This window comes from Mesorhizobium sp. M7A.F.Ca.CA.001.04.2.1 (assembly GCF_003998485.1).
Classification (GTDB): domain Bacteria; phylum Pseudomonadota; class Alphaproteobacteria; order Rhizobiales; family Rhizobiaceae; genus Mesorhizobium; species Mesorhizobium ciceri.
The window spans coordinates 1-43177 of the sequence record NZ_RZQT01000050.1; the positions used below are offsets into that span (position 1 = coordinate 1).

Here is a 43177-nt window from a genome sequence, read left to right on the forward strand (position 1 = left end):
AATCAGCACCATGGATGAAAATGTACCTTAGCTGAGGGCAGGGAGTCAAGAAAAAATTCCTATCATTAAAAAACTTTCGGCACAAAAGCTGCCAACACGCCGAACTGACTGCCGCCGCCAGGCCTTTGTTCAGCTGAGTTCGGCAGGCCGTGTCGTAAGCAGTCGTCCGGATTAGGCAGCAGATGAGTTGTCCGATTTGTCTGCCGGCTGGTTGAGACGGGCGGCACCCCGACGCGCGTGCTCTTCCCCAGGCGCGGCAAATGCGCCAGACTTGGGCGACGGGTTGCGATGTCCAGTCGCCGGGAGGGGTCGTCCATGAATTTCGTGTTCTTCTCGCCGCATTTTCCCGCCAATGGCGCGGATTTCTGCGACCGTTTGAAGAAGGCCGGGGCCAGGGTGCTCGGTATCGGCGACGCGCCCTATGACGCGCTCGATGCCAAGCTGAAGGCGGCGCTCAGCGAGTACTACCGTGTCGCCGACATGGAGGACTACGATCCGGTGTTCCGGGCAATGGGGCATTTCATCCACAAGTGGGGCCGCATCGACCGCTTTGAATCGCTCAACGAACACTGGCTGGAGCTGGAAGCCAACATCCGCACCGATTTCAACATCTACGGCACCAAGCTCGATTTCGTGAAGAACCTGAAGCGCAAGAGCCGCATGCGTGCCTTCTTCCGCAAGAGCGGCGTCGACACCATCGCGCAGCGCAAATGTTCCGACCGCGCCGGGGCCATGACCTTCATCCGGCGCGTTGGCTATCCGGTGGTGGTCAAGCCCGACAGCGGTTCCGGCGCATCGAATACCTTCAAGATCTCCAACGCCAAGGAGCTCGACCAGTTCTTCCGGGACAAGCCCGAGGACGTGACCTTCGTCATGGAGCAGTTCATCGAGGGGCTGGTGGTGACCTATGACGGGCTGGTCAACCGCGACGGCGAGGTGGTGCTGGCGGCCAGCCACCGCTACGACCAGAGCGTCATGGAGGTGGTCAACAAGGACCGCCACATGAGCTATACCTGCTTTCCCAGGATCAACCCGGCGGTCGAGGAGGCCGGTCGAAAGATCCTGAAAGCATTCGACGTGCGTGAACGCTTCTTCCACATCGAGCTGTTCGAGACCAAGGACGACCGTGTCATCGCGCTGGAGGTCAACATGCGCCCGCCCGGCGCCTGGATGACCGATGCGATCAACTATACGTTCGACATCGATGTCTATGCGGCGTGGGCCGACATGGTGGTCAGGGATGCCGCCGGCGGCCCTTACGAGGGCAAATATTTCACCGCCTATGCCAGCCGCAAGCGACGCCTCCACTATTTGCACAGCCATGAGGACGTGCTAGCCGCGCACCGCGACAAGATCGTCCATCATCAGGCCATCGAAGAGGTTTTCAGCCGCGCCATGGGAAATTACGCCTACCAGATGCGCTCGAAAGACGAAGCAGCGCTGCGCGAAGCGGTCGCGTACATCCACGCGGAAAAGGCGTGAGGCAATGGACATTTCCTATCATAAGAATTTCTCGAGCCAACTCGGCCGCGACATGGAATACAAGCGCTACGGCCATGCCGGCCGGCCGGTGGTGGTGTTTCCGACCTCGCAGGGCCGGTTCTACCAGTTCGAGGATTCCGGCGGGGTGGGCGCACTGGCCGAATTCATCGACACCGGCCGCATCCAGCTGTTCACGGTCGACGGCGTCGATTCGGAATCCTTCTTCGACAAGCATGCCGACGCGGCCCATCGCATTGCCCGCCACGAGGCCTATTTCCGCTATGTGCGCGAGGAAGCGCTGCCGGACTTCCTGACCACGGCCGAGCAGGCCAATGGCGGGCGCAAGCTGAAGCCGCTGTTCTCGGGCTGTTCGATGGGCGGCTATCACTCCTCGAACTTCGTCTTCCGCTTTCCCGAACTCGCCAGCGGCGTCATCGCGCTGTCGGGCGTCTATTCGGCCCGCGATTTTTTCGGCAGGGCGCTCGAGGGCGACATTTTCTACAACTCGCCGCTCGACTATCTGCCCGGCATCGTCGATCCCAAACTGCTGGCCCGGCTGAAGACGCTCAGGCTGATCTTCTGCTGCGGGCAGGGCGCGTGGGAAGAGCGGATGCTGGTCGAGACGCGCAGGTTGGAACAGATCCTGCGCGACAAATCCATTCCCGCCTGGGTCGATTACTGGGGCGGCGATGTCAGCCACGACTGGCCGTGGTGGCACAAGCAACTGGTCTATTTCTTCGGCCGTTGGCTGGATGAGGACCTGATGCACAGGCTGGATTGATAGCGAGGCCCGTCCGCTGACGGCTACCCTTCCTGGCATGCCGGCAGGGCGGCGGTTTCGCGCTCCGAAGCCGATACGCGACGCAGGCCAAGGAAGACGACAAGGGCGGTGACGACGGTGATCGCCGCCAACACGATCAGCAGCCTGTCGAACGCCGTCTCGTAGGCCTGGACCAGAACAATGGCTCCGGCTTGGGGCAGATGTTGTGCTGCTTCGCCGAGATTGCCGGTCACCAGCAACTGGGCTGCCGCCGCTGCGTCCGTCGAAGATGCCATTCCTTGTGCGGCGAGCTGCGCGGCGGCAAAGCCGGAAAGCGTCGCCATGACGATCGCCAGCGCCACACCCTCGCAGGCGACGCGGGTGGTGTTGAAGATGCCGACCGCCATGCCGGCGCGCTCCCTTGGCACGACGCTGACCGCAAGCCCGTCCATCAATCCCCAGGGCAGAGCGACGCCGACGCCGATCAGCATCAGCGGCGCCATCAGCGCACTATCGACCGGTGGTGTCAGGCTCAGCCAGACAAGCCCGGCGGCAGCGACGAGTAGGCCGACGCCGCAGATGGTGGCCGGTGCGATCCAGCGCGCCAGCTGGCCGGCGAGCATCGGCAGGATCAGCAGCGGACCTGAGAGGCAGATCATCAATTGCCCGGCCTTGATCTCGTTCATCCCTTCGATGCCGATGAAACGGATCGGCAACAGGACGAGCAGGACGACGAAGGCGTAAGCGGGTGCCGCAGCCAGGAACTGGACGCCGACGAAGCGGGGGTAGGCAAACAGCGTGAGATCGAGCATCGGCCGTTGTGCTTGCCGCTCGACAACGACGAAGGCGACAAAACAGATGATAGAAGCGGCCAGAAGCGTGACGACGAGGGGATCAGCCCAGCCGCTCTGCGGCGCCTGGAGCACGCCATAGGTCAGCGACGCCAGCGCGATCGTGAAGGTGCCGGCTCCCGCCCAGTCGAGGCCCGTCGCATCCGGGTCGCGCGATTCCCTGATGGTGCGCAGGCCGAGCATGGCGGCGGCAATCGCGAGTGCCGCAACCAGAAGAAAGATCGACCGCCAGCCGAATGCGGAGATGAGCAGGCCCGACGCGATCGGGCCGAAGGCGAGGCCGATGCCGAAACTGGTGCCGAGGAAGCTGAAGGCGCGCAGCCTCAATGGCCCTTCGAATTCCTGGGCGAGTGCCGAGGCGCCGCCAGCGAAGGCGGCCGCACTGCCGATCCCCTGCACGGCCCGGAAGATGTCGAACCAGATGATGTCCGGCGCCAGCATCGCGCCTAGTGATGCCAGGATATAGAGGGAGAGGCCGACGAGGAAGAGGCGCTTGCGGCCGTGGTTGTCGGCCAGGGCGCCCGACGCCATCAGGGTGGCGCCGAAGGTCAGCATGAAGGCGTTGGTCACCCAGTTGAGCTCGATGGGACTGCCACCGAGATCGGCCGCGATGCGCGACAGAGCGACGGCCGGACCGGTGAAGGTCAATGGCATCGTCATCGCGGCAAGGCACACGGACAAGAGCACGAGCCATCTCTCGGCAGAGCCGGTTGTGGTCCTGGAAGTCATGGATTTTCCTATCTGAAACAGCACTCGCCGGTGGGCCGCGATTGCGGAGCCGGTCGTGATGACAAGATAGGTCGTCGGCATTTCAGGAAGAGTAGTGTTATATTTCCTGGTATATCGGACTGAAACGCTCGAATGGAATGACACGATGGATCGTCTCAACGGGCTCCTGGCCTTTGCCCGCACCGCCGAATTCGGCAATTTCGTCGCTGCCGGACGGGCGCTTGGCATCTCGGCTTCCGCTGTCGGCAAAAGTGTCGCCCGGCTCGAGCAGGAACTCGGCGTGCGGCTCCTGCAGCGCAGCACGCGGCGCATTGGCCTGACGGAAGAGGGCAAGCTGTTCAACGAGCGGGTGCGCCGCATCCTCGACGACATCGACGATGCCGAGGCGATGCTGTCGCGGACACGGGAAACACCGCGTGGGCGGCTGCGCATATCCACCCCGATCGTCACCTATCATCTGTTGCTGCCGGTGCTGTCGGAGTTCATGGCCCGCTATCCCGAGATCGAACTCGACATCGATTTCAACGACCGGATCGTCGACGTCATCGACGAGGGCATCGATGTCGCGATCCGCAGCGGCGAGCTGCCTGATTCGCGCCTCGTGTCGAGACCCGTTGCGCCCTTCCGCATGCTGCTGTGCGCGGCGCCCTCCTACCTCGAGCGCCATGGCACACCCGGCGAGCCGGCGGATCTCATCAGGCATTTCGGCATAAACTTCCGCTTCCTCAACAGCGGCAGGCTGCTGGAGTGGCCGTTCATAACCGGAAGCGCTGAACCGCAGATCCGTTCGATGCTGACCTGCAACAACATGGAAGCATTGAAGGGCGCCACGATCGCCGGCCTCGGCATCGCCTGCATGCCGGATTTCCTGGTGCGTGAGGCGCTGCACGAAGACAGGCTGCGTACCGTTCTCGACGGTCATGTCGACGGCCGTGGCCAGTTCCGGATGCTGTGGCCTTCCAACCGCCATTTGTCGCCGAAGGTGCGCGTGTTCGTCGATTTCCTTCCCGATCGCCTTGCGGCGCGCTAGGCGTTCATCGCATAATATGACTGTGATAGTCATGTTTGTGTGGAAGCGCTTGAGCGGCTGTGGCATGCCGCTGACCGCGGTGGCGCTGCGGCGCTTGCCCCGAACTGTTGCAAAGGACTTGAATGATGGACCAATTGAGCGCGCAAACCCGGATCAGCGACGCGGCGATCAGGTCGGTGATGGACCGGCTGCGCGCCGAGCACAGCGAATTCGAGATCGACACCGGCGTCGCCGACCAATGGGAGCTTCGCCTCTATTATGGTTCGTTGAGCGCCACGCTCGATGATGAAAGCGTACTGATCCGCGTCGCGGCGTCCGACGAAACCTGCCTGTCCTACATGAAGATGACGGTTGCCGGCCATGTCGCCGAACATCTCGGCACGACTAGGGGCATCCATTGGCAAGGCGACGGCATTGACGCCGGCATGCCGGTCTTCTTCCGCGAGATCACGGTGATGTCGTCGACGCGGATCTCGGCGCATATGCAGCGTCTGCGCTTCGCCGGTAAGGATCTCGGCCGGTTTAGCCATGGCGGCCTGCACATACGGCTGCTGCTGCCGCCGGCTGGCCGCCAGCCGCTCTGGCCGTCGATGGGTGCCGATGGCTTGATTGTCTGGCCTTCGGGCGACGATGCGCTTGCCGTGCGGGTCTACACGATCCGGGCGCTGGATGCCGCAAGCGGCTGGCTCGATGTCGATTTCGTGCTGCACTCCGGCCAGGAGACGCCCGCCGCCAGCTTCGCGCAAAATGCACAGGCGGGAGATGTCATCGGCATGATCGGACCCGGTGGCGGCGACGCTCCGGTGGCGCAGACCTTGCTTCTGCTCGGCGACGACACAGCACTTCCCGCCATAGGCAGGATTCTGGAAGATCTGCCGCCGTCAACACGCGCTGAGGCGCTGATCGAGATCGATGGGCCGGACGACCGGATGGCGCTGGCGCAAGGGGATAATATCGACATCACCTGGCTTTACCGGCACGGCCGCGAGGCCGGCACCGCGGGCCTGTTGTCGACCGCCTTGCGTGAGCGCAATCAGATGGCGCTTGCCGACGGCCTGTACGTCTGGGCCAGTTGCGAATTCGGTGACTTCTGGGAGATCCGCAAGATCGTGCGTAAACAGTGGGGCCTGCCGCGCGACCGCCACCTGGTTACGGCCTACTGGCGCCGGGACGCGCACAGCGTGGGCGAGGGCGGCGAGGACTAGCCGCTGCCTATTGCCTGACGCTTCTCGCCACCAGCCGCGCAACGCTCGGGCCGATCAGCAGCACGATCAGGAAGCGTGCTGATTGCAGGGCCATGACGAAAGAGATGTCGACGTTCTGCGCTGCTGCAGCGATGATGGCGATGCTGTCCATGCCGCCGGGGCTGGTCGCCAGATAGGCGGTCAGCGGATCGATGCCCAGGAGATGGCTGATCATGAAGGCAAGGCCGCCGCAAAAGGCGATCAAGCCCACGATCGAGGCGATGATCTGCGGCAAGGCGCGCGCCGCATGGCGCAGGATCGCCCTTGTGAAGTTCAGGCCGATCGACCAGCCGACCATGGCGTAGCTGACGGCCAGCAGCCATTGCGGCAATTGCATTTCCACGCCCAAGCCGAGATGGACGACGGTGCCGAAGATGAAGGTGCCGAGGAAGAAGGGCGAGGGCAGTCGGCACAACTTTCCCCCCAGGCCGCCTACGACCGCGATGCCGATGGTGGCGGCGAAGGCTTGGGCATCGATCGGCGGAAACCAGACGATGGCGGGGATCTCGACATCAGACGTGTCGACCCACATCTTGGCAACGAGTGCCGCCGTCATCGAGACGAAGATGACGCGCAGATATTGCATGAAAGCGACGAGGCGCTGGTCGGCGCCGAAGGCACCCGCCATCAGCACCATGGCGGTGGCCGCACCCGGCGACGAGCCCCAGACGGCGGTGGTGCCGGGCAGGATGCGCCAGCGGCTGATCAGCCAGCCGAGCAGGCTGGAGGCTGTGACGGTCGCCACCACGACGCCAAGAAACAGCGGCCATTCCTTGTAGAAGACCGGAAAGATGTCGGCCGAGATCGACGCCGCGACGAGGCAGCCGACGATCGCCTGGGCGGCGCCGAACAGAAGACGCGGCACGCGCACCGTGGCGCCATTGGTGCCGGCGACGATGGCGGCCAGCATCGGCCCGATCAGCAGCGCCGCCGGCAGGGCGGCGAGTTCCAGCGCGCCGGCAAACAGCAAGGAAACAACCAGCAGGGCAAGCCACTGCCAGAGCTTGCGCATCCGCGCCATGCGCTCGAGTGTGGGCAGGTCCGGGGAGGGCTGCTCGGCCGAGGAATCCATGTTTCGCTCTTAGACCCGCAGGGCGAAAAATGCGAACCGCGATTCACAGAAAAATGATTGTCTCACCCGCCCAGGTGTCGAGTAACAGGTCTCACAAGCCGGCGTTGAACCGTTGCTCGATCTCATTGCGACCCATGCGGTCGAAATCGTCGGGGACGGAAAACTGGCCGGCCATAAAACCGACCCGTCGCGCCTGCAGCGCCGGCTGTTCGATCGGCACGATTCTGGCCAACGGCTTGCCGGCTTTGGCAATAACAAACGACTCGCCTTGGGCTGCACGTCTCACAAGGCGCGACAGATGAGCTTTCGCATCGCGAATGTTTACTGTCTGCGTCAAAGATTGCTCCTCAAAATTGGCATCGAACTCACCCCGTCTTGCTGTCGGCTAGGCCGAAGCCGCCGACGGGGTGGGTCTCGACTTGGAATTCAAAGCCGGCGATGAACGGCCGCGCCTTGGCGATCGCCGCCTGGACTTCGGGAAGCTGCAGCGAGGCCTTGTGGCTTTCGGCGTCGGTCCACACTTCGGTGACCCAGATCGCGTCGGCATCGGCGGGGTCGCGGGCAATGATATAGCTCAGGCAGCCCGGCAGGGCGCCGGTGCTGGCGCGCAGGAGATCCATGACCGCGTCGCGGTGGCCGCGCGACGCCCGCATCTTGCCGATCAGTCCGTACATTCCGTTGTCTCCCTTTGAAGTTTTCGACAAGAGCGTGCAGATCGCCAGTATGCCGATAGCCGTTCAAGGCATCAACTGGCCGCCATTCACCTCGATCACCTGGCCGGTGATGTAGCCGCTGAGAAGGTCGGAAGAGAGGAACAGATAGGCGCCGACGCAATCCTGCGCCGTGCCGGCGCGTCCCTGCGGAATGGTGGCGACCATGCCCTTGATCTGCTCGTCGGTCGAATAGCGCTCGTGGAACGGGGTGAGAATGGTGCCGGGCGCCACCGCGTTGACGCGGATGCCGAAGCCGATCAGCTCCTTTGCCATGCCGCGCGTCACATTGGAGACGAAAGCCTTGGCCGAGCCGTAAAGCCCGGCGCCGCCGCCCGCACCATTGCGGGCGGCGATCGAGGAGGTGTTGACGATGAAGCCGCCCTGTTTCTTCAGCCACGGGATCGCCTTGCGCGAAGCAGTCAGCACCGAACGGGCGTTGAGGTCCATCACCGCATCGTAATGCGCCTCGGTCTGCTCGGCATAGGGGATGCGGCCGAGCATGCCGCCGGCATTGTTGACCAGCCCGTCGAGGCGGCCGAAATATTGCGCACTGTCCTCGACGACGCGCTCGACATCGGCGGCAACGGAGAAATCGCCCTGGACGAGAAACACCTCGCCGCCCTTGTCGGCAATCGTCAGGCCGAGCTTCTCGGCGGCGTCGCGGCTCGAGTTATAATGCAGCGCCACCTTGCATTTCTGCGCTGCATAGGCCAGCGCGAGCGCCGCCCCGATGCCGGTCGATGCACCGGTAACCAGCACTGCCTTGCCGGCAAGATCGGGTATGCTGAGTGTGGTGGTTGGCACGGTTCTTCCTCCGGGATGTCTGCCTGCCCTTCGTAGGCCCTTGCCACCCCGGTGTTCAAGCCTTGGAGCAATTCAAGGAAAAGTGTGAGCGCTTTCCCCGGGGGATTTGCGTCAAACAAACCGCTCTACGGACGCAGATAGGCGTAACCCTGGCCTTGCAGTTCGGCGAGTTTGACGACGCCGCCCTTGTCGGCTGCATGAAATCCGGCGAGCAGGTCGGGGAGTGTGATGTCCATGCCGTGCATGGTGTTGGCGCAGGCGTGGGGTTCCAGTCCCTGCTGCACCAGGCCGGCGAAGCGCCCGGAAATCGCGGCCGATATGCCTTTCGACTTGAAGGCCGCGAGCGCGGGACCATGCACGACCAGCACGATATCGACCTTGCCGCCGGTGCCTTCATAATGGTTCTTGATGTTGCCGAGCACGAAATTGACCTTGTCGGTGTCGCTCAAGTGGTAGGCGACTTTTTGCCTTGTGGGCTCGGTGGCGGCTGCCTGTGCTGCCCGCAGACCGAGAAGCGTTCCGGTTCCGGCAAGAACCGTGCGGAACATATCGCGCCGGCGCATGGCATCCTCCTCCGCTTGGCGGCTGACCGCGAATTGCGTGACTCCAGCCGCAATACTAGCATAAATTGCCGTTGCGTCCTTTCGATGCGGAGGAGAGGTCACATGGCGTTGAAGGAATGGGCGTTTGGGTTGGGGGAATGGAAGACGGTTGCCGGCGCCGGGTTTTGCGCCGTGCTGCTCGGCGCGCTTGCCGGATCGGCCTCCGCCGACGATGCGCTGAAGCTTACCGAACTCAGTCCGAACGGCGCTGATGCCTGTTTCGGCCGCGTCTATGATGCGGCGCATCTCAAGGCGCACCCGAAGCAGAAGGTGGCGCGGATCTTCTTCTACTACGGCCATGATCCGGTCAGCCGGCCGAACGAGGAGCCGACCGGGAATTCCGACACGTCCTACAATGCCTTCATCGCCACCACCGTGCGCGGCGCCAAGTCGCCTGAATGGGCCGGCGGCTGGTGCAATCATGCTTCCGAGGACGGCAAGACGGGCCCGGTCCATTGCGGCATGGAATGCGACCGGACGCTTGCGTCGCTGAAGGTCGATGACAAGGGTCGGCTGTTCCTCTCGGATCTGCAGCCCGACATCTATCTCGATGTCGGATCAGAAGAGGAGCTTGGCGCAGCGGAATATGACAGGCAGGCGCTCGGCTCGGAGGATGACAATTTCCGCCTCGACCCGATGCCGGCAGCGACCTGCCAGGCGGAGTTCGCGCGCATCGATCCAGTCGCCGCTGCGCTCGGAGCTCCGTTGCGCGAGCGGCTGAAGCCGGACCAGGCGTTCTGCTACGGGCGCGACTACGATGCAGCGCATCTCGGCTCGCATCCCGATCAACTCACCCAGTCGATCCGGGTTTTCCGCGGCAAGGTAGAACTGGCGTCCTTCGCCTCGGGCGGTGACACCGCCAATTGGCCAGACGGCGCCGACATTGCCGTTACCGTCACCACACGGCAGAAATCGGCCAAGGTGACGCAGACCTATTCCTGCCAGGGCGAAGCCGACCAGTGGCGCTGCGCGGCCAGCACGAAGATGAGCGATTTCTCCTGCGACATCGCGCAGAAGGAGATTTTCCTCAAGCGTGGCGCCAACGGCACGATGATGCTGGCCAACCCAAACAGCGCGCTTGCAATCGTCGACCTGTGTTCGAAGGCGGACGCCGGAAAGACGAAATCCGACGACAAGGTCTATCGGCTGAAGCCAATGCCGCAATCGGCCTGCTCGCCCTGAGCTCGGACTTGTCTACGTCGCCATGAAGGGATATATCTTTGCTATATCTCATTTGAGGATAGCGTGATGGACAAGGCGAAAGTGTTCTGGTCGGGCCGGTCACAAGCTGTGCGTCTGCCCAAGGAGTTCCGTTTCGAAACAGATGAGGTTTCGATCCGCCGTCACGGGCAAACCGTCATTCTGGAACCGCTTGCGCAGGACTGGGCGTGGCTAGACCAAGTGATCGGACCGCTTGATAACGATTTCGCCGAGGCGGCGCTCGAACGTCAAGACGGGCAGGATCGACCTGCCTTGGATGACGTTTTCAAGTGATCTACCTGCTCGACACCAATGCCGTCATCGCGGTCATCAAGGGCGACGCGGGTCTGTTGGCGCTGCTAAAACGGCACAGGCCGCAGGACTTTGCCCTCTCTGCGATCGTCGCGCACGAACTGCACTATGGTGCTGAAAAGAGCCAGCGAAGGGCTGAAAATTTGGCGCGCATCGAAGCTCTGCAGTTCCCGGTGCTCGAATTCGACCGAGAAGACGCAAGACATGCTGGGGAGATTCGGGCAACGCTTGCGACGTTAGGAACTCCGATCGGTCCCTACGATGCGTTGATCGGTGGGCAAGCGCGCGCTCGGAACCTTACGCTGATGACCCGTAATGTCCGGGAATTCGAGCGGATCAAAGATCTCTCAATCGAGACCTGGTGAACCGCCTCATGCGAACGGCACGGCCGTCGTGCCCTTGGGCAGCTTGGCCTCGTCGTCGGGCTCGACGTGGATGGTGACGCGCACCGAGGGGATTTCGGCCTTCAGCGCGTCCTCGATGCGGTCGCAGATGACATGGCTGGCGCCGACCGACATGTCTGCGTCGACGACCAGATGAAACTCGATGAAGGTGGCGCGGCCGGCGATGCGCGTCTTGAGGTCGTGCACTTCAAGCGCGCCCTTGCAGTTAGCCGAGATGACGTCGCGGATGCGCATGTGCTCCTGGGTGTCGACGGCGCGGTCCATCAGCCCGTTCATCGACGAGCCGATGACATGCCAGCCCTGCCACAAGATGTTCAGCGCCACGAGGACGGCAAGTGCGGGGTCGAGGATCTGCCAGCCGGTCAGGATCGCCCCGACCAGGCCGCCGAAGACCCCGATCGAGGTCACCACGTCGGTCATGATGTGGTTGCCGTCGGCGACCAGTGCCGGTGATTTCTCCGCCCTGCCGGCGCGGATCAGCGTCCAGGCCCAGAAGGCGTTGATAATCGTGGCAACGCCGTTGACCGCAAGACCTTCCCAAGGCTGTTCCAAGGGTGACGGAGTCTGCCAGGAGCGCCAGACCTCGTTGAGGATCAATAGCGCGGCAAGCACGATCAACACGCCTTCCAGCACTGCCGAGAAATACTCGGCCTTGTGATGGCCGAAGGGATGATCCTGGTCGGCCGGCTTGTGGCTGATCTGGATCGCCCAGAAGGCGGCGACCGAGGCGATGACGTTGACGATCGATTCCAGTGCGTCCGAATAGAGTGCGACTGAGCCGGTGACGTACCAGGCGGCAGCTTTCAGCGCGAGCACGACAAAGGCGACGATAATCGACCAGAAGGCGAGGTTCGCGACCTTGCGCTTCGCGGCCGCCTTGGCCGCGATCGCCATCGTGTTCTCGGCTTCGGCCATGATCGTCAGGCGGCCTTTTCCTTGGCCTTGCGCGGCAGGTGGGCGACGATGTTCTCGATGATGCGCATGCCGGCATTGTGCCCGAGCGTCATGATCGATTCCGGGTGGAATTGCACTGCGGCGATCGGCTCCTTGCGGTGCTCGAAGGCCATGATGACGCCGTCCTCGGTCTCGGCCGTGACGATGAAATCGTCGGGCAGCCGCACCGGATCGGCAAAGATCGAGTGGTAGCGGCCGACGGTGACTTCCTTGGGCAGGCCGGAGAAGATGATGCCGGGCTTGGAGACGCGGATGCGCGACGGCTTGCCGTGCATCGGTATGTGCAGCTGCCGCAGTTCGCCGCCATAGGCCTCGGCCAATGCCTGCAGGCCAAGGCAGACGCCGAAGATCGGCAGTTCGCGGGCGCGCGCCTTCTTGATGGTTGCGGCGCAATCGAAGTCCTTCGGCGTGCCGGGGCCGGGCGACAGCACGACGAGGTCGGGTTTCAGCCGGTCGAAGACTTCCTCAGGCACCGGCGAGCGAACGGTCGAGACGTTGGCGCCGGTCTGGCGAAAATAATTGGCCAGCGTGTGGACGAAACTGTCCTCGTGGTCGACCAGCAGGATGTTGACGCCGTCGCCGACGCGCGCGGTGGTGCGCTCGGTGCTGGCGGAATTGCCTGTCTTGGCGTCGCGGATGGCGGAGAGCATGGCGGATGCCTTCAGTTCGGTTTCGGCTTCTTCTTCCTCGGGAATGCTGTCGAACAGCAATGTGGCGCCGGCGCGCACTTCGGCAATGCCGTCCTTGATACGGATGGTGCGGAGCGTCAGGCCGGTGTTCATGTCGCCGTTGAAATTGACCATGCCGATCGCGCCGCCATACCAGGCGCGCGGGCTCTTCTCGTTCTGCTCGATAAAGCGCATGGCCCATAGCTTCGGCGCGCCGGTGACGGTGACCGCCCAGGCATGCGACAGGAAGGCATCGAAGGCATCCATGCCTTCGCGCAGCCTGCCTTCGATGTGGTCGACCGTATGGATCAGGCGCGAATACATCTCGATCTGGCGCCGGCCGATGACGCGCACCGAACCCGGCTCGCAGACCCGCGACTTGTCGTTGCGGTCGACATCCGAGCACATGGTCAGCTCGGATTCATCTTTCTTCGAGTTGAGCAGTTTCAGGATCTGCTCTGAGTCGGAAATTGCGTCGTCGCCGCGCTTGATGGTGCCCGAGATCGGGCAGGTCTCGACGCGGCGGCCGTTGACGCGCACGAACATTTCCGGCGAGGCGCCGATCAGATATTCACCTTCGCCCAGATTGATGAAGAAGGAATAGGGCGACGGATTGATGGCCTTCAGCTTGCGCGAAATCTCGGACGGCTGCGTCTCGCAGCGCTCGTAGAACATCTGGCCCGGCACGACCTCGAACAGGTCGCCGCGCTTGAACGAATCCATCGCCTTGCGCACCAGGTCGGCATACTCGCCGGGTTCATGGTCGCCGCGCGGCGGGATGCGGTCGGGGCTCTTGAACGGCTCGGAGATTTCGTCGCGCGGCAGCCCTTCGGTCGAAAAACCCTCGCCGGCATAGTCGTAGCGGTCGGTCCATGCCTTGGCCGAATAATGGTCGACGACCAGGATCTCGTCAGGCAGGAACAGCACCAGGTCGCGCTGGCTTGGCTTGCGTTCGAGCTTGTAGTCGACCGGGTCGAACTGGAAGGCGAGGTCGTAGCCGAAAGCGCCGTAGAGACCAAGATTGGCGTCTTCCTCGGTCTTGAACAGAGCGGTGATGGCGCGCAGTACGGTGAACACCGAAGGAACACGGCTGCGCTCTTCTTCCGTGAAGACACGGCCGGGCTTGGCGACGTCGAGACGGATGAGCCTTTTCGATGTCTCGGCGATGGTGATATCGGCCAGGCTATCCAGCGCCTTGCCGATGACCGGCAACAACACCTCGCCACGGCCGTTGAGCGCCTCGATACGCATGGCGCGGCCGCGCGCGGAGACAACCAGAGGCGGGTCGATGATGGCGGTGTCCCAGCGCGTGTAGCGGCCGGGATATTCATAGTTGGAGGAAAACACCGCGCCGCGGCGCGAATTCAGGCCGTCGACGTAAGCGTCGATCGCGCCCGCATACGGCCGGTCGTGGCGCGCGCGGGTGATGGTGATGCCACCCGCGGTCACGAAACTTTCCGCGCCGTTTTCCAGAACCTTCATCGTCATTGCCGTCTCCATCAGCTTCTTGGGGCAACGGACCCGGGAATGGCTTGGAAAAAACAAATGGCCGCCCGGACTTTCCGTTGCGGCCACCCTCTCTATTCACGCGCACGTGTTCGAACAGGCCGCTGTCAGCAGGCCCACCACCAAATGGTCTTGATCGAACGCATATTCATGGCGAAATCCATAGCTGCGAAAAGAGGGATGCGCAACAGGTTTGAAAGTCTGTTCGTTGGCCGCCGCTTCTCAGGCTCATGGCACATCGCCAGAGCCGACAGTGCCGCTTAGAGTGCTCATCCAACAGCAGGAAGACGGGAAAACAACCATGACCGAGCAGATCGAGCGCGCGCGGACGTTTCATTCCCTCCACGTCAAGGGCAACCCGGTCGTCCTCTACAATGCCTGGGATCCGGGTTCGGCCAAGATCATCGAGAAAGCGGGTGCCAAGGCGATCGCCACCGGAAGCTGGCCGGTCGCGGCCGCGTTCGGCTACGCCGATGGCGAGAAAATCCCGCTGGAACTGGCGCTCGACAACATCAAGCGCATCGTCGGGTCGGTCGACCTGCCGGTGACCATGGACCTCGAGGGCGGCTACGGCGTTGACCCGGAAATCGTCGCTCGCACGGTGACGTTGGCGCTGCGGGCCGGCGCTATCGGTTTCAATTTCGAGGATCAGATTGTCGGTGGCAGCGGCCTGCATGACATTTCCGTGCAGGCAAAGCGCATCGAAGCCGCGGCGGCGGCCGTCAAGGCTTCCGGCATACCGGCGTTCATCAACGCTCGAACCGACATCTTCCTCAAGGCGAAACCGGATGCGCATGATGACGTTCTGCTCGACCAGGCCATCGAGCGCGCACAGGCCTTCGAAAAAGCCGGCGCGCACGGCTTCTTTGCGCCGGGCCTTGGCGACGAAGGCCTGATCGAGACGCTCTGCAAGGCAATTGCGTTGCCGGTCAACATCATTGCGCTGGCGCATGTGCCGCCGCGCCAGCGGCTGGCGGAACTGGGTGTCGCCCGCATCAGTCACGGCCCGGTGCCTTACCGGCAGATGGCGGAATGGCTGGAGGCGAAGGCGCGACTGGCTATTTCGGGCTAAGTCAGTCCTCCAGCGTTCCCGACCGGGCATCAGTGCTCTTCCTGTCGCCGACCAGCTTCAGAAGATCTTCGCCGGCGCGGATGATGCGGCGCGAGCGGCGGGTCAGGATGATGCCGTCCTGCGGTGCGAACACTTCGGTGCGGCCATCGGCTTCACCCGGTGCATGGACGATGGTGGCGAGGCGCGCGCCCTTGGCGACGCGGTCGCCGGGCTTCACGTCGTAGAGCACGGCACCGGCCCGTGGCGCCGGCATCATGTCGATGTTTTCCAATGGCGCCACGAAGCCGGTGAAAGGACCCGGCGCGGGCAGGGCGCTGTCGGCGATCACGCCGCGCGCCACCAGCAGCCGGTAGAGGCCGTCGGCGTCGGCGGCGGCCAAGGCACCATCGACATCGAGGATGCCGCGATATTCGACGGTGGTGGCGACGCGACGGTCGAGCTTGGCCACATCGGCGGGGACGTTCTGATAGGGCATGATCGAGGCGCCCTCGAAGGTGCCGTCAGTGTCTTCGCTCCACAGCACGACCGCGTCGACGCCCATGGCCGCGGCGCAATCGGCCATGGCAGGCCACAGGCTGGTGTGGACGTAGAGATAGGCGAGGCCCTCGTCATCGCAGTGCAGGTCGAGCACGATGTCGTGGCCGAGCGAGAGCTGCACCAGCCGCGTCTTCAGCCGCTGGTCGACGCTGCCAAGGGTAATGTCGGGCAAGAGCGCTGTGTCGGGCGCCGTTAGCAGCGGAAAGCCGCGGTTGAAATTGGTGCGCGTGCCGAGATGGAAGCGGCCCTGATGCTCGCCGAAATGATATTGCGCCCGGCCGATCGGGTTGGCCCAGGGCACGATGGTGAGGTTGCCCTTGATGCGGCCTTCGGCCTCCGCCCTGGCAAGCATCGGCATCAGCGCGTCGATGGCGACGACACCCGGCAACTCGCCGGCATGGAGTGCCGCCTGCAGATAGGCCGAAGGAGCAGCCTTGTCGGAACCAGTGAAGCGGAACAGCGGGAATTCGTAGGAAACCCCTTCGCTTTCCCCGGCGATGCGTTCGATCGATTTCTGCATGACTTCCTCCATCAGGAGCGAGAGACATGCGATTTGAAGGCGCCGATGTCGATTGGTCCAGCCTGCCGCGCTATGGGCGCAAGAGACTATTCAGCCGGAAGCGGGATGACCGGCGCGCGCCGGTCCAGCGCCTGCGACAGCACAGCGACGGTGACCGCCAAAACAGCGAGTGCTGCGCCGACCAGCGGCAAATTGGCATAGGAAACACCGGCGGACAGGGCCACGCCGCCTATCCAGGCGCCGCTGGCATTGCCGATATTGAAGGCGCCCTGGTTCAGCGTGGCGGCAAGGTTCGGTCCCTCGGAGGCCGCCTCGACGACCCGGATCTGCAACGGCGGCACGACGACGAAGATGAGCAGGCCCCACAGGAAGACGATGCCGATGGCAACGCTGGCGATTGCGCCGAACTGCCTGAATCCAACGAAAAGCAGGGCCATCAGCAGCAGGGTGCCGATCACTGTCGGCATCAGTTTCCAGTCGGCCAGTCTGCCGCCGATGATGTTGCCGATGGTCATGCCCGCGCCGAACAGCAGCAGAACCCACGTGACTGCCGAGGTCGACAAGCCCGATACCTCGGTGAGGTAGGGTTTGATGTAGGTGAAGACGGTGAACAGGCTTGCGGAGGTCAGCGCCGCGATCAGCATGGCCAGCCAGACCTGCAGCTTGCCCAGCACGCGCAGCTCGCCGCGCAGGCCGCCACCGCTTGGCTCGGCGACATCGGACGGCACCAACCAGGCGATCGCTGCCACCGAGATCAGGCCGATACCGACCACGGCAACGAAGGTGGAGCGCCAGCCGAACGCTTCGCCAAGTGCGGTTCCGGCGGGAACACCCAGGATGTTGGACAGCGTCAGCCCGGCGAACATCAGCGCGATAGCGCTGGCGCGCTTGTTGCGCGGCACCAGGCTGGCGGCAACGACCGAGCCGATGCCGAAGAAGGCGCCGTGGCCGAAAGCGGTGAAGACGCGCGCGGCCATCAGCGTCCAGTAGTTGGGCGAGATGGCGCAAAACAGATTGCCGACGACGAACAGCACGGCCAGCCCGACCAGCACCGGCTTGCGCGGCAAATGCGCAGTGGCCATGGCGACGATCGGGGCGCCGAAGACGACGCCCAGCGCATATCCGGTAACCAGCAGGCCCGCCGCGGGGATCGACACGCCGAGGTCGGCGGCGACCTCAGGCAGCAAGCCCATGATGACGAATTCGGTGGTGCCGATGCAGAAGGACGCAATGGCAAGCGCAAGGATCGGCAAGGGCATGGTGCGTCCAGACTGAATCGGTTCAATTCCAGACTGCGCGAAGCACGCCACCGTGCGCAAGCTGCATTGCTGCATTGCAGCGATGCAGAAAAGGAAGAGCTTTAAAATGGGTCTTCAACGGGCTGTCACGCCAGCGGCTTCAGCTCCTGGGCAATGGTGGGCAGCAACTCCGAAACATTGGGATGGATGTGCACGGCACGCGCCAGCGTGTCGACGGGCGCCTTGGCGTACATCAGGTCGAGCACACAATGGATAGCCTCGTCGCCGCCGGGGCCGAGCACCGAGCAGCCGAGGATCTCCCTGGTGTCGGCATCGACCAGGATTTTCATGAAACCCTGCGTCTCGCCGTTTTCGATAGCGCGGCCGACGCGGGTCATCGGCCGCTGGCCGACCAGCGCGCGACGGCCGGATTTCTTCACTGCGGCCTCGGTCATGCCGCAGCGGCCAAGCGGCGGGTCGATGTAGAGCGCATAGGCTTCGATCCGGTCGCTGACCCTCCGCGGATCGTTGTCGAGCAAATTGGCGGCGACGATCTCGTAGTCGTTGTAGGAGGTGTGGGTGAAGGCGCCCCTGCCGTTGCAGTCGCCCATCGCCCAGATGCCGGGCACGCTGGTGCGCAGCTGGTCGTCGACGGTGACAAAACCGCGCTTGTCGACCTCGACGCCGGCCCTTTCCAGGCCGAGATCGTCGGTGTTGGGCGTGCGCCCCAGCGCCAGCAGCACATGCGAGCCGACCGCCGGTGGCTTGCCGGCGGAGAAGGTCACGGCGATGTCGTCACCCTGTCTGGCGAAGGCAATGTCGTCGGCGCCGACATGGACCGCGATGCCTTCGTTTTCGAGGATCGACAGGATGGCGGCGGAGACATCCTCGTCCTCGCGGCCGGTCAGGCGCGGGCTCTTCTCGACGACGGTGACTTCCGCGCCGAAGCGGCGGAACATCTGAGCGAATTCGAGCGAGATGTAGCTGCCGCCGACGACGACGAGATGGCGCGGCAGCACGTCGAGATCCATCATCGACGAGTTGGTCAGATAGTCGATGTCGTGGATGCCGGGAAGGTCGGGCACCGAGGCGCGGCCGCCGGTGTTGAGGAAGATCTTTTCGGCGGTCAAAAGATCGTCGCCGACGCGCACCGTGTTGGCGGATTCGAAACGCGCATGGCCGCGATAGAGGGTGCACTTGTCCATGCCGGCAATCCAGGTCTCAAGATTGGTGCGGGCGTCGATCGTCACCTTGTCCTTGCGCGCCTTGATCATGGCGTAGTCGACGCCGACGGGGCCACTGAGCGTCACGCCGTAGTCGGCGGCGCGGCGCGCCAGATGCGCGGCATAGGCGCTGGCGACCATGGTCTTGGTCGGCATGCAGCCGGTGTTGACGCAGGTGCCGCCGACCAGCTTGCGCTCGATCAGCGCGACGCTCATGCCGGCGGCCGTCAGCCGCCCGGCCAGCGGAGGGCCAGCCTGTCCGGCACCGATGATGATGGCGTCGAAGATTTTCGTCGTCATGCCACCGCCGCTACGATCAGCAGGCCGCCGATGATCGCCACCGCGTCCTCGATAAAGGCGGCGGGCGGATCCTTGCCGAAGGCGGCCGCGAGCCGGCCGCGAGCTTCGGCGCCGCCCAGCGTGCCGATGACAGCGCCGATGGCCCCCGCGATCAGGCCGCCGATGGTGGCGCCACCGGTGGCGCCGATCACCGCGCCGGTGAAAGCGCCCGTAACGATACGGGCGCCGAACTGCTGGGGTACTTTACGGCTCGGCGTCGACGGCAACTGGTCGGTGACCAGCTCGACGATGGCCAGGATGGTGAAGATGCCGACAGCCGCCCAATGGCTCATGAAGCTCGCCCAAGTGCCGGCAACCGTCAGCCAGCCGAGATAAGCGCCCCAGGCAATGGCGGCCGGCGCCGTCATGGCGCGAAGACCGGCAATGACGCCGATCAGAAGTGCCAGAATGTAGAGCATGGTCGATCCCCCTCGATCACGGGCCAAGACGGCCTTGAGTCACAGGCTACCATAGGTCCAATATTTGACCAGTACTGGCATCGGCGCTTTTGGCTGCACTTGTGCTTTGCAAGGACGTGAACTGGAGACCGCATCATGGCTGAGAGCGAGCGCGTGAAGATGGTGGCCGGCGAATGGTATACCTGCCTCGATGACGAACTGGAGTCGTTGCGGATGATAGCGCGCGATGCGGTGTTCGAGCACAACTTGCTGCCGCCTCGTCAACGCGGCAATCTCGGGCCGGCTCTGAAGGCACTGCTGGGAAGAGCCGGCGAGGGCGCCCGTATCGAGGCGCCGTTCCACTGCGCCTATGGCTTCAACATCTTTCTCGGCGACGGCGTGTTTCTCAATGCCGGCTGCACCATCCTCGACACGGCGAGCGTGCGCATCGGCAAGGCAACGCTGCTCGGCCCGAACGTGCAGATCTACTGCGCCGAGCACCACAAGGAGGCCAGTGGGCGGCAGGCCGGACTGGAGATCGCCCGACCGATTGAGATCGGCGCCAATGCCTGGATCGGCGGCTCAGCCGTCATCCTTGGCGGCGTCAGCATCGGTGAAGGCGCCACCGTCGGCGCCGGTGCGGTGGTGACGCGCGACGTGGCGGCGAACGCCACGGTGATCGGCAATCCGGCGCGGCCGGTCAAGCGGGGCTGAACAGGTCAGGACGACAGGACATACGTCATGCGCTCTTCCTGATCGCCTCGCCTGGAAAACTCGCGCCGGTATTGCGCCGGCGATGTCCTCAGTCTCGCGGCAAAATGCTGACGCAACGAGGTGGCGCTGCCGAAGCCGGCTTCGAAGGCGATCATGTCCATCGATTTCTCCGTCGCTTCCAGCAAACGCTGCGCCAGTTCGATCCGCTGGCTGGTCAGCCAATCGCCAAAGCTGGCGCCGATCGATTTCTGAAAGCGACGGGTAAAGGTGCGGCGGGTCAGGCCGGCGGCCTCGGCGACGCGGTCCAGGCTATGCGCCTCGCCAAGCGTCGCGCGAACCGCGTCGAGGGCCTGGGTGAAGCGGTCGGCGTCCGCGCTTCTTGCCACCGGATGCTCGATGAACTGTGCCTGCCCACCCTGCCGGTGCGGAGAAAGCACGATCTGGCGGGCGAGCCGCAGTGCTGCTTCCGCGCCATAGCGGGCGCGCACGATGTGGAGACAGCAGTCGAGGCCGGCGGCGACGCCGGCCGAGGTCACGACATCGCCATTGTCGACGTAGAGCACCGCGGCATCGACAGCGATGTCGGGATGGAGTGTTTGCAATTGTTCGCAATAGGCCCAGTGCGTCGCGGCACGTCGGCCCGAAAGCAGCCCGGCCGCTGCAATGGCGAAGGTGCCGAGGCACAGGCCGACAATCAAGGCGCCGCGTTGGTGCGCATGGCGCAGCGCTTCCATCAGCAGCGGCGATACCGGTTCGCTCAGATGATGCCAGCTCGGGATGATGACGATATCGGCGCCGTCGAGCCCTTCGAGCCCATGCGGCGCGGCAATTGTCAGCCCGGCTTCGGTATGGATCGGGCCGGCCTTGACCGCGCAGATGCGGAAGTCGAAGCGCGGCAGGCCAAGCGCCGTCCTGTCCTCGCCGAAGACCAGGCACGGTACGGAAAGATGGAACGGGCTGATGCCGTCGAAGGCGAGGACGGCAATGATCGGGTCGTTCATGGGTGCTTCCAGCGGTTGAATGCGGATTGTCCCAATTCTTTCGAATGATGTCAATCGGGCCACTTTCGGCTGTCTGGCAGCCCGCCTATCTTCCATCCATCGAATTCAAGCCGGAAAGGAAACACCATGTCTGACCCAGCCAACACCGCGCCCCGCCGGGCGCTGATCGTCGTCGATGTGCAGAACGATTACGACGGCGGCAATCTCGCCATCCAGCATCCGCCGTTCCGCGACAGCGTCGTCAATGTGGCACGCGCCATGGATGCAGCGACTGCTGCCGGCATCAAGGTGGTGGTCGTCAAGCAGATGGCGCCCGAGACCTCGCCGATCTTCGCCAAGGGCAGTCACGGCGGCGAACTGCATCCCGAAATCGTCAGGCGCAAGCGCGACCATTATGTCGAAAAGAACCTGCCCTCCGCCTTCACCGGCACTGATCTGGAAGACTGGCTTCGCGCCAATGCCATCGATACGATTACGGTGGTCGGCTACATGACGCATAATTGTGACCTGTCGACCATTATCCACGCCGTGCATATGGGCTTTGCCGTCGAGTTCCTGTCGGATGCGACCGGCTCGGTGCCTTACGCCAACAGCGCCGGCTACGCCTCGGCCGAGGAGATCCATCGCGTGGTCACGATCATCCTGCAGTCGCGCTTCGCCGCCGTGCTCAAGACCGCCGAATGGGTGGAGTGCCTGCAGACCGGCGCGCTGCCGGAGCGCGACACGATCTTCGGCTCCAACCAGCGGGCCCTGTCGCGCAGCGCAGCTTAGGGCTATCCGAAAAAACAGAAGGGCGCCGCATCGCTGCGGCGCCCTTTCTGTTTGAATTGAAGGATTTTAGAACAGGCCTTCGATATTGCCGGCCTCATTGAGGAAGATCTTTTCCGAGGACGGCGCCCTCGGCAGGCCCGGCATGGTCATGACCTCGCCGCAGATGATGACGACGAAGCCGGCACCGGCCGAAAGCCTGACCTCGCGCACCGGCACGGTGTGGCCGGTCGGCGCGCCGCGCAGGTTCGGGTCGGTCGAGAAGGAATACTGGGTCTTGGCCATGCACACCGGCAAATGGCCGTAGCCGGCGTCTTCCCACGCCTTGAGCTGGTCGCGCACCGACTTGTCGGCGATCGCTTCCGAGCCGCGATAGATGCGCTGGACGATGGTGTTGATCTTCTCGAACAGCGGCATGGCGTCGGGATAGAGCGGCGCGAACTGCGAGGCGCCGGATTCGGCCAGTGCCACCACCTTGTTGGCGAGATCCTCGATCCCGGCCGAGCCGTGTGCCCAGTGCTTGCACAGGATCGCTTCTTCGCCCATCGAGGCGACATAGTCCTTCATCGCCTGGATCTCGGCGTCGGTGTCGGAATAGAAATGGTTGATGGCAACCACCGCCGGCACGCCGAACTGCCTGATGTTCTCGATGTGGCGGCCAAGATTGGCGCAGCCCTTCTTCACCGCTTCGACGTTTTCCGTGCCGAGGTCTTCCTTCTTGACGCCGCCATTCATCCTCATGGCGCGCACGGTGGCGACGATGACCGCCGCTGCCGGCTTCAGGCCCGCCTTGCGGCACTTGATGTCGAAGAACTTTTCAGCACCCAAATCGGCGCCGAAGCCGGCTTCGGTGACGACATAGTCGGCGAGCTTGAGCGCCGTCGTGGTGGCGACGACCGAGTTGCAGCCATGCGCGATGTTGGCGAACGGCCCGCCATGCACGAAGGCCGGGTTGTTCTCCAGCGTCTGCACCAGGTTCGGCTGCATGGCGTCCTTCAGCAGCACAGCCATGGCGCCGTCGGCCTTGAGGTCGCGGGCATAGACGGCTGACTTGTCGCGGCGATAGGCGACGATGATATCGCCGAGGCGCTTTTCCAGGTCCTTCAGGTCGGTCGACAGGCAGAGGATCGCCATGACTTCCGAGGCGACGGTGATGTCGAAACCGCCCTCGCGCGGGAAGCCGTTGGCGACGCCGCCGAGCGAGCAGATGATCTCGCGCAGCGCGCGGTCGTTCATGTCCATGACGCGGCGCCAGACGACCCGGCGGGTGTCGATGCCGAGCTCATTGCCCCAGTAGATGTGGTTGTCGATCAGCGCCGAAAGCAGGTTGTGTGCGGTGGTGATGGCGTGGAAGTCGCCGGTGAAGTGGAGGTTCATGTCCTCCATCGGCACGACCTGCGCATAGCCGCCGCCGGCGGCACCGCCCTTGACGCCGAAGTTCGGGCCGAGCGAAGCCTCGCGGATGCAGACGATCGCCTTCTTGCCGATGCGGTTCAGGCCGTCGCCGAGACCAACCGTGGTCGTGGTCTTGCCTTCGCCGGCCGGCGTCGGGTTGATGGCGGTTACGAGGATCAGCTTGCCGTCCTTGTTGCCCTTCACCGATTTGATGAATTCGGCTGATATCTTGGCCTTGTCGTGGCCGTAGGGCAGCAGGTGTTCGGTCGGGATGCCGATCTTCTGGCCGATCTCCTGGATCTGCTTTTTCCTGGCGCCGCGCGCGATCTCGATGTCGGACTTCACTTCGGCCATGACGGCTTTCCTCTGGATTGGACGGTGGAGGGGACGGGTTTGGTCTTACTGGCAAGCAGGTTGGAACCGGGCGCGGGCATGTTCTAACCCTGTCGCTGCCGCGGCGTCAACTTGTATGCAACTATGTTTCCTCTTGAGAAAATTCTTCTGCGGACCGGCCGACCTGTCGTCGGTTCTTCCTGGCTCCGTTGCCGCGCCGTATAGAAGCCAGAGGACGCGTCGTTCCGCCGTCTCAAAACAGCCGCACAATGCACGGAATGCGACAGAGGCGACGGCGCAAATTCACCATCGCCTGGTCCCTAATGGAACAGCGCTACTGCGTCAGAACGTTGCTGATTTCGACCATGTTGGAGCGCACCCTGAGCACATAGAAGCCCATCGTCGTCAGATGCGTCGGCAACAGCCAGCCATCCTCGCGGCCATTGGCGATGATGAAAGGCTGGATCTTCAGCGCCGAAACGAACTGCGAGTCCATCGTGTCCCACAGGTTCTGCAGATGCTTTTCCTTGATGACGTCCTCGAAGTCGGCCTGGGCGCCCTTCATCAGGCCGTAATAGCCATAGAGCTGGCCATAGGCGAACCAGTAGCGGTCGTCGGCGCGGAAGTCGAACCAGCCATTGTTGTGGTTCTCGGCGCGTTCCTTGAGGATCGCCGAGGTCGAGCCGATGTCGGACGAGATGCGGTCGATATACTGTTTCAGATTGTCGGCGCGGGCGTCGAATGTCGCCTGGCAGGTGGCAAGGCGAGCGTTGAAGGAACGCAGCATGCGCACGGCGTCGCGATAGTAGCTCGGCGTCGGTGTCTTGGGGCCGAACGGGTTCAGGCCGAAATACCAGGTCTCCTCGTCGAACTGCAGGTTGCCGCGGGCATTCTGCAGATCGCTGTCGATCTGCGAGGTGGTGCGGACGCGGCCGAGATTGTCGGCGAGTTCGGTCGCCGTGCGCCGCACCGCCTGGTTGATGCCGCGCTGGAAGGAGGCCTTGTTGTCCATCCACGGCGTGTTGTCCCAGTCGATGCCGAACAGGCCGAGCTTGTAGAGGATCATCGACGAGATCCAGGCATTCTGGTTGACGTTGAAGTCGGTCAGGTCGGCGGCGATCTGGGCAATGCCGGAGTTGCCGCAGGTCTTGGCCGTGTCGGTGCCGGCGCCGGCGGAGACCTGTTCGCCAGCGGAGACATTGCGCTTCTCGAACGTGTAGGTGTCTGGATAGTTCGGGTTGAAATTGTTCCACCACTGGGTGGCGTAGAAGAAATTGGCATAGAGGCCGATCAGCACCAGCAGAGCAAGGCCGACCGCCGCCTTGAGGATCCAGCCGCGTTGCGTGTACCAGCGTCCGGCCCACAGGAACGGCCAAAGGATGACGCCGATCAAAAGCCCGATACCGCGGCCGATCCACTGGAAAATGCGGGTGAAGAAGTTCACGATCGGATCGAGCATGGCTGTGTCACCCCCCTCAAGCATGATGCCAAAAAGTTGCAGACTTTTTGGATAACATTATGCGCCAAAACAAGAAGTTAGAACGAAATAACGGTTCATTTCGTTCTAGTCAGTCAGGTCGTAGAGGCGCGTGCGAAACGCCACCTTGTCCTTCAAATATGTGGTTTTGAGAACGTCCACAACATGCGATCGCCAGGCGTCGCTGAAGCCGCCATAGTCCTTGTAGAAGCCGTCCTTGTTGAAGATGTAGCGCGAGACGAAGTCCGACGGCACGAAATCCGAGATCAGCCGGTTGGTCAGCCAGGCGTCAGGATGGTCAGGCTTGGCGCGGATCACCAGGAAGCGCTGCTGCGGGAAGACATCCTCGATCTTCAGGTGGCCGAGCTGGGCGATCTCGCGCTTGGCGGCGTTGAGGAAAGGGAAATTGCCGTCCCTGGTGATCAGGTCGGCATGGCTCTGGATCCAGGTCTGCAGCCAGACCTTGTCGACATTGGTCAAGTTGCGGTTCGGCTCGGCATCGCGGATCAGCGCGCGCACCACCATCTCGGCGCGGTGCTCGAGGTAGCCCGAGGCCTCGACCCAGGAGGCGCGCGGCAACTCGATGCGGCCGGTGGTGGCGAGGAACTTGAACACCTTGTCGGCGTCGTTAATGGAGAGATAGCTGACCTGCCACGGCCGCGAACGGCGGAAGCCTGGCGCCGCAGGATCGCTGATCACCGTCGTCACATCCGGGTCGACGAAGACGTAAAGGCCACCGAAATGGCTGGTCCAGTAGGCGTTGTGGCGGAAGATCACCTGGTCGGGCACCAGCGCGTTCTCGCGGATGTCGCCGCAGATCTTGGCGAGCTCGACCATGCGGTTCAGCATGGCGCTGTCGCGCCAGGCGTCGGGCTCCTGCTTCAACCGGTCGACGAGCTTGCCGAGCTCGGCGGCCTTGCCCAGCACATCCTCAGCCGACAGCACCTTGAACTCGACCTGGCTGATCGACAGCAGGTCCTCGATATCGTTGACCTTGGGAACGGAATCCTCGATCTCGCCGTAGATGACATCCTTGATCGTCAGCGCATCGATGGCGCGCTGGTTCTTGGACATGAACTCGAACATCAGCTGCGAGGTGTTGGAGAAGGCGGTGTGCACCACCGGCAGGTCGATCTGCGACGGCGTCAGGATGATGAAACGGCGGTTGACCTCGTTGGGATCGAGATAGTCGTAGTCGTCGCATTCCTCGGCCACTTCGGGCGAAAAGCCGGTGCGATCGATCTGGAAGGTCTTCAGCTTGGTCGGCTTCAAGCCGAATGCGGCGAGCGCCTTGTTGTAGCGCTGGATCAGATGCGGCTCGTCGACCGTCAGCAGCCGGCCATAGATCAGCTCATTGTCGCGCAGGAGATCGGGTTTTTTGGCGGGGCTCATCTTGCCTTCTCCCACAAGGGGTGAAGGGAAGGCCGGCGCAGCTCACGCATTCCATAGCCCCTTCTTCTTCATCTCCTCCATCTCGCGCGCAGCCCGTTCGCGCAGGCGGGCGTCGCGCAGCAGTTTTTCCACGGCGGAGTCGTCGGACTTGTCGGAATAGCGGAACTCCGAGTCGGCGTAGCGGTTGATCTCCTGCATGACCATGTCCATCGAGAACGGCCCGCGCAGTTCCTCGATCATCGCTTTCTTCTCGTCGTAGCCCTTGTGCATGAAGACTTCCGGCTTCTCGAACCAATCGTCGGGAAGCTCGATGTCCATGGCGCGCATCTTGATGGCGTCGGTGACATTCTTGATGGCGCGACCGGTGAAGCGGGGCTCGGCATCCTTGATCAGGTGCAGATAGGTGCCGATATCGGCCATCGATTTCGGCGCGCCGTTCTCCTTCATGTAGCGCTCGTAGACCTTCATCAGCCCATCTTCCTGCGGCTTCTCGTGCTCCTCATAGGCTTCGGTCACGGCGCGCTGGATTTCCTGCGCGGCGTAGAGATCGTGGTCGCCGAGCGGGATCTTGTGGTTTTTCCCCGCCAGCAGGACAAAAATATCGATGTAGTCGTCGCGGCTCTGCGGCCCGTCGACCAGCCAGCGGGCGCCGGCGCGCTGACGCAGCGCGTCGTCGACATTTTCGGGGTAGTTGGAGAACATGCCGAACGAGCAGTTGCCGCGCACCACGGTGGCGGCGCCGGCGAAGGCGTCCATCAAGACGCCTGTTATTTCCTGCTGGCCGGCCGAGGCGCGGTCGTCGGAGCGGCGCGCCGCCACCTGGTCGATGTCGTCGATGGTGCCGAAGCCGATGACGCGCGGGTTCAAGACATTGTTGATGAACTGGCGGCAGTTCTGGCCCGACTTGCCCTGATAGGACGAGATCTGGTCGACGCCGAAATTCTCGTAGGCGAAGGGATAGCCGGCGACCTGGCAATAGCCGTTGACGAGGCCGGCGATCATCTGGATCAGCGTCGTCTTGCCAGTGCCGGGGGCGCCGTCGCCGATGAAGGTGAACAGGAAGCCGCCGAGCTCGACGAACGGATTGAGTTCGCGCTCGAAATCATAGGCCATCAGCATCTTGGCGAGCTTGACCGACTGGTATTTGGCGATGTGGTTGCCGACGACCTCTTCCGGCTTCTTGAAGGTCATCACCAGCGGTTTTGAGCGCTTGCCCGGCGCGACGTCGAAACCATCGAGAGTGAAATCGTCGGCATCGATGCGGATATGGGCGTTCTCGAACGGGCCGATGCCGTCGAAGCGGCCCTTGCGGGCCAGAAGCCCGTCGATGGCGACGCGGGCGAAGGCGCGTGCCCTTGTCATCAAATCGGCATCATCGGACGATCCCGAGATCGCCTTGTCGAGGCCAGCGAGGATCGACTTCACCGCATCCTGCGGCGTGTCGAACAGGAAGTCCGGCTCGGGGATGTCGTTGGGTGCCTCGCCGTCGCTGTCGATCAGCTGGAACAGGTAGGAGGCGAGGCTGAAGGCGGAGATGTAAGCCGAGGCCGACAGAAGCTTCTTGAAGGTGGCCGCTTCGTCGCCTTCGAGCGGCGCGCGGGTATTCCTGGCCTGCAGGCTTTCGAGGTCGGAGCCTTCGGCAAAGACGTCCGATATGGCCAGCGCGATCGCCGTGCCGCGCCGGGCGCGAAACAGGAGCGTGTGCTGCGGGATGGTCAGCAGCTGGTCGTCGGGATGAACGGCGCCGACGGTCTTGGCCAGCTCGACCTCGCGCGTGCGACGCACCGAGCCGACCGAGACGGTCGAGACGAAGCGGCGGTTGGTGCCGGCAAGCGCGGTGCCGGACTCCCGTGACGGGTCCTCCAGCACGACGATGCGGGTGATGAAGCTCTGCGCGGTGGCGCGGTGCTTCTCGATGGCGGCTTCCGGAATGGTGGTCAGGCCGGTATCCATGAAGGGTACTCCGTGGTGTGACGGTCAGACGTCTGAGATGACCTGTCCGTTGGACAGGATATGAACCTTGTAGCCGGCAAAAATCTTCTGTGCTTCGCCGGCGGCGTAGAGTGCCTGATAGGCCTCGTGCGGAATCAGCGCATGGTTTTCATAGCTCGACACGCCCTGACGCGCGGCTTCCAGATCATCAGTGTTGATGAAGAATTCCTGCGTTGTCTTCTCACTCGAAAACAGGCCCTTGCGGCCGGGTTTCTCGCTCTTGGAATAGACCTCCTGGATCGTCCAGGTCAAAAGCCAGGCATTTTCCGGTTTGCGCACCTTGGCCAGAACCTCGGTCACCGTCGAATTGTTGTCGGTAATCCCCACCGAATAGAACGGGCCGAGCACGACGCGGCGCAGCTGCTTGGGGTGCAGCGGTTCGAAATCCTTGTCGAGGTTGACCGCGATGGTCGCCGGCGACAGCGTATAGGCGGAGTTCTTCTCGGTGAAATCGTCGAAACGATGGGCAAGCTCGGGATTGAGCAGGCCATCGACCGGCAGCGGAATGTCGACCGTCTCGTTGAGTTTGCCGTTTCTGTCGACAAGCTGGCGGATCATCGCGTCGGAAGAATCCTCCACCGTCACCATGTAGACCAGGGGCAGGTTGGCGCTGCCGTCGAACGTCGCCCAATGGACGAGATAATAGGGCCGTCCCGTCTTCGGATTGACCGAGACCTTGGCGGTTTGCGCCAGCGTGAAGGGACCGAACGTGTTCTCGCTCTTCACGTCCTCGAGATAGAGCCGCTCGGCCATCGACTTCTGCAGCGCCTCGGGGAATTCCTTGTGGCGCAGGATGAAGTCGGCCATTTCCTCGCGCAATTCGCCGGCGAGCGGGATGTTGGCAAGCCGCGCGTCGGCCTGGCGGCGGTCGTTTTCCAGTTCGAGCAGGTTCTGGAACACCGGGAATCCGCTTTCGGCCCGCGAAATGCGGAACGTATCCATGAAGCCCAGCCGGTTGCGCCAGCAGGAAAACGACTTGTCGAGCCGGGCGATGTATTCGGCGACGATCTTGGCGACGATGCCGTGCCGGTAAAGCGGCGAGCGATCGTCGCGCATGAACACTTCAAGGCCGCTCAGCGCGGCCGTGATGGCGGAGAAATATCGTGCCGCCGCTTCGTTTTCGGGGGTCATGCCTGTGCGCTCGCGGGCAGTCCTGTCACCCCTAAGACTGCACGTAGTTTGCCGAATTGTGCTTCTTCAGCACCTCGTCGAAGCGGCGGGCAAAGGCATCGTCGGCCAGCTTCTTGCGGCGCTGGATGTCGGCGGTGGCGACCATGTTCTTCTCGTGCATCTCGAGTAGGTCGCCGATGTGTTTTTGCGAAGCAGCACCGATGCCGGCCATGGTTTCCTCGGCGGTGTTGTCGACCTGGCTGCCCAGCGTGTTGATCTTGTGGGCGACGTCCTGCTGGGCGGCGGTCTTCAGCGAATCTTCCAGCGCCTTGTAGAGCACGATGCGCTGCTCGGTATCGATGGTCAGCTTGTTGATCAGCGTCGATTGCGCGGCGATCTGGTTGTTGAGCGAATCGACGAAGGTCTGGAACATCGAGGTGTAGCGCTCGAGCGTCTGGCTCTCGGCCAGCAGCTCCTGCTCCTTGGCCTGTTTTTCGTTGTATTCCGTCGCCAGCTTGGAGCGTTCGCCTTCGAGCTGCGTGCGGTCCTTCTGGCTGGTCGAAGCGGCGATCTTGTTTTCGATGTCGAGCAGCATCGGGTTGAGCTCCTCGATGCGCTTCTGCACGGCTTCGAGGTTGGTCATGGTGGTCTTGCGGCGCTCGATCACCTGCGACAGGCTGGTTTCCGAGGTCTTGTAGCGCTGGTCGAGGACCTCTTTCTGCGCCTTCAATATGCCGACGATGGTGTCGGATTTGACCAGCAATTCCTGCAGATTGCCCGCCAGCGACATGTTGCGGACGCGGTCGGTGCGCATGCGCTGCTTGCTCTGGCTGGAGAAGATACCGATGAATTTTTCCCAGCCGGTGTAGTTCTTCATGCTCTCGAACTCGGAGCCGAAGACGTTGGTGGCGTCCTCCAGGCCGATGATCAGGTCGGCAATGTTGCCTTCCATCACCTTTTGCTGCTTCAGCACATCCTCGATGCGGGCGTTCTCGAGGTCGAAATTGGCGTCGCCGATCTTCTTGTCCGATGTGGCGAGCGTATCAAGCATGGTGCCGGACTGCTCGATCTTGGAGCGCATGTCCTGTACGACCTGCTTGGTCTTGGCAATTTCGGCGTCGAAATTCTGCAATGTCGCCATTGGGGCCTCCCGCTTCGGCATGACGTCGCTGGTCGCGAACAGCGGCGAATATATGTGGGGCATCGGGGGATTGAAAGACGTGAAGACAAGGGCGGCGTGAAAACAAAAGAATCCATCAGGGTCTTGAAAACCAGTGAAGGCGGGGGCCTGGCGTGATTAGCTTGCCTGCCAGCCGTAGTTCAGCTGTCATTGAACTTTCATGCGGCAAGCCGATGGCGCACGGATGCCTTTGTATTCGGCAAATCACTGAAGCAATCGCGGCCGCGATATGCGAGGGGAAAGCCGGTTTTACAGAGCTGACGAACAGCGGATCAGGGCTTGGGATCGGCCTTCAGATAGGCGATGACATTGGCGATGTCGTCGTCATTGGTCAGGCCGCCGAACGCCATCTTGTTGCTCGGCACCTTCAGCTTTGGGGCCTTGAGATACTCGGCGAGATTGGCTTCATCCCAGATCAGGCCGGCGGCGCCGGCACTCTTCATCGCCTCGGAATAGTGGCCAAGAAAGCTCTCGGCACTGCCGGCAGTGCGGCCAACGACGCCCAACAGATGCGGACCGACCTTGTCGCGGTCGGTGGCTGCGTCATGGCAGGCCATGCATCGGTTGAAGACCTTCTTGCCCAGGGCAGGATCACCGCCGGCATGGGCTACGAGCGAGCTGGCAAGGAGAAGGATACTGGCGAACGAAGCGGCTCGAAGCATGGCTGACCCCGGGGAGCTCTGGCTGGCTGCGTTATAGTACCGAAGCCTTAAGAAACGCTGCATCGGGCCGGGGTCAAGGCCGCCGACCGTCAGCCCTTGATAAAGCCGATGAAGTCGTCTGGCGCGGCGCGGCCCATCTCTTCCTCCCAGTGGCGGCGGCAGAGCGAGACATAGACATCCTTGCCGATCGCCACCTGCTCGCCCTGGCGCGCCACCTTGCCATCGGGGCCGAGGCGCACGACCATCGTCGCCTTGCGGCCGCATCGGCAGATGGTGCGCACTTCGCGCAAATCGTCGGCGATGGCCAGCAGCGCGCGCGAGCCGGAAAACAGCTTGCCCTGGAAATCGGTGCGCAGGCCGTAGCACATGACCGGGATGTTCAGCCGGTCGGCGATGCGGGCGAGCTGCCAGACCTGCTCTTCCTCGAGGAACTGCGCCTCGTCGACGAAGACGCAATGCACCGACGTATGCGCGTGATGATCGGCGACGCGGGCGAACAGATCGTCGCCGTCGCGAAACATCTCGGCTTCCGTCTCCAGGCCTATGCGCGACGAGATCAGGCCTGTATCGCCCTTGCGGTAGTGGCCGGCGACGAACAGCATCGTGCCCATGCCGCGCTCGCGGTAATTGTAAGAGGCCTGCAAGAGCATCGTCGTCTTGCCGGCGTTCATCGTCGCGTAGTGGAAGTAAAGCTTGGCCATGCCGCTCTTTTAAGCCGACTTGGCCTGACACGGGGAGGGGCCAGAGCGGCATTCCCCTGAAAAAGCCGGCTGGCCAGACAAAAGCGCCTGATGTGTCGCTGATTGGCCAGCCCGCGCCGTTGATCGTGATTGTCTTAATGCTTGAAACCACACCAGAATGGTGTTTGGCTGACGAAACAAGGCGGGCATAGAAACCGTAGCTACGCTTCGCCAAAGAATCACAATGGGAGACTGTCTATGTCGCGTATGAACTCTTTCGTCGCCGGCCTCGGCCTGGCGGCTTTTTTGTCAACCAGCGCTGCCTACGCCGGTGATCCGGCAAGCTGCAAGGCGGTGCGCCTTTCCGATGTCGGCTGGACCGACATCCAGGCGACGACCGGCGTCGCCTCCGTGCTGCTGACCGCGCTCGGCTATGAGCCGCAAACGATCCAGCTGTCGGTGCCGGTGACCATGGCGTCGCTGAAGAACAAGGATCTCGACGTGTTCCTCGGCAACTGGATGCCGTCGATGACCAACGACATCAAGGACTATACAGCCGACGGTTCGGTCGAGACGATCAGCACCAACCTGACCGGCGCCGGCTACGGCATCGTCGTGCCGACCTATGTCGCCGACGCCGGCGTCAAATCGCTGACCGATATCGGCAAGTTCAAGGACAAGTTCAACGGCAAGATCTATGGCATCGAGGCCGGCAATGACGGCAACCGCATCATCCTCGACATGATCAAGAACCCGAAGGACAATCTCGAAGGCTTCGAGCTGGTCGAATCCTCGGAAGCCGGCATGCTGACGCAGGCCGAGCAGTCGATGAAGAACAATGAATGGATCGCCTTCCTCGGCTGGACGCCGCATCCGGTGATGGGCGCCATGAAGATCACCTATCTCGACGGCATGGGCGACAGCGGCTTCGGCGCCGCCACCGTCTACACCAATGTGCGCAAGGGCTACACCACCGAATGCCCGAACGCCGGCAAGTTCATCGCCAACCTGAAGTTCAACCTGGACATGGAAGGCGAGATGATGGACGCGATCCTCAAGGGCGGCGACGCCAATACGGTTGCAACCGACTGGCTGAAGAAGCACCCGGATGCCGTTGCCCCGTGGATAGCCGGCGTGACTACCTTCGACGGCGGTGACGCTGCCGCCGCCATCAAGACCGCGCTCGGAAGCTGAGCCGACTGAATTCGGCAAAGCCGAACCAGGAAGGGCAGCCATCTTAGAAAAGGCTGCCCTTTTTCATATCCTGTGACAAGATGAAGACGGCCGAGGCCGAGGGGCAGGGCGGTCTCCTGCACGAGAGGGGCGATATGGATCCGATTTCGAAATTCATGGTCGATCACAAGATTCCGATCGGCGCCTGGGGAAAGGCCTTCTTCGGTTTCCTAACCGACAATTTCGACACTGTGTTCAGGGCCTTTTCGAATGGCCTCAATTTCCTGCTGGATGGGCTGGTCGGCATCCTCTTGATGGTGCCGCCGGTGCTGCTGGCGCTGGTCATCGCCGTTGTCGCCTGGCTGCTGCAACGCTCGCGGCCACTTGCCATCGGCGTCTTTCTCGGCCTGATCTTCATCATCAACCAGAACCTTTGGAAGCAGACGGTGCAGACGCTGGTGCTGGTCGTCGCGGCCGCTGCCATGGCCATGGCCATCGGCGTGCCGCTCGGCATCTGGGCAGCGCACAAGCCGAAGGTCTACCGCGTCATGCTGCCGGTGCTCGACCTGATGCAGACGCTGCCGACCTTCGTCTACCTGATCCCGGTGCTGACGCTGTTCGGCCTCGGCAACGCGCCCGGCCTCATCGTCACCATCATCTTCGTCATTCCGACCGCGGTCCGGCTCACGCATCTGGGCGTCGTCTCGGTGCCGAAGTCGATCGTCGAGGCCGGCGAGGCTTTCGGCGCCACCAAGAGCCAGCTGCTGTGGAAGGTGGAACTGCCGTCGGCACTGCCCACCATCATGGCCGGCCTGACGCAATCGATCATGCTGTCGCTGTCGATGGTGGTGTTTGCCGCACTGATCGGCGCCGGCGGGCTCGGCACCGAGATCAACCGGGCGCTCGGCTCGCGCCGCATCGACCTCGGGCTTGAGGCGGGGCTTGCCATCGTCGTTTTGGCCATCGTGCTCGACCGGATGACCCGCATCGCCGTTGGAGGCAAGAAATGACCGTCGCCGTCGATTTCAGGAACGTCGATATCGTCTTCGGCGCCGACCAGGCCGGATCGCTGAAGATGATCGACGCCGGCGCCAGCCGCGCCGAGATCCTCGAAAAGACCGGCAATGTACTGGGCTGCGCCGGCGCCAGCCTGACCGTGAACGAGGGCGAGATCTCCGTTCTGATGGGCCTCTCCGGTTCGGGCAAGTCGACATTGCTGCGGGCGGTCAACCGGCTCAACGTGGTGTCGCGCGGCCAGGTGCTGGTCAAGGATGGCGACAAGACCGTCGATGTCGTCACCTGCGACGAGGCGACCTTGCGGCGCCTGCGCCAGAAACAGGTGGCGATGGTGTTCCAGCAGTTCGGCCTTTTGCCCTGGCGCACGGTGGAGGAGAATGTCGGTCTCGGCCTCGAACTCGCCGGCGTCCCGGAAGCCGAGCGCAAGGAGCGCGTGCAACGCCAGCTCAAGCTGGTCAATCTCGACCAGTGGTCGAAGAAATACGCGCATGAGCTTTCGGGCGGCATGCAGCAGCGCGTCGGCCTGGCGCGGGCCTTCGCCACCGAGGCGCCGATCCTGTTGATGGATGAGCCGTTCTCGGCGCTCGACCCGCTCATCCGCACCAAGCTGCAGGACGAATTGCTGCAGCTGCAGGCTGAATTGAAGAAGACCATCATCTTCGTCAGCCACGACCTCGAGGAGGCGCTGAAGATCGGCTCCCACATCACCATCATGGAGGGTGGGCGCATCGTGCAAACCGGCGCGCCCGAAGACATCGTGCTGCGGCCCGCCAACGACTATGTCCGAGACTTCATCGCCAATGTGAACCCGCTGTCGGTGCTGACCGCCTGGAACGTGATGCGCGACCGTCGCGATCTGGAGCACGGCAAGGACGGCTGGGTCTGGCTCGACCGCCGCAAGACGACGCGCTTCAAGATCGACGATCACGGGCTGGTGGCGGCGGCTGAACGCGACGGCAAGCCGGCGGTCTGGGTGTCGTGCGCCGACGTCGAAGGCCAATCCGAGGAAGCCGCGCAAGTGTTCTGGGCCAATCCCGGCACCTCGCTGAAAACCGTCATGCTGGCCATGCACCGTTCGCAGACCGCTCCGGTAGCGCTGTTTGACGACCAGTCGCGATTTGTCGGCGCCATCGGCATCAGGGATGTGCTGAGCGCGGTGTTGCGGCGGTAGTTTCTTCGAAACCCAACGGCGGCGAGGCGCGGCGACCGGGCGCGCCTTGTTTTTATGCCGCCAGCGGCAGGCGCAGTTGCGTCAGCAGGCCGCCGCCCGGGTTGTTGGACAGGCGGATCTCGCCACCTGCGGCGCGTGCGATGTTGCGGGCAATGGTCAGGCCGAGGCCCAGACCGCCGGTCTGGCGGTTGCGCGATTGTTCGAGGCGCACGAACGAGCCGAACACCGCGTCGATCTGTGCCTGCGGTATGCCAGGCCCTTCATCGCGGATGGTGAGCAGGATCATGTCCTCCGACCGGCGCAGCGAAAGATGCGCCTTCTTGCCGTAGGTGACCGCGTTCTGCACCAGATTGGTGACGCAGCGCTTGAGCGCGACCGGCCGCGCCATGCAGATCAGCCCGCGCGAACGGGTCTCGTCGTCGAACGAGACGTCGTCATAGCCGTCGGCGATCGATTCCACGAGCGACCAGAAATCGATGCGTTCGTTCTTTTCCTCGGTCACTTCGAAGGTGGCAAAGTCGATCACCGAACTGGCAATGCTCTCGACATCGGCGAGATCGTGGGCCAGCGCCTCGCGGACCGCCGATTTGCGCAACAGCTCCAGGCGCAGGCGCATCCTGGTCATCGGCGTGCGCAGGTCATGCGCCAGTGCCGCCGCCAGATGTTCGCGGTCCTCGACATATTCGCGCAATCTCGCCTGCATGGCATTGATCGCCTTGGCGGCGGCACGCACCTCGCGGCTGCCGCTCTCGGCGATCGGCGGGCTCTTCAGATCCTTGCCGATCCGGTTCACGGCGGTTTCCATCATCCGGTAGGGCGCCGTCAGCCGGCGCAGTGACCAGATCGACATGATCACCACCAGCCCTGCGATCAGCGAATAGAGCGGCAGGCTGTCGAAGCTCAGGATCGGGCCGACGGGCGTGATCGGTTCGGTGAAATTCAGCCATTGGCCGTCGGCGAAGCGCAGCGATGCCGTCAGCTTGTCGCTCTGGGCGAAGTCGGCGGCCAGCACCAGAAGGTCGCGCTCGACCTGGCCGATGTCGGGTCCTGGCGTCGTGCCGTCCGCGTCGTCGGCCTCGCGCGTCGCCGGATCGCGGCGCACGCGTGCATCGGTGATGCCGAATTTGGACAGCCGGCCGACGAGGATGTCTTCGAGTTCGGCCAGTTCGTCGTCGCCGGCGATCGACGAAGTGACCGCCGGCGTGTCCGAAACGGTGAGCGCGTAGGTGGAGTTGAACAGGCCGGTCGCCGTCGCCTTGCGCTCGTCCGGACTGGCGTCATGCATGAGCTGCACCAGCGAGAAGGCACGGTCGTTGAGCCGGTAGAGGTCGACGACGTCGTTGGCGGCAGCGCGGTCGCGCGAGACGATGTAGAGGGTCGCGACCTGGCTGATCAGCAGGCCGGCAATGACGATCAGCAGCACCCAGACAGGCAAGGTCTGCGGCAGGAAACGTCTCATTCGGAGGTCGTCTCGGGCAGGAACTGGTAGCCGCCGCTGCGTACGGTCAGGATCAGCTTGGGCGTCTTCGGGTCGTCCTCCATCTTGCGCCGCAACCGGCTGACCAGGATGTCGATGCTGCGGTCGAAGGAATAGTCGCTGTCGCCGCCGGACAATTCGATGAGCTGGTCGCGGGTCAGCACACGCTGCGCACTCTTGACGAAGGTCTGCAGCAGGTTGAATTCGGCCATGGTCAGCTCGACCCTGACATCGTCGGGTGCGATCAGCCGGCGCCGGGCACAGTCCATCGTCCAGCCAGCGAAGCGGTAGATCTGCTTGGTGGTGGCGCGCTTCGGCTCGGCGGCGCCATTGCGCCTGAGCACGGCCCGGATGCGCGCCAAAAGCTCGCGCGGGTCGAAGGGCTTGGGCACATAGTCGTCGGCGCCCATTTCCAGGCCGACGACGCGGTCGGTCGTCTCGGTGACGGCGGTCAGCATGATGATCGGCGTCGAATACTGGGCGCGCAGGTCGCGGCACAGCTCCAGCCCGCTCTTGCCGGGCAGCATCACGTCGAGGACGATGAGGTCCACCTGGACGCGCCGCAGGATGGTCTCCATCTCGATGCCGTCGGCGGCAACCGAGGTGTGCAGGCCCCGCTTCTGGAAGAATTCCTGCAGCAGGTCGCGGATGCCCTTATCGTCGTCGACGATCAGTATGTGTGCATCGGATTTCACAGCAGCCCTGTCATTGTTGCCAAGCCCTTCTGTCTTTGATTGCCAAGCCCTTCGGTCGCAACCCACACGATAGAATTCAGGCCATATGTTGGCCAGTGGCTATGATGGAGTTCACACCGGCTTTCTCAGACACACTCCAGAAACAAAATTCTACAGTTCAGAAAAACTCCTGAAAAATTTCAAAGGCATAACTGATCTCGTGGCGGTCAGGTCATCGGCTGCGACGCTAGTCTCCGGGTTTACGGATAAACCGATGCCAAGGTTGTCGATCAGTTTGTTGGGTGCGTTGCTGGGCTTCTGCCTGGTCACTGCCGCTGTCGGACAATCGGACGCAAAGGCGACGCTCACAACCCGGAGCGAACGGTGCGCCAATCTCAGCCACCAATTTGATGAAGCCCTCGAAACCCATGCCACGGCAACGCAGGTCACCGCGGCAAAGGCACTTCAGAGAAAGGGCAACCGGTACTGCGCCGCCAAGAAACAGGCACAGGGCATCCGGATGCTCGCCAATGCTTTGAAGCTGCTTGGAGTGACGCCGAACGACCCGGTTCAGTAACGCTCCGAAACTTGACCCGCATAAAAAGGAAACGAAGCCATGAAAAAGTCCATCCTCTCCGCAACCGGTCTCGCCGTCGCTCTCGCTTTCGCGATGCCGGCTCTCGGCAACGCCGCCGCCACCACGACCGCTGCTCCGGCTGCTTCGACGACCACCGCTCCGGCGACTGCCGCTCCGGCCAAGGCTGCTCCCAAGAAGGTCGTCAAGAAGACCGTCAAGAAGCACAAGAAGGCTGCTGAGAAGGCCGTCAAGAAGGACGCCCCGAAGACCTGATAAGGTCCGGCATAAAATGCCGGCCTGTTGACCAAGGCCGCTCCAGCTGGTTTCGGTTGGAGCGGCCTTCTTCCTGTCCGAGCCGCTGAAGCCCTGACATTGGCGATGCAGCGGTCGATGGGTTCAACTGATCTTTGGCGAAGTCTGGCACCGGCAGCTTCCGCCTCGACTGACACTTAACCCGTTTGCAACGCCGGCCGTGTAGGACAATCCGCATGAAGAAGCGGCTTTCGTCCATTTTGCGCTCGATGGTGATCGGCGGTCTGGTTGCCACCGGCCTCGCCAGAGTGCTTATCCTGTTCACCGCCAGCCCGGTCCCCGATCCGGCCAGCGGACGCACCGAGCCTTCGCTGTTCGCGCCGGCGATTTCCACCAACTGGGACTACATAACGCCGGCACAGACCTGGCTGCTGGTCGTGCTGACCGGCGCGACGTTGATCTGCGTCGCCGCGTGGCCGATCGCGACCTGGCTGGAACGCCGGGCGGATGCCGGCGGAAACCGTTTTCGGTCCGATATACCGCCCGCTGCGGCCGTGCGGCAGATTCCCGGCCGCCGCATGTTCGGCCGCCAGGGCCGTTGAACGGCAACCGACACCTTCCCACATGATTATGAATGGCCGCGTCGGCGGACACCGGTTTCGCGCGTCGATCAAAATGGACGACCGTTTTCACCGGTGCCAGAATGGCGGTCACGTCGCTTACGCAAAACTGTCGGTTCCGATGCCTGAAATCACCACAAAACCGCGTACCCAGATCAAGCCGCAAGTCGAACGGCCAAAACTCTACAAGGTCATCCTCATCAACGACGATTTCACGCCGCGCGAATTCGTGGTGACGGTGCTGAAGGGCGAGTTCAAACTCAGCGAGGACCAGGCGCACCGGGTGATGATCACTGCGCATCGGCGTGGCGTCTGCGTCGTCGCCGTGTTCACCAAGGATGTCGCCGAGACCAAAGCGACGCGCGCCACCGATGCCGGCAAGGCCAAGGGCTACCCGCTGATGTTCACGACGGAGCCGGAGGAGTAGAGCAGGGGGCTTTCCCTTCTCCGACAAGGGGAGAAGGAAAAAGAGCGCCGCGCTACCGTCCCTCGCGGTACCACATCGAACCCATTGCCAGAAGCAGCAGGCCGAGGCCGAGGAAGCCGCCGAACAGCGGCACGCGCGAGACGGCTTTGAGCACGCTGTCGTCTGTCGTGCGCAGGCCGATCCAGTCGCTGCCGGATGCGGCACCAGCCGAGCGCACCGGCACGATGGAAGGCAGCGTCACGTCGCTGCCAAGGGCTGTGGAAGACGCCAGCCGGCGCACGCTGCCGCCGGTGGCTTCGGCCGGCGCCTTCAGCCGGTTTTCGGTGGAAATGACGTCGGCGAATTCCGGTGCGTTGACCGGCCCGACATGGGCGAGCGCGGTGAGGTCGCCATTGGCGACCTGGTAGAGCCCGATCTCGCTGGTCTCGACGCTGCCGAGGAAGACCCCGGGCTCGGCTTTGTCGAGCTTGACGGTCAAGGTTTTGCCGGACGGGGTGATGATCTGCGCGGCGCCGGGATCGTCGGCCATCGTCTGGCGGCGGATTTCCAGCACCATGCCACGACCATCGGCGGTCAGCCGCTCCTCCTCGAGCTCCGGCTCCTTCATCAGCCAGTGCGCGATGCGCCGATAAAGCTGGACATGCGGGCCGCCGCCCTCGAAGCCGCGCGCCCACAGCCAGCCCTGATCGGACAGCAGCATGCCGACGCGGCCTTCTCCCTTGCGGTCGAGCAGCAGCAGCGGCCGGTTGTCGGCGCCCTTCATGACCACTTCGCCTTCCGGGTTCTGCACGCCTATGGTGCGGAACCAGCGGCTCCAGCGCGGCGGCTCGGTGGCCGAGCCATCGAGCCCACGCGTCACCGGGTGGCGCTGGCCGAGTTCGGTGAGGCGCGGATAGAAGGCCTTGTCGACAACTTCGCCGGTCGGCATCGCCGGCAGGGCGGCCATCAGCGGCGTGCGCGCGATCGAGCTTTCGCCGGCATATTCGGGGCCGGCCGCGATCAGCAGCGCGCCGCCCTTTTCGACATATTCGGAGATGTAGTCGTAATAGAGGATCGGCAGCACGTCGCGGTGCTGGTAGCGGTCGAAGATGATGAGGTCGAAATCCTTGATCTTCTCGACGAACAGTTCGCGGGTCGGGAAGGCGATAAGCGACAATTCGTTGATCGGCGTGCCGTCCTGCTTTTCCGGCGGCCGCAGGATGGTGAAATGGACAAGATCGACCGAGGCGTCGGATTTCAGCAGGTTGCGCCAGGTGCGCTCGCCGGCATGCGGCTCGCCGGAGACGAGCAGCACACGCAGGTTCTCGCGAATGCCGTCGATCAGTGCGATGGCGCGGTTGTTGGTGTCGGTCAGTTCGCCCGGCTCGCGATCGATGGCGAGTTCGACGATGTTGCGGCCGGCACCCGGAATGGTGACCTGCAGCGGCATGGCCTGGCCAACGGTGGCGTGCTCGACGGCGACCTGCTCGCCATTGACCGAGACGCGCACATCGACCGGGCCAGTCTCGTTTTCGGTCGAGATGACGCGGTAGGTCATGTCGAGCGGCTTGCCAACAAGGCCGAAGCGCGGCGCGTTCTCGAAGCGGATGCGGCGGTCCTTTTCGTGGTCGTTGCCGGTGATCAGCGCATGCAGCGGGGCGTTGAAATCTGGCGCGCCCGGCGGCGCGTCATGGACCTCGCCATCGGTGATCATGATCGCGCCGCCGATGCGTGACGGCGGCACGTCGCGGAAGGCGCCTTCAAGCGCGCCGAACAGCCGTGTCTCGGTGCGCTCTTCGGCGGCCTCGGATTTGCCGGCCTCGACGACCCGCACGTCGAACTGCTTGAAGCGGCCAAGCCGCTGCTGCAGCCCGGCCAGCGCCTCGTCGGTCTGCTTGGTGCGATCGCCGATATCCTGGCTCTGGCTGCGGTCGACGACGAGGGCGACAACGCTTTTCAGCGGCTCGCGCTCCTCGTTGAGGAACACCGGGTTGAACAAAGCGGCGGCGAGCGCCAAAAGGGCGATGAAGCGGAAGACCGAGCCGCGCTGGCGAAACCACAGGCCGACAAGCGCCAGCAGCGCCAGCGGCACCAGCGCCAAGGCCAACAGGGGCCAGGAGATCAGCGGTTCGAAGGAAATCGACCAGTTCATTCCTTACCCTCCTCTTTTTGGGGAGGGTTTATCCGCGACCGGAGGGCACCAAACAAACTCATCTTACTGCCCCAGCCGTTCGAGCAGTATGGGCACGTGCACCTGGTCGGATTTGTAGTTGCCGGTCAGCATGTACATCATGATGTTGACGCCGGCGCGCAGCGCGTAGACGCGCTGCATCGGGTCCGCCGGTACGGTCGGCAGCAGCGGATCGCCATTCTCGTCGACCGCCCAGGCGCCGGCAAAATCATTGGCGGTGATCATGATAGGCGAGACGCCGTCGCCGGTGCGCACCGGCCGGTTCTCGGCATTGCTGGCGTCGAGCGACGCCTCGACCCACAGTGGGCTGCCGGCGAAGCGGCCGGGGAATTCGGGCAGGATGAAGAAGGATTTGGTCAGCACGTGGTCGGACGGCACCGGCTCCAGCGGCGGCACGTTGAGGTTGCCGAGGATGTCGCGCAGCCGCTCCGTCGCCGGGCTGGTCGAATCGGCGCCGATGCCGTTGGCGAACTGGTCGCGGGTGTCGAACAGCACCGTGCCGCCCTGCTGCATATAGGCGTCGATGCGGGCGATGGCGGCCTGGCTCGGCATCGGGGCGGCCGGATCGATCGGCCAGTAGATCAAAGGATAGAACGACAGCTCGTCCTTCGAAATGTCGACACCGGCTGGTGCGCCCGGTTCAAGGGCCGTCTTTTCGACCAGGAAGCGGGTCAGGCCCTCGAGCCCGGCACGGCTGATCGAATCGTCGCCCGGCACACCGGTCAGCACATAGGCGATGCGGGTCTTCGAAATCGCCTCGATGGCAATTTCGTCACCCGGCTTGGCGTCGTCGGCGCGGGCAAGGTCGGCATGACCGAACAAGCTACCCAGCGCAATCAGGACCGCGGCGGTGGTTGCCATGGCACCGGCGCGGCGCGGTCGGCGTGAGAACAGGCCGCCCATCCAGAATACCGCCAGCGTATCGAGCAGCATCAGCACCAGGGCGGCCGCGACCAGCGCGCCCTTCAAATTGCGCGATTCGTCAAAGGCATACTGGATCGAGGTGACGGGAACAGTGATTTGCGGGCGCGCCAGCGGGGCCAGCGTGCTGTCGGCTTCAAGCAGATTATGGGCAAACACACCCGTCTCGGAACCATAAAGGCCGGGCGGGTTTTCAAAAGTCACCGGCAGCGCGCCGGTGCCCGGTACAAGCGGCCGTGCATCCGGCGTCGGCGGCACCAGCGAGCCGTCGGCTGCAATCATGCGATAGGGCGCCAGCGACGCCGCAGCGGCTTCGGCATTGGCGATGGCCGCGCC

The 43177-nt window shown here is 63.3% G+C and carries 42 protein-coding genes; 17 read left to right on the plus strand and 25 right to left on the minus strand.

What is annotated here, in order from left to right:
• The first annotated feature begins 315 nt into the window (after positions 1-315).
• A complete protein-coding gene (locus EN955_RS17300; RefSeq protein WP_024504514.1) occupies positions 316-1482 on the plus strand; it encodes an ATP-grasp domain-containing protein in 1167 nt (388 codons plus the stop codon).
• Between the two features lie 4 nt (positions 1483-1486).
• Positions 1487-2263, plus strand: a complete 777-nt coding sequence (locus EN955_RS17305) for an esterase family protein (protein WP_024504515.1) — start codon at positions 1487-1489, stop codon at positions 2261-2263.
• A 23-nt stretch (positions 2264-2286) separates the two neighbouring features.
• On the opposite strand, the gene EN955_RS17310 is transcribed toward EN955_RS17305, so the two are convergent.
• Positions 2287-3822 carry an MFS transporter gene (locus tag EN955_RS17310; RefSeq protein ID WP_024504516.1) on the minus strand — a complete coding sequence of 512 codons (1536 nt, stop codon included), beginning with the start codon at positions 3820-3822 and terminating at the stop codon, positions 2287-2289.
• Between the two features lie 145 nt (positions 3823-3967).
• Between EN955_RS17310 and EN955_RS17315 the strand changes: the two genes are divergently transcribed.
• Positions 3968-4852: a LysR family transcriptional regulator gene (locus tag EN955_RS17315; RefSeq protein WP_013529929.1), complete on the plus strand. Its 885-nt coding sequence runs from the start codon at positions 3968-3970 to the stop codon at positions 4850-4852.
• Positions 4853-4977: 125 nt separating this feature from the next.
• Positions 4978-6057: a siderophore-interacting protein gene (locus EN955_RS17320; protein WP_024504517.1), complete on the plus strand. Its 1080-nt coding sequence runs from the start codon at positions 4978-4980 to the stop codon at positions 6055-6057.
• A gap of 7 nt (positions 6058-6064) precedes the next feature.
• On the opposite strand, the gene EN955_RS17325 is transcribed toward EN955_RS17320, so the two are convergent.
• The 5 genes from EN955_RS17325 to EN955_RS17345 form a co-directional block, all read right to left on the minus strand.
• Complete coding sequence (locus EN955_RS17325; protein ID WP_024504518.1) at positions 6065-7168, minus strand: AbrB family transcriptional regulator; 1104 nt, start codon at positions 7166-7168, stop codon at positions 6065-6067.
• Between the two features lie 91 nt (positions 7169-7259).
• A complete protein-coding gene (locus EN955_RS17330; protein WP_024504519.1) occupies positions 7260-7505 on the minus strand; it encodes a type II toxin-antitoxin system Phd/YefM family antitoxin in 246 nt (81 codons plus the stop codon).
• A 28-nt stretch (positions 7506-7533) separates the two neighbouring features.
• Positions 7534-7842, minus strand: coding sequence for a putative quinol monooxygenase (locus tag EN955_RS17335; RefSeq protein ID WP_024504520.1), 309 nt, complete (start codon positions 7840-7842; stop codon positions 7534-7536).
• A 63-nt stretch (positions 7843-7905) separates the two neighbouring features.
• Positions 7906-8685 carry an SDR family oxidoreductase gene (locus tag EN955_RS17340; protein WP_024504521.1) on the minus strand — a complete coding sequence of 260 codons (780 nt, stop codon included), beginning with the start codon at positions 8683-8685 and terminating at the stop codon, positions 7906-7908.
• Positions 8686-8810: 125 nt separating this feature from the next.
• On the minus strand, positions 8811-9248 hold the full coding sequence (locus tag EN955_RS17345) for a DsrE family protein (protein ID WP_013529935.1): 438 nt from the start codon (positions 9246-9248) through the stop codon (positions 8811-8813).
• A gap of 102 nt (positions 9249-9350) precedes the next feature.
• On the opposite strand from EN955_RS17345, the gene EN955_RS17350 reads away from it, so the two are divergent.
• The 3 genes from EN955_RS17350 to EN955_RS17360 all read left to right on the plus strand — a co-directional run bounded on the left by EN955_RS17350 (position 9351) and on the right by EN955_RS17360 (position 11164).
• Complete coding sequence (locus EN955_RS17350) at positions 9351-10469, plus strand: hypothetical protein (RefSeq protein WP_024504522.1); 1119 nt, start codon at positions 9351-9353, stop codon at positions 10467-10469.
• 66 nt (positions 10470-10535) lie between these two features.
• Entirely contained in the window at positions 10536-10781 is a 246-nt protein-coding gene (gene vapB, locus EN955_RS17355) for a type II toxin-antitoxin system VapB family antitoxin (RefSeq protein ID WP_023760667.1), read from the plus strand.
• Positions 10778-11164, plus strand: coding sequence for a type II toxin-antitoxin system VapC family toxin (locus tag EN955_RS17360; RefSeq protein WP_024504523.1), 387 nt, complete (start codon positions 10778-10780; stop codon positions 11162-11164). The genes vapB and EN955_RS17360 overlap by 4 nt, the downstream gene beginning before the upstream one ends.
• A 6-nt stretch (positions 11165-11170) precedes the next feature.
• Here EN955_RS17360 and EN955_RS17365 read toward each other — a convergent pair whose 3' ends face one another.
• On the minus strand, positions 11171-12118 hold the full coding sequence (locus tag EN955_RS17365; RefSeq protein WP_013529938.1) for a cation diffusion facilitator family transporter: 948 nt from the start codon (positions 12116-12118) through the stop codon (positions 11171-11173).
• Positions 12119-12123: 5 nt separating this feature from the next.
• The gene (locus EN955_RS17370) at positions 12124-14313 is read right to left on the minus strand and encodes an anthranilate synthase (RefSeq protein ID WP_024504524.1); all 2190 of its coding nucleotides are present in this window, start codon (positions 14311-14313) and stop codon (positions 12124-12126) included.
• Between the two features lie 319 nt (positions 14314-14632).
• Here EN955_RS17370 and EN955_RS17375 point away from each other — a divergent pair, with 319 nt between their 5' ends.
• Positions 14633-15403 (plus strand): isocitrate lyase/phosphoenolpyruvate mutase family protein, encoded by a 771-nt coding sequence (locus EN955_RS17375; RefSeq protein ID WP_024504525.1) that lies wholly within the window; start codon positions 14633-14635, stop codon positions 15401-15403.
• Between the two features lies 1 nt (position 15404).
• Here EN955_RS17375 and EN955_RS17380 read toward each other — a convergent pair whose 3' ends face one another.
• The 4 genes from EN955_RS17380 to EN955_RS17395 all read right to left on the minus strand — a co-directional run bounded on the left by EN955_RS17380 (position 15405) and on the right by EN955_RS17395 (position 19679).
• Entirely contained in the window at positions 15405-16460 is a 1056-nt protein-coding gene (locus EN955_RS17380) for a succinylglutamate desuccinylase/aspartoacylase family protein (RefSeq protein WP_024504526.1), read from the minus strand.
• A gap of 86 nt (positions 16461-16546) precedes the next feature.
• Positions 16547-17719, minus strand: a complete 1173-nt coding sequence (locus EN955_RS17385; protein WP_024504527.1) for an MFS transporter — start codon at positions 17717-17719, stop codon at positions 16547-16549.
• 125 nt (positions 17720-17844) lie between these two features.
• The gene (locus EN955_RS17390) at positions 17845-19221 is read right to left on the minus strand and encodes an FAD-containing oxidoreductase (protein WP_024504528.1); all 1377 of its coding nucleotides are present in this window, start codon (positions 19219-19221) and stop codon (positions 17845-17847) included.
• A complete protein-coding gene (locus tag EN955_RS17395) occupies positions 19218-19679 on the minus strand; it encodes a membrane protein (protein ID WP_013529944.1) in 462 nt (153 codons plus the stop codon). The genes EN955_RS17390 and EN955_RS17395 overlap by 4 nt, the downstream gene beginning before the upstream one ends.
• Positions 19680-19814: 135 nt before the next feature.
• On the opposite strand from EN955_RS17395, the gene EN955_RS17400 reads away from it, so the two are divergent.
• Positions 19815-20372 carry a sugar O-acetyltransferase gene (locus tag EN955_RS17400; protein WP_024504529.1) on the plus strand — a complete coding sequence of 186 codons (558 nt, stop codon included), beginning with the start codon at positions 19815-19817 and terminating at the stop codon, positions 20370-20372.
• 5 nt (positions 20373-20377) lie between these two features.
• On the opposite strand, the gene EN955_RS17405 is transcribed toward EN955_RS17400, so the two are convergent.
• Positions 20378-21373: a helix-turn-helix domain-containing protein gene (locus tag EN955_RS17405; RefSeq protein ID WP_024504530.1), complete on the minus strand. Its 996-nt coding sequence runs from the start codon at positions 21371-21373 to the stop codon at positions 20378-20380.
• A 126-nt stretch (positions 21374-21499) separates the two neighbouring features.
• On the opposite strand from EN955_RS17405, the gene EN955_RS17410 reads away from it, so the two are divergent.
• Positions 21500-22144, plus strand: coding sequence for a cysteine hydrolase family protein (locus EN955_RS17410; RefSeq protein WP_024504531.1), 645 nt, complete (start codon positions 21500-21502; stop codon positions 22142-22144).
• 66 nt (positions 22145-22210) lie between these two features.
• On the opposite strand, the gene EN955_RS17415 is transcribed toward EN955_RS17410, so the two are convergent.
• The 8 genes from EN955_RS17415 to EN955_RS17450 form a co-directional block, all read right to left on the minus strand.
• Positions 22211-23890: a formate--tetrahydrofolate ligase gene (locus EN955_RS17415; protein WP_127223438.1), complete on the minus strand. Its 1680-nt coding sequence runs from the start codon at positions 23888-23890 to the stop codon at positions 22211-22213.
• A gap of 313 nt (positions 23891-24203) precedes the next feature.
• Entirely contained in the window at positions 24204-25328 is a 1125-nt protein-coding gene (locus EN955_RS17420; protein WP_013529949.1) for a DUF2333 family protein, read from the minus strand.
• A 105-nt stretch (positions 25329-25433) separates the two neighbouring features.
• A complete protein-coding gene (locus tag EN955_RS17425; protein WP_024504533.1) occupies positions 25434-26738 on the minus strand; it encodes a DUF6638 family protein in 1305 nt (434 codons plus the stop codon).
• Positions 26739-26780: 42 nt separating this feature from the next.
• Positions 26781-28691 carry an ATP-binding protein gene (locus EN955_RS17430; RefSeq protein WP_024504534.1) on the minus strand — a complete coding sequence of 637 codons (1911 nt, stop codon included), beginning with the start codon at positions 28689-28691 and terminating at the stop codon, positions 26781-26783.
• A 24-nt stretch (positions 28692-28715) separates the two neighbouring features.
• The gene (locus tag EN955_RS17435; RefSeq protein WP_013529952.1) at positions 28716-29861 is read right to left on the minus strand and encodes a hypothetical protein; all 1146 of its coding nucleotides are present in this window, start codon (positions 29859-29861) and stop codon (positions 28716-28718) included.
• A 31-nt stretch (positions 29862-29892) separates the two neighbouring features.
• Positions 29893-30981 carry a hypothetical protein gene (locus EN955_RS17440; RefSeq protein WP_024504535.1) on the minus strand — a complete coding sequence of 363 codons (1089 nt, stop codon included), beginning with the start codon at positions 30979-30981 and terminating at the stop codon, positions 29893-29895.
• Positions 30982-31292: 311 nt separating this feature from the next.
• On the minus strand, positions 31293-31682 hold the full coding sequence (locus EN955_RS17445; RefSeq protein WP_024504536.1) for a cytochrome c family protein: 390 nt from the start codon (positions 31680-31682) through the stop codon (positions 31293-31295).
• A gap of 89 nt (positions 31683-31771) precedes the next feature.
• The gene (locus tag EN955_RS17450) at positions 31772-32383 is read right to left on the minus strand and encodes a thymidine kinase (RefSeq protein ID WP_024504537.1); all 612 of its coding nucleotides are present in this window, start codon (positions 32381-32383) and stop codon (positions 31772-31774) included.
• Between the two features lie 237 nt (positions 32384-32620).
• On the opposite strand from EN955_RS17450, the gene EN955_RS17455 reads away from it, so the two are divergent.
• The 3 genes from EN955_RS17455 (at position 32621) to choV (ending at position 35723) form a co-directional block, all read left to right on the plus strand.
• Entirely contained in the window at positions 32621-33556 is a 936-nt protein-coding gene (locus tag EN955_RS17455; protein ID WP_013529956.1) for a choline ABC transporter substrate-binding protein, read from the plus strand.
• 134 nt (positions 33557-33690) lie between these two features.
• Entirely contained in the window at positions 33691-34545 is an 855-nt protein-coding gene (choW, locus tag EN955_RS17460; protein WP_024504538.1) for a choline ABC transporter permease subunit, read from the plus strand.
• Entirely contained in the window at positions 34542-35723 is a 1182-nt protein-coding gene (gene choV / locus EN955_RS17465; RefSeq protein WP_024504539.1) for a choline ABC transporter ATP-binding protein, read from the plus strand. Before choW ends, choV begins: the two co-directional genes overlap by 4 nt.
• A 52-nt stretch (positions 35724-35775) precedes the next feature.
• Here choV and EN955_RS17470 read toward each other — a convergent pair whose 3' ends face one another.
• On the minus strand, positions 35776-37182 hold the full coding sequence (locus EN955_RS17470) for an ATP-binding protein (RefSeq protein WP_024504540.1): 1407 nt from the start codon (positions 37180-37182) through the stop codon (positions 35776-35778).
• Positions 37179-37895: a response regulator transcription factor gene (locus tag EN955_RS17475; protein ID WP_013529960.1), complete on the minus strand. Its 717-nt coding sequence runs from the start codon at positions 37893-37895 to the stop codon at positions 37179-37181. The genes EN955_RS17470 and EN955_RS17475 overlap by 4 nt, the downstream gene beginning before the upstream one ends.
• Positions 37896-38148: 253 nt before the next feature.
• Between EN955_RS17475 and EN955_RS34825 the strand changes: the two genes are divergently transcribed.
• The 4 genes from EN955_RS34825 (at position 38149) to clpS (ending at position 39750) form a co-directional block, all read left to right on the plus strand.
• Positions 38149-38451, plus strand: a complete 303-nt coding sequence (locus EN955_RS34825) for a hypothetical protein (protein ID WP_024504541.1) — start codon at positions 38149-38151, stop codon at positions 38449-38451.
• Between the two features lie 39 nt (positions 38452-38490).
• Entirely contained in the window at positions 38491-38724 is a 234-nt protein-coding gene (locus tag EN955_RS17485; protein WP_013529962.1) for a hypothetical protein, read from the plus strand.
• A 215-nt stretch (positions 38725-38939) separates the two neighbouring features.
• Positions 38940-39305 (plus strand): hypothetical protein, encoded by a 366-nt coding sequence (locus EN955_RS17490; protein ID WP_013529963.1) that lies wholly within the window; start codon positions 38940-38942, stop codon positions 39303-39305.
• A gap of 139 nt (positions 39306-39444) precedes the next feature.
• Positions 39445-39750 (plus strand): ATP-dependent Clp protease adapter ClpS, encoded by a 306-nt coding sequence (gene clpS / locus EN955_RS17495; protein ID WP_013529964.1) that lies wholly within the window; start codon positions 39445-39447, stop codon positions 39748-39750.
• A 52-nt stretch (positions 39751-39802) separates the two neighbouring features.
• On the opposite strand, the gene EN955_RS17500 is transcribed toward clpS, so the two are convergent.
• Complete coding sequence (locus tag EN955_RS17500; RefSeq protein ID WP_024504542.1) at positions 39803-41881, minus strand: membrane protein; 2079 nt, start codon at positions 41879-41881, stop codon at positions 39803-39805.
• Between the two features lie 63 nt (positions 41882-41944).
• The coding region (locus tag EN955_RS17505) for a DUF4159 domain-containing protein (RefSeq protein ID WP_164769889.1) at positions 41945-43177 on the minus strand (1233 nt) is incomplete at its 5' end.

Coding starts and splice junctions, on each gene's coding strand:
- EN955_RS17300 (WP_024504514.1), top strand. CDS start 316: ATGAATTTCGTGTTCTTCTCGCCGCATTTTCCCGCCAATGGCGCGGAT.
- EN955_RS17305 (WP_024504515.1), top strand. CDS start 1,487: ATGGACATTTCCTATCATAAGAATTTCTCGAGCCAACTCGGCCGCGAC.
- EN955_RS17310 (WP_024504516.1), bottom strand. CDS start 3,822: ATGACTTCCAGGACCACAACCGGCTCTGCCGAGAGATGGCTCGTGCTC.
- EN955_RS17315 (WP_013529929.1), top strand. CDS start 3,968: ATGGATCGTCTCAACGGGCTCCTGGCCTTTGCCCGCACCGCCGAATTC.
- EN955_RS17320 (WP_024504517.1), top strand. CDS start 4,978: ATGGACCAATTGAGCGCGCAAACCCGGATCAGCGACGCGGCGATCAGG.
- EN955_RS17325 (WP_024504518.1), bottom strand. CDS start 7,168: ATGGATTCCTCGGCCGAGCAGCCCTCCCCGGACCTGCCCACACTCGAG.
- EN955_RS17335 (WP_024504520.1), bottom strand. CDS start 7,842: ATGTACGGACTGATCGGCAAGATGCGGGCGTCGCGCGGCCACCGCGAC.
- EN955_RS17345 (WP_013529935.1), bottom strand. CDS start 9,248: ATGCGCCGGCGCGATATGTTCCGCACGGTTCTTGCCGGAACCGGAACG.
- EN955_RS17350 (WP_024504522.1), top strand. CDS start 9,351: ATGGCGTTGAAGGAATGGGCGTTTGGGTTGGGGGAATGGAAGACGGTT.
- vapB (WP_023760667.1), top strand. CDS start 10,536: ATGGACAAGGCGAAAGTGTTCTGGTCGGGCCGGTCACAAGCTGTGCGT.
- EN955_RS17365 (WP_013529938.1), bottom strand. CDS start 12,118: ATGGCCGAAGCCGAGAACACGATGGCGATCGCGGCCAAGGCGGCCGCG.
- EN955_RS17370 (WP_024504524.1), bottom strand. CDS start 14,313: ATGACGATGAAGGTTCTGGAAAACGGCGCGGAAAGTTTCGTGACCGCG.
- EN955_RS17375 (WP_024504525.1), top strand. CDS start 14,633: ATGACCGAGCAGATCGAGCGCGCGCGGACGTTTCATTCCCTCCACGTC.
- EN955_RS17380 (WP_024504526.1), bottom strand. CDS start 16,460: ATGCAGAAATCGATCGAACGCATCGCCGGGGAAAGCGAAGGGGTTTCC.
- EN955_RS17385 (WP_024504527.1), bottom strand. CDS start 17,719: ATGCCCTTGCCGATCCTTGCGCTTGCCATTGCGTCCTTCTGCATCGGC.
- EN955_RS17390 (WP_024504528.1), bottom strand. CDS start 19,221: ATGACGACGAAAATCTTCGACGCCATCATCATCGGTGCCGGACAGGCT.
- EN955_RS17395 (WP_013529944.1), bottom strand. CDS start 19,679: ATGCTCTACATTCTGGCACTTCTGATCGGCGTCATTGCCGGTCTTCGC.
- EN955_RS17400 (WP_024504529.1), top strand. CDS start 19,815: ATGGCTGAGAGCGAGCGCGTGAAGATGGTGGCCGGCGAATGGTATACC.
- EN955_RS17405 (WP_024504530.1), bottom strand. CDS start 21,373: ATGAACGACCCGATCATTGCCGTCCTCGCCTTCGACGGCATCAGCCCG.
- EN955_RS17410 (WP_024504531.1), top strand. CDS start 21,500: ATGTCTGACCCAGCCAACACCGCGCCCCGCCGGGCGCTGATCGTCGTC.
- EN955_RS17415 (WP_127223438.1), bottom strand. CDS start 23,890: ATGGCCGAAGTGAAGTCCGACATCGAGATCGCGCGCGGCGCCAGGAAA.
- EN955_RS17420 (WP_013529949.1), bottom strand. CDS start 25,328: ATGCTCGATCCGATCGTGAACTTCTTCACCCGCATTTTCCAGTGGATC.
- EN955_RS17425 (WP_024504533.1), bottom strand. CDS start 26,738: ATGAGCCCCGCCAAAAAACCCGATCTCCTGCGCGACAATGAGCTGATC.
- EN955_RS17430 (WP_024504534.1), bottom strand. CDS start 28,691: ATGGATACCGGCCTGACCACCATTCCGGAAGCCGCCATCGAGAAGCAC.
- EN955_RS17435 (WP_013529952.1), bottom strand. CDS start 29,861: ATGACCCCCGAAAACGAAGCGGCGGCACGATATTTCTCCGCCATCACG.
- EN955_RS17440 (WP_024504535.1), bottom strand. CDS start 30,981: ATGGCGACATTGCAGAATTTCGACGCCGAAATTGCCAAGACCAAGCAG.
- EN955_RS17445 (WP_024504536.1), bottom strand. CDS start 31,682: ATGCTTCGAGCCGCTTCGTTCGCCAGTATCCTTCTCCTTGCCAGCTCG.
- EN955_RS17450 (WP_024504537.1), bottom strand. CDS start 32,383: ATGGCCAAGCTTTACTTCCACTACGCGACGATGAACGCCGGCAAGACG.
- EN955_RS17455 (WP_013529956.1), top strand. CDS start 32,621: ATGTCGCGTATGAACTCTTTCGTCGCCGGCCTCGGCCTGGCGGCTTTT.
- choW (WP_024504538.1), top strand. CDS start 33,691: ATGGATCCGATTTCGAAATTCATGGTCGATCACAAGATTCCGATCGGC.
- choV (WP_024504539.1), top strand. CDS start 34,542: ATGACCGTCGCCGTCGATTTCAGGAACGTCGATATCGTCTTCGGCGCC.
- EN955_RS17470 (WP_024504540.1), bottom strand. CDS start 37,182: ATGAGACGTTTCCTGCCGCAGACCTTGCCTGTCTGGGTGCTGCTGATC.
- EN955_RS34825 (WP_024504541.1), top strand. CDS start 38,149: ATGCCAAGGTTGTCGATCAGTTTGTTGGGTGCGTTGCTGGGCTTCTGC.
- EN955_RS17485 (WP_013529962.1), top strand. CDS start 38,491: ATGAAAAAGTCCATCCTCTCCGCAACCGGTCTCGCCGTCGCTCTCGCT.
- EN955_RS17490 (WP_013529963.1), top strand. CDS start 38,940: ATGAAGAAGCGGCTTTCGTCCATTTTGCGCTCGATGGTGATCGGCGGT.
- clpS (WP_013529964.1), top strand. CDS start 39,445: ATGCCTGAAATCACCACAAAACCGCGTACCCAGATCAAGCCGCAAGTC.
- EN955_RS17500 (WP_024504542.1), bottom strand. CDS start 41,881: ATGAACTGGTCGATTTCCTTCGAACCGCTGATCTCCTGGCCCCTGTTG.